The 57,671-nt window shown below is 42.3% G+C and carries 54 protein-coding genes and 1 tRNA gene (2 of these 55 cut by a window edge); 29 read left to right on the top strand and 26 right to left on the bottom strand.

The features are described 5' to 3' along the window. Both ettA and ACOOEY_RS14545 read left to right on the top strand, forming a co-directional pair. Positions 1-1,365: the 3' portion of an energy-dependent translational throttle protein EttA gene (ettA, locus tag ACOOEY_RS14550; RefSeq protein WP_420385452.1), read on the top strand. Its footprint begins 315 nt before the window's first position; 1,365 of the gene's 1,680 nt are visible here — the last part of the coding sequence; its start codon lies off the left edge, out of view; the stop codon is at positions 1,363-1,365. A 124-nt stretch (positions 1,366-1,489) separates the two neighbouring features. Continuing rightward, positions 1,490-2,242 carry a hypothetical protein gene (locus ACOOEY_RS14545; RefSeq protein ID WP_420385451.1) on the top strand — a complete coding sequence of 251 codons (753 nt, stop codon included), beginning with the start codon at positions 1,490-1,492 and terminating at the stop codon, positions 2,240-2,242. Here the strand turns inward: ACOOEY_RS14545 and ACOOEY_RS14540 are convergent. Then, entirely contained in the window at positions 2,226-2,630 is a 405-nt protein-coding gene (locus tag ACOOEY_RS14540) for an OsmC family protein (RefSeq protein ID WP_420385450.1), read from the bottom strand. The two genes, ACOOEY_RS14545 and ACOOEY_RS14540, sit on opposite strands and share 17 nt — an antisense overlap. A 56-nt stretch (positions 2,631-2,686) precedes the next feature. Here ACOOEY_RS14540 and ACOOEY_RS14535 point away from each other — a divergent pair, with 56 nt between their 5' ends. The 4 genes from ACOOEY_RS14535 to ACOOEY_RS14520 all read left to right on the top strand — a co-directional run bounded on the left by ACOOEY_RS14535 (position 2,687) and on the right by ACOOEY_RS14520 (position 5,399). Next, positions 2,687-3,415, top strand: a complete 729-nt coding sequence (locus tag ACOOEY_RS14535; protein ID WP_420385449.1) for a hypothetical protein — start codon at positions 2,687-2,689, stop codon at positions 3,413-3,415. A 68-nt stretch (positions 3,416-3,483) separates the two neighbouring features. Then, complete coding sequence (gene lipA, locus ACOOEY_RS14530; RefSeq protein WP_420385448.1) at positions 3,484-4,368, top strand: lipoyl synthase; 885 nt, start codon at positions 3,484-3,486, stop codon at positions 4,366-4,368. A gap of 81 nt (positions 4,369-4,449) precedes the next feature. Next, positions 4,450-4,809, top strand: a complete 360-nt coding sequence (locus ACOOEY_RS14525; protein ID WP_420385447.1) for a PadR family transcriptional regulator — start codon at positions 4,450-4,452, stop codon at positions 4,807-4,809. Then, positions 4,806-5,399, top strand: coding sequence for a hypothetical protein (locus ACOOEY_RS14520; protein WP_420385446.1), 594 nt, complete (start codon positions 4,806-4,808; stop codon positions 5,397-5,399). Before ACOOEY_RS14525 ends, ACOOEY_RS14520 begins: the two co-directional genes overlap by 4 nt. Before the next feature lie 68 nt (positions 5,400-5,467). Here the strand turns inward: ACOOEY_RS14520 and gcvP are convergent, their stop codons facing one another. Beyond that, positions 5,468-8,371 (bottom strand): aminomethyl-transferring glycine dehydrogenase, encoded by a 2,904-nt coding sequence (gene gcvP / locus ACOOEY_RS14515; RefSeq protein WP_420385445.1) that lies wholly within the window; start codon positions 8,369-8,371, stop codon positions 5,468-5,470. 183 nt (positions 8,372-8,554) lie between these two features. On the opposite strand from gcvP, the gene ACOOEY_RS14510 reads away from it, so the two are divergent. Together ACOOEY_RS14510 and ACOOEY_RS14505 are read left to right on the top strand one after the other, a co-directional pair. Then, on the top strand, positions 8,555-10,045 hold the full coding sequence (locus ACOOEY_RS14510) for a M28 family peptidase (RefSeq protein WP_420385444.1): 1,491 nt from the start codon (positions 8,555-8,557) through the stop codon (positions 10,043-10,045). 55 nt (positions 10,046-10,100) lie between these two features. Next, positions 10,101-11,027 carry a DUF1835 domain-containing protein gene (locus tag ACOOEY_RS14505; protein ID WP_420385443.1) on the top strand — a complete coding sequence of 309 codons (927 nt, stop codon included), beginning with the start codon at positions 10,101-10,103 and terminating at the stop codon, positions 11,025-11,027. On the opposite strand, the gene ACOOEY_RS14500 is transcribed toward ACOOEY_RS14505, so the two are convergent. Together ACOOEY_RS14500 and ACOOEY_RS14495 are read right to left on the bottom strand one after the other, a co-directional pair. After that, positions 11,011-11,886 (bottom strand): DUF4097 family beta strand repeat-containing protein, encoded by an 876-nt coding sequence (locus ACOOEY_RS14500; RefSeq protein WP_420385442.1) that lies wholly within the window; start codon positions 11,884-11,886, stop codon positions 11,011-11,013. The two genes, ACOOEY_RS14505 and ACOOEY_RS14500, sit on opposite strands and share 17 nt — an antisense overlap. A gap of 53 nt (positions 11,887-11,939) precedes the next feature. Continuing rightward, positions 11,940-13,250 (bottom strand): DEAD/DEAH box helicase, encoded by a 1,311-nt coding sequence (locus ACOOEY_RS14495; RefSeq protein ID WP_420385441.1) that lies wholly within the window; start codon positions 13,248-13,250, stop codon positions 11,940-11,942. A 64-nt stretch (positions 13,251-13,314) separates the two neighbouring features. Here ACOOEY_RS14495 and ACOOEY_RS14490 point away from each other — a divergent pair, with 64 nt between their 5' ends. The 11 genes from ACOOEY_RS14490 to ACOOEY_RS14440 all read left to right on the top strand — a co-directional run bounded on the left by ACOOEY_RS14490 (position 13,315) and on the right by ACOOEY_RS14440 (position 21,886). Further along, positions 13,315-14,652 (top strand): dihydroorotase, encoded by a 1,338-nt coding sequence (locus ACOOEY_RS14490; protein ID WP_420385440.1) that lies wholly within the window; start codon positions 13,315-13,317, stop codon positions 14,650-14,652. A 40-nt stretch (positions 14,653-14,692) separates the two neighbouring features. After that, positions 14,693-15,763: a hypothetical protein gene (locus ACOOEY_RS14485; protein WP_420385439.1), complete on the top strand. Its 1,071-nt coding sequence runs from the start codon at positions 14,693-14,695 to the stop codon at positions 15,761-15,763. A gap of 95 nt (positions 15,764-15,858) precedes the next feature. Then, positions 15,859-15,935: transfer RNA gene (locus ACOOEY_RS14480), tRNA-His, on the top strand. 144 nt (positions 15,936-16,079) lie between these two features. After that, entirely contained in the window at positions 16,080-16,613 is a 534-nt protein-coding gene (locus ACOOEY_RS14475; protein ID WP_420385438.1) for a Crp/Fnr family transcriptional regulator, read from the top strand. 77 nt (positions 16,614-16,690) lie between these two features. Next, positions 16,691-17,128 (top strand): hypothetical protein, encoded by a 438-nt coding sequence (locus ACOOEY_RS14470; RefSeq protein ID WP_420385437.1) that lies wholly within the window; start codon positions 16,691-16,693, stop codon positions 17,126-17,128. Positions 17,129-17,246: 118 nt separating this feature from the next. Beyond that, on the top strand, positions 17,247-18,542 hold the full coding sequence (locus ACOOEY_RS14465; RefSeq protein ID WP_420385436.1) for a hypothetical protein: 1,296 nt from the start codon (positions 17,247-17,249) through the stop codon (positions 18,540-18,542). A 73-nt stretch (positions 18,543-18,615) separates the two neighbouring features. Further along, positions 18,616-19,152: a hypothetical protein gene (locus ACOOEY_RS14460; RefSeq protein WP_420385435.1), complete on the top strand. Its 537-nt coding sequence runs from the start codon at positions 18,616-18,618 to the stop codon at positions 19,150-19,152. A 204-nt stretch (positions 19,153-19,356) separates the two neighbouring features. Beyond that, the gene (locus ACOOEY_RS14455; RefSeq protein ID WP_420385434.1) at positions 19,357-19,998 is read left to right on the top strand and encodes a hypothetical protein; all 642 of its coding nucleotides are present in this window, start codon (positions 19,357-19,359) and stop codon (positions 19,996-19,998) included. Positions 19,999-20,010: 12 nt separating this feature from the next. Next, positions 20,011-20,604: a hypothetical protein gene (locus tag ACOOEY_RS14450; RefSeq protein ID WP_420385433.1), complete on the top strand. Its 594-nt coding sequence runs from the start codon at positions 20,011-20,013 to the stop codon at positions 20,602-20,604. A gap of 5 nt (positions 20,605-20,609) precedes the next feature. Next, on the top strand, positions 20,610-21,239 hold the full coding sequence (locus tag ACOOEY_RS14445; protein WP_420385432.1) for a hypothetical protein: 630 nt from the start codon (positions 20,610-20,612) through the stop codon (positions 21,237-21,239). Positions 21,240-21,349: 110 nt separating this feature from the next. Then, the gene (locus ACOOEY_RS14440; protein WP_420385431.1) at positions 21,350-21,886 is read left to right on the top strand and encodes a YceI family protein; all 537 of its coding nucleotides are present in this window, start codon (positions 21,350-21,352) and stop codon (positions 21,884-21,886) included. A gap of 71 nt (positions 21,887-21,957) precedes the next feature. Here ACOOEY_RS14440 and ACOOEY_RS14435 read toward each other — a convergent pair whose 3' ends face one another. The 5 genes from ACOOEY_RS14435 to ACOOEY_RS14415 form a co-directional block, all read right to left on the bottom strand. Further along, positions 21,958-23,619: a sodium:solute symporter gene (locus ACOOEY_RS14435; RefSeq protein ID WP_420385430.1), complete on the bottom strand. Its 1,662-nt coding sequence runs from the start codon at positions 23,617-23,619 to the stop codon at positions 21,958-21,960. Between the two features lie 182 nt (positions 23,620-23,801). Beyond that, positions 23,802-25,205, bottom strand: coding sequence for a sugar porter family MFS transporter (locus ACOOEY_RS14430; protein ID WP_420385429.1), 1,404 nt, complete (start codon positions 25,203-25,205; stop codon positions 23,802-23,804). Between the two features lie 86 nt (positions 25,206-25,291). After that, positions 25,292-26,617, bottom strand: coding sequence for a xylose isomerase (xylA, locus tag ACOOEY_RS14425; RefSeq protein WP_420385428.1), 1,326 nt, complete (start codon positions 26,615-26,617; stop codon positions 25,292-25,294). A gap of 11 nt (positions 26,618-26,628) precedes the next feature. Beyond that, a complete protein-coding gene (locus ACOOEY_RS14420) occupies positions 26,629-28,110 on the bottom strand; it encodes a xylulokinase (RefSeq protein ID WP_420385427.1) in 1,482 nt (493 codons plus the stop codon). A gap of 132 nt (positions 28,111-28,242) precedes the next feature. Further along, positions 28,243-29,040 (bottom strand): pentapeptide repeat-containing protein, encoded by a 798-nt coding sequence (locus tag ACOOEY_RS14415; protein WP_420385426.1) that lies wholly within the window; start codon positions 29,038-29,040, stop codon positions 28,243-28,245. A 255-nt stretch (positions 29,041-29,295) separates the two neighbouring features. On the opposite strand from ACOOEY_RS14415, the gene ACOOEY_RS14410 reads away from it, so the two are divergent. Both ACOOEY_RS14410 and ACOOEY_RS14405 read left to right on the top strand, forming a co-directional pair. Then, positions 29,296-29,673: a hypothetical protein gene (locus tag ACOOEY_RS14410; protein ID WP_420385425.1), complete on the top strand. Its 378-nt coding sequence runs from the start codon at positions 29,296-29,298 to the stop codon at positions 29,671-29,673. 29 nt (positions 29,674-29,702) lie between these two features. Continuing rightward, the gene (locus ACOOEY_RS14405; protein ID WP_420385424.1) at positions 29,703-29,966 is read left to right on the top strand and encodes a hypothetical protein; all 264 of its coding nucleotides are present in this window, start codon (positions 29,703-29,705) and stop codon (positions 29,964-29,966) included. Here ACOOEY_RS14405 and coaE read toward each other — a convergent pair. The 7 genes from coaE to ACOOEY_RS14370 form a co-directional block, all read right to left on the bottom strand. Further along, complete coding sequence (gene coaE / locus ACOOEY_RS14400) at positions 29,946-30,554, bottom strand: dephospho-CoA kinase (RefSeq protein ID WP_420385423.1); 609 nt, start codon at positions 30,552-30,554, stop codon at positions 29,946-29,948. The genes ACOOEY_RS14405 and coaE overlap by 21 nt on opposite strands. Next, the gene (locus ACOOEY_RS14395; protein WP_420385422.1) at positions 30,547-31,518 is read right to left on the bottom strand and encodes a hypothetical protein; all 972 of its coding nucleotides are present in this window, start codon (positions 31,516-31,518) and stop codon (positions 30,547-30,549) included. Before ACOOEY_RS14395 ends, coaE begins: the two co-directional genes overlap by 8 nt. Before the next feature lie 2 nt (positions 31,519-31,520). Continuing rightward, positions 31,521-31,841, bottom strand: a complete 321-nt coding sequence (gene yajC, locus ACOOEY_RS14390) for a preprotein translocase subunit YajC (protein ID WP_420385421.1) — start codon at positions 31,839-31,841, stop codon at positions 31,521-31,523. Positions 31,842-31,848: 7 nt separating this feature from the next. Beyond that, complete coding sequence (locus ACOOEY_RS14385) at positions 31,849-32,376, bottom strand: DUF1573 domain-containing protein (protein ID WP_420385420.1); 528 nt, start codon at positions 32,374-32,376, stop codon at positions 31,849-31,851. 10 nt (positions 32,377-32,386) lie between these two features. Then, positions 32,387-32,692 (bottom strand): YtxH domain-containing protein, encoded by a 306-nt coding sequence (locus ACOOEY_RS14380; protein WP_420385419.1) that lies wholly within the window; start codon positions 32,690-32,692, stop codon positions 32,387-32,389. A 1-nt stretch (position 32,693) separates the two neighbouring features. After that, positions 32,694-33,839: a transcription antitermination factor NusB gene (gene nusB, locus ACOOEY_RS14375; protein WP_420385418.1), complete on the bottom strand. Its 1,146-nt coding sequence runs from the start codon at positions 33,837-33,839 to the stop codon at positions 32,694-32,696. A 98-nt stretch (positions 33,840-33,937) separates the two neighbouring features. Next, the gene (locus ACOOEY_RS14370) at positions 33,938-35,041 is read right to left on the bottom strand and encodes a Glu/Leu/Phe/Val family dehydrogenase (protein WP_420385417.1); all 1,104 of its coding nucleotides are present in this window, start codon (positions 35,039-35,041) and stop codon (positions 33,938-33,940) included. Between the two features lie 143 nt (positions 35,042-35,184). Here ACOOEY_RS14370 and ACOOEY_RS14365 point away from each other — a divergent pair, with 143 nt between their 5' ends. Both ACOOEY_RS14365 and ACOOEY_RS14360 read left to right on the top strand, forming a co-directional pair. Next, positions 35,185-36,969 (top strand): ABC transporter ATP-binding protein, encoded by a 1,785-nt coding sequence (locus ACOOEY_RS14365; RefSeq protein ID WP_420385416.1) that lies wholly within the window; start codon positions 35,185-35,187, stop codon positions 36,967-36,969. Between the two features lie 76 nt (positions 36,970-37,045). Continuing rightward, positions 37,046-37,489 (top strand): YybH family protein, encoded by a 444-nt coding sequence (locus ACOOEY_RS14360; protein WP_420385415.1) that lies wholly within the window; start codon positions 37,046-37,048, stop codon positions 37,487-37,489. Positions 37,490-37,491: 2 nt separating this feature from the next. On the opposite strand, the gene ACOOEY_RS14355 is transcribed toward ACOOEY_RS14360, so the two are convergent. The 3 genes from ACOOEY_RS14355 to truA are packed head-to-tail and all read right to left on the bottom strand — an operon-like array spanning position 37,492 to position 40,537. Continuing rightward, on the bottom strand, positions 37,492-38,016 hold the full coding sequence (locus ACOOEY_RS14355) for a hypothetical protein (protein WP_420385414.1): 525 nt from the start codon (positions 38,014-38,016) through the stop codon (positions 37,492-37,494). After that, entirely contained in the window at positions 38,013-39,791 is a 1,779-nt protein-coding gene (locus ACOOEY_RS14350) for an ABC transporter ATP-binding protein (protein WP_420385413.1), read from the bottom strand. Before ACOOEY_RS14350 ends, ACOOEY_RS14355 begins: the two co-directional genes overlap by 4 nt. A 2-nt stretch (positions 39,792-39,793) precedes the next feature. After that, positions 39,794-40,537, bottom strand: a complete 744-nt coding sequence (gene truA / locus ACOOEY_RS14345) for a tRNA pseudouridine(38-40) synthase TruA (protein WP_420385412.1) — start codon at positions 40,535-40,537, stop codon at positions 39,794-39,796. 617 nt (positions 40,538-41,154) lie between these two features. On the opposite strand from truA, the gene ACOOEY_RS14340 reads away from it, so the two are divergent. Then, positions 41,155-41,649: a DUF4293 domain-containing protein gene (locus ACOOEY_RS14340; protein ID WP_420385411.1), complete on the top strand. Its 495-nt coding sequence runs from the start codon at positions 41,155-41,157 to the stop codon at positions 41,647-41,649. 73 nt (positions 41,650-41,722) lie between these two features. Here ACOOEY_RS14340 and ACOOEY_RS14335 read toward each other — a convergent pair whose 3' ends face one another. Beyond that, positions 41,723-42,256 (bottom strand): FKBP-type peptidyl-prolyl cis-trans isomerase, encoded by a 534-nt coding sequence (locus ACOOEY_RS14335; protein WP_420385410.1) that lies wholly within the window; start codon positions 42,254-42,256, stop codon positions 41,723-41,725. Between the two features lie 276 nt (positions 42,257-42,532). Here ACOOEY_RS14335 and htpG point away from each other — a divergent pair, with 276 nt between their 5' ends. Continuing rightward, entirely contained in the window at positions 42,533-44,425 is a 1,893-nt protein-coding gene (gene htpG, locus ACOOEY_RS14330) for a molecular chaperone HtpG (protein WP_420385409.1), read from the top strand. A 232-nt stretch (positions 44,426-44,657) separates the two neighbouring features. Next, positions 44,658-47,156, top strand: a complete 2,499-nt coding sequence (locus ACOOEY_RS14325; protein WP_420385408.1) for an ABC transporter permease — start codon at positions 44,658-44,660, stop codon at positions 47,154-47,156. On the opposite strand, the gene ACOOEY_RS14320 is transcribed toward ACOOEY_RS14325, so the two are convergent. From ACOOEY_RS14320 to ACOOEY_RS14305, 4 genes are all read right to left on the bottom strand, one after another. Next, complete coding sequence (locus tag ACOOEY_RS14320) at positions 47,157-48,020, bottom strand: lysophospholipid acyltransferase family protein (protein WP_420385407.1); 864 nt, start codon at positions 48,018-48,020, stop codon at positions 47,157-47,159. Between the two features lie 104 nt (positions 48,021-48,124). Beyond that, on the bottom strand, positions 48,125-48,952 hold the full coding sequence (locus ACOOEY_RS14315; protein WP_420385406.1) for an alpha/beta hydrolase: 828 nt from the start codon (positions 48,950-48,952) through the stop codon (positions 48,125-48,127). Positions 48,953-49,025: 73 nt separating this feature from the next. Continuing rightward, the gene (locus ACOOEY_RS14310) at positions 49,026-50,387 is read right to left on the bottom strand and encodes a lipase family protein (RefSeq protein WP_420385405.1); all 1,362 of its coding nucleotides are present in this window, start codon (positions 50,385-50,387) and stop codon (positions 49,026-49,028) included. A 73-nt stretch (positions 50,388-50,460) separates the two neighbouring features. Next, entirely contained in the window at positions 50,461-50,709 is a 249-nt protein-coding gene (locus ACOOEY_RS14305; protein ID WP_420385404.1) for a hypothetical protein, read from the bottom strand. A 198-nt stretch (positions 50,710-50,907) separates the two neighbouring features. Here ACOOEY_RS14305 and ACOOEY_RS14300 point away from each other — a divergent pair, with 198 nt between their 5' ends. The 3 genes from ACOOEY_RS14300 (at position 50,908) to ACOOEY_RS14290 (ending at position 56,136) form a co-directional block, all read left to right on the top strand. Next, a complete protein-coding gene (locus ACOOEY_RS14300) occupies positions 50,908-53,100 on the top strand; it encodes a helix-turn-helix domain-containing protein (protein WP_420385403.1) in 2,193 nt (730 codons plus the stop codon). 103 nt (positions 53,101-53,203) lie between these two features. After that, complete coding sequence (locus ACOOEY_RS14295) at positions 53,204-53,542, top strand: PadR family transcriptional regulator (protein WP_420385402.1); 339 nt, start codon at positions 53,204-53,206, stop codon at positions 53,540-53,542. After that, positions 53,542-56,136, top strand: coding sequence for an FtsX-like permease family protein (locus ACOOEY_RS14290; RefSeq protein WP_420385401.1), 2,595 nt, complete (start codon positions 53,542-53,544; stop codon positions 56,134-56,136). The genes ACOOEY_RS14295 and ACOOEY_RS14290 overlap by 1 nt, the downstream gene beginning before the upstream one ends. A 207-nt stretch (positions 56,137-56,343) precedes the next feature. On the opposite strand, the gene ACOOEY_RS14285 is transcribed toward ACOOEY_RS14290, so the two are convergent. Next, a complete protein-coding gene (locus tag ACOOEY_RS14285; RefSeq protein WP_420385400.1) occupies positions 56,344-57,012 on the bottom strand; it encodes a hypothetical protein in 669 nt (222 codons plus the stop codon). Next, a protein-coding gene (locus ACOOEY_RS14280) for an Eco57I restriction-modification methylase domain-containing protein (protein ID WP_420385399.1) crosses the window boundary here: on the bottom strand, positions 57,002-57,671 show its 3' portion. The gene runs 2,123 nt beyond the window's last position; the window shows 670 of its 2,793 coding nt (coding positions 2,124-2,793); the start codon falls outside the window, past its right edge; it ends in the stop codon at positions 57,002-57,004. Before ACOOEY_RS14280 ends, ACOOEY_RS14285 begins: the two co-directional genes overlap by 11 nt.

Below are 57,671 nucleotides of genomic sequence, written 5' to 3'. Positions count from 1 at the left end.
TTCGAAGAAATCAATCTCAAATTTGCCGATCCTGATGTATTGGCCGATGGAGACGCCATGAATAAGCTCATTGAAGAACAGGGCAGGGTGCAGGAATTGCTTGACCAGAAAAATGCATGGGATTTAGACAGCCGACTGGAAAGAGCTATGGATGCGCTACGAACGCCCCCAGCGGATGCCAAAATTGAGAAGCTTTCCGGAGGAGAAAAAAGAAGAGTTGCTTTATGCCGCCTGCTGATTCAGGAACCAGACGTGCTTCTGCTGGATGAGCCTACCAACCACCTCGATGCCGAATCAGTGCATTGGTTGGAACAACACTTGAAGCAATATAAAGGAACAGTAATTGCCGTAACTCACGACCGTTATTTCCTAGATAATGTAGCCGGCTGGATACTAGAGCTCGACCGTGGTGAAGGTATTCCATGGGAAGGAAACTACAGCTCATGGCTAGAGCAAAAACAAAAGCGTCTGGCTGATGAAGAAAAAACAGAATCCAAACGTCAGAAAACCCTTCAACGTGAATTGGAATGGGTTAGAATGTCTCCTAAAGGCAGGCAGTCTAAAGCCAAAGCTCGTTTGAGCGCGTATGACAAACTACTCAGTCAGGAAAACAGAGAGAAGGAAGAAAAACTGGAATTGTACATTCCGGCAGGCCCTAGACTCGGGACTAAGGTGATTGATGCTAAAGGAGTTTCTAAAGCCTTTGGAGATAAACTACTTTACGAGAATCTCGATTTCTCTTTACCTCAAGGTGGTATTGTTGGTATCATCGGACCAAACGGTGCGGGAAAAACTACACTCTTCAACATGATAACAGGTAAACTGGAACCTGATGCAGGTACTTTCGAAGTAGGTGAAACCGTGGAAATCGCTTATGTAGATCAGGAGCACACCAAACTCGATCCAAACAAAACAGTATGGGAAGTTATCTCAGAAGGTAATGAACTTATTAACCTGGGGGGAAAACAAATTAATTCCAGAGCCTACGTGAGTCGATTCAACTTTGGCGGTAGCGATCAGAATAAAAAGGTATCTGAACTTTCCGGAGGAATGAGAAACCGTGTTCACCTGGCATTGACACTCAAACAGGGAGCTAACCTGTTGCTACTCGATGAGCCTACTAACGATCTCGATGTAAATACACTTCGTGCGTTAGAAGAAGGTCTGGAAAACTTTGGTGGTTGCGCGGTAATCATCTCTCACGACAGATGGTTCCTCGACAGAATATGTACCCATATTCTGGCATTCGAAGGAGATTCTCAGGTTTACTGGTTCGAAGGTTCCTTTACTGAGTATGAAGAGAATCGCAAAAAGCGCATGGGAGATGTAGCACCCAAAAGAATCAAGTATAAGAAAATAATGTAGGTGTATCCTCACCTTTCATTGACGTTATAGTAATGGTATATCGTCTCTATATTGTTATTAAGCAGAGACTTATGTAATTGATTTAGAGACGAATATTTATTAAATTATCAAAAAAGATAAAGACATGAAACTCAAGTATATTAGAAACGCAGCATTGTTTTTTTCTGCTCTGGTGCTGAGCTTACAAGCTCAGGCACAAAACGGATCAGGAGGAGTTACAAGTGGTGGTTCTGCAGGAACTCAGCTATCTGGCGAGGTATCTATTAACCTGAGAGGAAACGGTGCAGGTAAGAGCTTTATCAGGAGTCACCTGCCTGTAGAAGATGTAACCGACTACCAGCCCTTCCTTTACGAAAAGGCCAGAAAAGCGAATATCACTTTATTAAGTGGTGCCACCAGAGAAGGTTATTTCCTATATAATCTGGAGACAGAAACGCTGCAAAATGTAGAAACAGACGAAATCATTCCATGGAACATTGTGAAGCAGTTCACCTTTGAACCAGTTGATGATATGGAAGAAGTATCATTCAGCAACATGCAGTTAGTATGGCCTGAAGCTGGACTGGGTGGTTTCATTCAAAACGTTAAGTCCTCACCATTTGTAAAAGTGAAGCACTACCTGGAATTCATTCCTAAGTCTTATGATTTGTCTACCGGTATGGGTGATAAAAACAATAAGATCGAAGCTTTTAGTGATGCTTACCTAAAGCTGGACGACAAATGGGTGGAGCTTCCGAATGGTAAAACAGCATTTTTCGACCTCTTCGGTGTTTACTCAGAGGAAATGAGAAAATATGCCAGAAAGAACAAGTTAAAGCCCAACCGACCAGAAGATGCCGGTGAGCTTGTAAACTGGGTACTTAAAAATGGAAATTAATTTCCTGTCTCAAGTCAGCACTAAGGCTTAAGGCCACAGGACAATTGATGCCAATGTCCTTGATCCAGTCTCTTTGACTATCATTTAGAGGACAGTTATCCCAATAGAAATCTACTTTTAAGGCAGCAATCCTTCTTGGATTTGCTGCCATTACTTTTTGGGTAGCAAGGTGCATTCCACTCATATCCAATCCCTCCTTCTCTCCTGCAATAGCCATCACAGTCATCATACAGGCTCCCAATGCAGCAGCGACTGTATCCGTAGGAGAAAAAGTCTCACCCTTACCATTATTATCTAAGGGTGCATCGGTTTGAAAAGTGTTGTTTGATTTAAGGTGAACAGAACTTGTTCTTAGTCCACCTTCATATTTAGTCTCTACTGTTTTCATAAACTACGGACGATAAAAATTCGTTACTTTACCAACATTCAAAGCTAGCAGCAAAATTGAAGAGTATTTTAAAGAACACCATTTTTCTTCTGTGCATTGCAGCCCCACTGCATCTGGCCAAGGCCCAACAGATAGAACAATATATAGATGAAGAATATCAGGTTGAAAATGTCTTTGGCATTGTAAAGGCAACCAATGGAGGACTCATCAGCGGGTTTTATTTCAGACACTCTAATTATCTGGGCAACCAGAATCTTTCTCATTGGGCCATTGAGCTGGTAAATATCAAGCACCCAAGGGAAGCCAAGGAAACCACATTCACAGGCAGCTCTTTCGTGTATGGAAAGTCCAACTACCTCGTCAGTCTAAGACCCACTTATGGCAGAGAGCGCATACTCTTCAAAAAAGCACCTCAACAAGGAGCAAGGATTACCGGGTTGGTAGCCGTAGGACCTACCATTGGTATGGAGATACCCTATTATATAGAGATCTCTCAAAACCGAAAAGAGCAATACGACCCGGATAACGCGCAACATGCCAGGCCATTTATCCTGGGTACAGCCGGACCCTTCAGAGGGCTGGGAGAAACCAGCTTTGTACTGGGCGGCCATGCCAAAGCATCACTAACCTTTGAAACCAATTCTACAAAAAGAAGGGTGTTCGGAATAGAGGTTGGCTTTACTGTAGACGCTTATACCAGAAAGATTGACATCCTCCCCCTGGCTGATAACAAAAGCGTCTTTACAGCAGCATTTTTAGCCATTTATTTCGGCAATAGAAACTAGGCTTACTCTTCCTGTTTATTTGGAACCTTTGCCTTACCTTTGTGTTCTTATAATCGGAGGAACGATCAATGATTGAATTACCTGTTGTATCTAAACCAGTTGAAGAGAAAAAACGCAGAAAGCCTGACTGGCTGAGAGTGAAGCTTCCTATTGGCCCTGAATATGCCAAGGTGCGAAAACTGGTCGATAATCATAAACTTCATACGATTTGTGAAAGCGGCAATTGCCCAAACATGGGTGAGTGCTGGGGAGCCGGAACCGCAACCTTCATGATTCTGGGTAATGTATGTACCCGCTCATGTTCGTTCTGTGCTGTAGCAACCGGCCGACCACCTGAATATGATGAGCAGGAACCTAAAAGGGTTGCTGAAGCCATTAAACTCATGGGGGTTAAGCATGCTGTATTGACATCAGTGAACCGTGATGAATTGAAAGACCGTGGTGCAGAAATATGGTACCAAACCGTAGTTGAGACAAAAAAACTTAGTCCTGAAACGACCATAGAAACACTTATTCCGGATGTAAAAGGAAACTGGGATGCCCTCTACAGAATGATTGATGGAGGTCAGGAAGTGGTTTCTCACAATATGGAAACGGTAAAAGAGCTGTACCGACCTGTTCGTCCACAAGCCAAGTATGACAGAAGTCTGGAGGAGCTTAGAAGAATCAAGGAGTATGGTAAAAGATCCAAGTCAGGTGCTATGCTCGGCCTCGGTGAAACAGACGACCAGGTTTTCCAATTGATGGATGATCTGGCTGCAGTTGGACTGGATGTACTAACCCTGGGTCAGTACCTGCAGCCTACCAAAAGACACCATGAAGTAATAGAATATATTCACCCTGACAAATTCGAATTCTTTAAAGTGGAAGGGGAGAAAAGGGGAATCAAATATGTAGAGTCGGGGCCACTGGTAAGGTCTTCGTATCATGCTGAGAGACACGTGCATGTGTAGATGCCAGACTTCAGATATTATATAATAGACAGGCCGCCCCACAGCGGCTTTTTTTATGTTTAATTTGATATACATAGAATTATGATGTATTATTACTCTATGTATTCAAGAGAACTATTAAAAGGTATCCTCAAACCCATTATTCTCAAGCTTCTGGCTGATCATGGAAAAATGTATGGTTATGAGATAGTACAGCACGTAAAGGCAAGTTCGGAAGGCAAAATACTCATTAAAGAAGGTTCACTTTATCCCGGCTTGCACGCACTGACCAAAGAAGGTTATCTGCAAACCGAGTCAGTTAATGTGGGCAACCGGATCAGAAAATACTACAGTCTTACAGAGAAAGGCAAGACCGTTGTAAGCCCTGCCGTTCAGGAAGTAATGGACTTTCAGAGTACTCTGGCCTTATTGTTTGGTAAATCTAAAACGGCTTTATCATGACCAACTATCATATAGAACACATTAAAGCCTACCTGAAATCCCAAGGCCTCACTGATCAGGAACTCATGGATGATCTGACCGATCATCTCGCAACCGAAATTGAATTCTCTATGGACAGCGAAAAGCTGGGCTTTGAAACGAGTTTTGAAATAGCCAAACAAAAGCTGCTTCCCAACTCGCCTTACCAACTCGAAAGAGATTTAAAGATTTTAACCACCCCAAAACACAATATCATGATTAAGAAAATAGCGTATGTCGGAGGTTACCTCAGCACAATTGGTATTTGTCTGTCGGTCTTATTTTTGTTTTTATCTTTCCAAAACGAGGTTAAAATAGACAGCAGGTCTGAGCTCATTGGAACAGCACAGCTCATGCAATTCCTGGAACAAGACGCGGCTAATCCTAAAGAAATGACCGAAATCCGGAAGGATTTCTTCAAAGAAACAACTGAGATCAAATTGACAGCTTTGCAGCAGTTGTCTTGGAGCCAATCCTTACTGATAATTTCGTGCTCAATCTTACTTTTGACGTATTTACCTTATCAATTTTACCATCGCTACCAAAAAAGCCAGCTGGAACTAACCGCATAAATCAAAAAGGCTGTCCCAATTAAGGGACAGCCTATCTAAAGTCTAGTTTCTAACGTCTAAAATCTATTTTAAGCCATAGCTTCCTCTTCCTCATATTCAGAAACAGGAATACAGCTACACATTAAATTTCTATCGCCATAAGCAGAATCGATTCGGGCAACTGTTGGCCAGAACTTAGCTTCCTTCACATAATCGGCAGGATAAACTGCTTTCTCTCTGCTGTAAGGTCTTAGCCACTCACCTTCTAATACCATACCGGCAGTGTGAGGAGCATTTTTCAACACATTGTCCTGCTCATCAGCATCGCCTTCGGCAATTTCTCTGATCTCCTGACGAATGCTTAGCATCGCCTCACAGAATCTATCCAGTTCTACCTTAGATTCCGACTCTGTCGGTTCAATCATTACGGTGCCCGCCACAGGGAAAGAAACTGTTGGAGCATGGAATCCATAGTCCATCAAACGCTTGGCAATATCTTCCACTTCAATCTTCTGTGCTTTAAAATCACGACAATCAACAATCATCTCGTGAGCGCATCTTCCTTTGCTTCCTGCATAAAGAATCTTGAAATCCTTCTCCAGTCTGGCCTTAATATAGTTGGCATTGAGGATAGCCAGCTTGGTCGCGTTGGTCAATCCCTCAGCACCCATCATCGCAATGTAGGCATAAGAAATAGTCAGGATACTCGCACTACCCCATGGTGCAGCTGAAATAGCTGTGATAGCATGTTCTCCACCCGTTTCAATCACCGGGTTTCCAGGAAGAAATGGTGCAAGGTGCTCCGCTACTCCAATCGGTCCCATACCTGGGCCTCCTCCACCGTGAGGTATGCAGAAGGTCTTATGCAAGTTCAGGTGACATACATCAGCCCCAATAATACCCGGGCTGGTCAATCCAACCTGAGCGTTCATATTAGCACCATCCATATACACCTGACCACCATGTTCATGGATCAGAGCACAGATGTCTTTGATACTTTCCTCAAATACACCGTGCGTTGAAGGGTAAGTAACCATCAGGCATGAAAGGTTCTCACTGTGTTGTTCTACCTTGGCTTTGAGATCGTCCATATCAATATTTCCTTTCTCATCGCAAGCCACAATAACCACTTTCATACCGGCCATTACCGCTGAAGCAGGGTTAGTTCCATGAGCTGAGGAAGGAATGATAGCAATATTTCTATGTCCTTCTCCTCTGTTTTCATGGTATGCCTTAATCACCATCAAACCAGCATACTCTCCCTGAGCACCGGAGTTCGGCTGTAGAGAAACATCAGCAAAACCGGTAATTTCGGATAACCAGTCTACCAGGTCATTGAACATCATGTGATACCCTCTGGTCTGATATGTTGGCGCGAATGGGTGAATATCACCGAATTCAGGCCAGGTAACTGCTACCATTTCAGTCGTAGCATTCAATTTCATCGTACAAGAACCAAGAGAAATCATGGAGTGTACCAAAGACAGGTCTTTGTTCTCTAGTTTCTTGATATACCTCAGCATTTCATGCTCCGAGTGGTACTGGTTAAATACCGGGTGAGTCATGAAATCAGAAGTTCTTTCCAGTTCTTTTGGAAGTTCTATTTCCAGGTCAGCCGCTTCAGCATCCAGATCGAAGCTCATCACCTGACCAGTGGCTTCGGCAAACACATTCAGGATCACTTCAATGTCTTCCACTCTGGTAGTTTCATCCACTGCCAATCCGATGTCGCCATCTTCAAAATACCTGAAGTTCACCTGATTTACCTCAGCAATAGTTCTGATCTTATCTGCCAGAGCACTTTCACACTCTATTCTTAGTGTATCGAAATAATGGTCATTCAATTGTTTGAAGTCCAATGACTGTAGACCCTTGTCTAACAGTTTGGCAAAACCATGAATCTTGAATGCAATGTGCTTGATACCCTTCGAACCATGATACACACCATACATACCTGCCATTACACCTAACAATACCTGTGCAGTACAGATGTTAGAAGTAGCCTTTTCTCTTCTGATATGCTGCTCACGAGTCTGTAAAGCCATTCTGTAAGCTTTGTTGCCCTGGCTATCTATTGAGACTCCGATGATTCTACCGGGGATTTGTCTCTTGAATTCATCTTTAGTAGCGAAGTAGGCCGCATGAGGACCTCCATAGCCCATTGGCACACCAAAACGCTGAGTGGTACCTACAACAGCATCCGCCCCCATTTCACCAGGAGGTGTAAGCAAGGCCAAAGACATGAGGTCAGCCGCTACAGTTACAAACACATTGTTCTCATGAGCTGATTCAATGAAGGATTTGTAATTGATTACTTTTCCGTCATTGGCCGGGTATTGAATCAATACTCCGTAAAGATCTTCTCTGGTAATATCAAGCTCTGAGACTTTTCCTATCTCTAGTTCAATCCCTACAGGTACTGATCTTGTTTTCAGCAAGTCAATGGTCTGAGGGAAAGTATTTTCATCGACAAAGAAAGTATTAGCCGCTTTCTTCTCCTTCTTTCTCTGACCGGCAAACATAAACATAGCTTCGGCTGCTGCAGTAGCTTCATCAAGAAGGGATGCGTTGGCAATCTCCATTCCTGTAAGATCCATTACCATGGTCTGGAAGTTGATCAGCGCCTCTAATCTACCTTGTGCTATCTCGGCCTGGTATGGAGTATAGGCAGTATACCATCCTGGATTCTCGAGAATATTTCTTTGAATCACACCTGGTACTATGGTATTGTAATACCCCATACCGATGTATGATTTGAACATCTTATTCTGGGCCGCAATGTGCCTCAGGTCTTTCAGAAATTGAAATTCTGACTTAGGGAGCGGAAGATTCAGCGGTTCTTTCATTCTAATTCCAGCCGGCACTGTTTCCTCAATCAGTGTATCAAGGCTAGGCGATCCTATCACCTCTAACATTTCCTTAACCTCCTGTTGGTCAGGACCATTATGGCGATCTTCAAACCTCTGAGTCTTTCTTAAATCAATTTTTGTCATATCTCCAGTTCTCGTTCGATTTACTTCTAGCTTACGTGCTGCAAATGTAAGTTACAACCCTCTGATTTCCTTATATATTGGAGGCAAAAAAAGCCTGCCGAATACATAAGTCTTGCACTCATCCTTCCAAAAAAAGCTTAGCTTTAAACCGCTAAAAAATTATAACCTTTAATTAAGTATAGAATGAGGAGATTAAAGCTGTCCTTTCTGGGACTCATGATCCTGACACTTGCTGTAAACGCACAGGATAAAACGGCTGTGAAGTATGCCAATACGATCACACCAGATGATATGAGAAGTAAACTGACCATTTTGGCCTCAGATGACTTCGGAGGAAGAGAAACTGGTACTGAAGGCCAGAAAAAAGCATCCAGATTCCTTGAAGAATTTTATCAGAAACTAGGTCTTCAAGGTCCTGTTGATGGCACTTATCGCCAGAAATTTAATATGTATCAGTCTGACTGGTCTGAAGTTTACATCAAAGTAAAAGGCAAAAAACTGATGAACGGAGAAGATTTCATTTTCTTCGGACAGGCCAATATGGACAAGGAAATGAAGCTATCTACTGTCTTTGTTGGCAATGGAGATAACATTGATGGCATGGACCTGAACGGTAAAGGAGTTATCACAACCGCCAGTTCAAGGGACAACCTTCAAAAATTAACTCAGTCAGGAGCCAAGGCTGTTTTTATTGCCAGTGCCGATGACGAGCAGTTTAAACAAACTTTGCCTCGTCAGGCGAGAAGAGCCATGATGGGCAGATTGAGATTTGACAAGGAACTGACAGGGGATGAAAGCATTGTATTCTACGTAACTAAAGCAGATGCTGCTAAAATGCTGAACAGTACTCCCGATAAACTGGATGCAGCTGCATCAGATCCTTCTTCGATTAAAGCGCGTAATGTTGGTGTAATGGTAAAAGAAAAACTAAACACCATAGAAACAGAAAATATGCTGGCTTTTCTTGAAGGCACTGACCTAAAAGATGAAATTCTGGTGATCTCTTCTCATTACGACCACATCGGTCAAAATGAAGATGGTTCTGTGATTAACAATGGTGCTGATGACGATGGATCAGGTACTACTGGTGTAATGGAAATTGCTGAAGCATTTGCACAAGCCGCAAAAGAAGGCAACAGACCAAGAAGAAGTATTCTTTTCCTCAACGTGACTGGTGAAGAAAAAGGATTGAAAGGTTCTGAGTACTATGGTGACCACCCCATTTTCCCATTGGACAAAACGGTAAACAACCTGAACATCGATATGATCGGAAGGGTTGACCCAGAGCACGAAGAGTCCGGCAACAGAAACTATGTTTATGCGATCGGTTCTGAGAAACTTTCCAGCCATTTGAAGATTATTTCTGAATACGCCAACATCACCTATACTGGTCTGGATCTGGACTACAGATATGATGACCCGAATGACAGAAACAGATTCTACTATCGTTCTGACCACTACAACTTCGCGAAGCACGGTATTCCAATCATTTTCTACTTTAATGGTACTCACGCTGATTATCACAGACCAACCGATACTGTTGATAAAATTGAATTCGATGTCATGGCAAAAAGAGCCCAGTTGGTATTCTATACCGCCTGGATTCTGGCCAACAGAGATGATAGAACCCCTGTAGACAGACAAGACGATATGGACTACGGTTCAAGAGATTAATATTTCTTGCCAAAAGCATGAAAGAAAGGTTACCTTCACGGGTAACCTTTTTTTTATGGCCACGACAATCCACATCCTCAACGGAGACAGCACACTTCAAATTTTTAAACAGACGAAAATCGAAGGAGAGACCCTGGTGTGGAGAGAAGTGTTATCAGAGGGTCCTGTAAATATTGACTTCAACTCAGCTTCGTTTTGGGAGGAAAGAGAAGTATTTATGACTCATAAGTTCTCCATTGAAGAAGGAGCTTATGCGGCCGAAGTCAGAAAACCTTTCGAGAAGTTTACAAATCGCCTGAACGAGTTTGATGAGGTAGTACTGTGGTTCGAATACGACCTCTTCTGCCAAATCAACATGATGGCACTGATTCATTGGCTGGGGAAAGAAAGAGCTCCCGGACAGACCATATCCCTTGTCTGTGCAGGTAAAATGGATGACTCGGGAAAACTCTATGGATTGGGAGAGTTGACACCAATGCAATTTGAAGCACTTTATGGCAAGAAACTGAAGCTGAATACGAGAGAGTTTGAGTTTGCAACAGATGTCTACGCAGCATATTGTTCTCCTGAAGTGGACGAACTTTTCACTTTTACCATTATGCCCTCAGATGAGTTTTGGTATATCTCTGATGCGTTAAAGACCCATTTTAAACGATTCCCCCACACCACCAATGGTCTCACAGAGATTGAGCAAAAAATCCTGGAACTAGCTTCTGAAACTGATAACCAACGCGAATTAGTAGGCAAACTCTTGCGCTGGCAAACCCACTATGGTTTTGGGGACCTTCAGTATTTCGATATTCTAAATTCGCTGGAAGCTTTGTTTAATAACTTCGACACACTCCAATTAAAAACAGAGCCCGAATTGAGCTCTGCTATTAAAAATCTTGATCGAAGTATCAAACTGGGTGGTGCCAGTTTGAAAGATTGGAGTTATGACCCGCAGACCGAAGAATTGGTTAAAACTAGTTCCGGGCATTAAGTCTTACCCTTCCATCGTTTATCCTGATATCCACATCGGCTGACCCACCATCAAGTGAAAGCCTCACTCTGTGATCAGACTCTTCGTCTACTTTAAAAGGACTTGAAGAACTGACTCTGCCGTCATCTTTAGCTATAAAAAAGCTACCTCCTCCATTCAGTATAAGCAAGTCTATGTCAGCATCATCTCCCCTGAATTCATAAATACCATTGTCGTCAAGGCTGGTTTCAATAGAAACATTACCGTCTTCAGAGTCAATATCAATGCGGTTAAAGGCACCGTTTCTCACATCTACATCGCCATCTTCTGTTCTCACATATAGCCTGCCTACACCACCATCGAGGCGTAAATCACCATCTTCAATGACAACATCAACATTTTCAGTCTTCGTTTCGAAGATTTCGATATCACCATCTTCAACATCCAGTGATATAGACCCGTCAACGCTTCTAATGACATAATCGTCATCTTCACCGTCTATTTTCAGCGAACCAGCACGGGGCATTTCAATGGTAATTTCATATTCTGTTCTGAATGAGCCTATACTGATTCTTACATTACCTGACCTTCTTTCCTTAATGTACAAATCACCACTTACTTCTTCAACATCGACAGAGAAACGCCTGCCCCCTGACCTGATCCCATTGACGTATTCAATTCGGTCAATTTTTACGTGAACATCGTTGCGATCTGAACCGATAATGCGGACATCAGCATCTTCAGAAGAGAGATAAACCGTACCATTCGCGCCCAGGGCATAGTTTTCATCCAGATGAAATTCACCTTCTTTTTGGGCCTGGGCATTAAAACTGATTAGGAAGAGTGCAAGCACAGCACTCCATAAGACTTTTCGTTGCATATTATTTTGAGTTTGAGTTGTAAGCGAATTTAGCAATTTTTCCAAAGCCTCCCTTACCTCCTCTTCCCTCTGCGGTTTCCCTTCTTGTTCTTAGGTTTACTACGCTGATCAAATTTCTTTTTCTTCTCATGAAAGGCGCCTTTAAATGTAGGGTCTAATTTCTTTTTCATGTTATCCAGTGTACGCGCCATTTCCTGTCTCTCCTCAAATGGAGTTTTTTCAATGACTATACCTTGCGGCATCTCCGCGCGATTAATTTCCTGCTGAATAATCTTTTCAATTCTGGGAACATGCTGCATTTCTAACTCATTAGCAAAAGTGATAGCCATTCCTTCATTTTCAGCCCGCCCTGTTCTACCAATCCTATGCACATAATCTTCATAAACCAGTGGCAAGTCAAAATTGATGACATGCGAAACCATTGAGATATCCATACCCCTGGCAGTCACATCGGTTGATACCAGTACCCTGATATCTCCCTCACGAAATTCATTTACTGCATTAATTCTGCTATTCTGCCCTTTATTGGCATGAACCACGCGCACCGGACCTAACTCCCTTCTATCAATATACTTGGCAATGCTATCTGCATTGGTTTTGGTCTTTACAAAAACAATAACCCTTGAGAACTCCTCCTGCTGCAAGAAGTGAATCAACAGATTGATCTTGGTCTTAAAGTTAGGCACTTCATACAGCCACTGCTCAATGGTTTCTGCAACAGTGGCCTGTGGAGCCACTTCAACCCTCTGTGGAAACTCTAAAAACTCTTCAGTCAGCTTTACCACCCGATCAGCCATAGTAGCTGAAAAAAGCATGTTTTGCCGCTTTCTCGGTACCACTTCCAAAATCTGACGGATTTGAGGAACAAAGCCCATATCCATCATCTTGTCCGCCTCATCAAGGATCAGTGTCTTCAATTGTTTCGGCATGATGTGGCCTTTGAGGTAAAGATCCATAAACCTCCCCGGAGTACTCACAATCAGGTCTACTCCCTTTTCCACTTCTTCAATCTGAGTTTTAGGTCCGACACCACCATACAAAGCAGCCATTCTCAAGTCGGTATACTTAGCTATATCCTTGAAGTTTTCAGCAATCTGAAGCACTAGCTCACGTGTTGGAGCCAGGATAAGTGCTCGAGGATCATTCCCCTGAGCATATTTCAGCTTCATGATCAATGGAGCAACAAAAGCCAGCGTTTTACCCGTTCCGGTTTGAGCAATACCAAAAAGGTCGTGACCGGCCAGCGCCACAGGGATTACTTTAGATTGTATCTCCGTAGGCTTTGTAAAGCCCAGGTCTTCAATCGCATTCAGAATCTGACGATTCAACTTTAAATCCTCAAATAATTGAACTTCCTCTGCCATTTTCTGAGTAATCGTATTTGTTTTGTTATGCAATTACGTGAAACCCAAAGCAAATTAAAATTTTATGGCCTCTACGCTTATTCTAAATGGAACATTGGTTAATGAAGGTAAGACCTTTGAAGCCGATTTACTGATAGTAAATGACAGAATTGAGCAGATTGGAACTGATCTGCAGCATTTAAATGCCGACCATATTATTGACGCCACAGGGCTTCATATTTTACCCGGGCTTATCGATGATCAGGTTCACTTTAGGGAACCCGGCCTTACTCATAAAGGAGAAATATATACTGAATCGAGAGCAGCTGTAGCAGGAGGCATTACCTCTTTTATGGAAATGCCCAATACTGTGCCTAATGCATTAACTCAGGAGCTATTGCAAGACAAATTTGATATTGCTGCCCGAAACAGTATTGCGAATTACAGCTTCTTTATGGGGGCTTCTAATGACAATATTGATGAGGTACTGAAAACCAATCCCAAGACAGTTTGCGGTGTGAAAATATTTATGGGTTCCTCTACAGGAAATATGCTGGTCGATAACCAGAAAACCCTGGAGAATATTTTCGCCAACTCCCCAACCATTATTGCAACACATTGTGAGTCTGAAGAAATCATCAGAGCCAATACTGCCAAAGCCAGAGAAAAATACGGAGAGAATGTACCCATCGCTATGCATCCGGTGATCCGTGATGAAGAGGCCTGCTATGCCTCATCTTCAGCAGCTATTGCCCTGGCCAAGAAGACAGGTGCCCGATTACACATATTGCATATTTCCACAGGAAAGGAGACTCTTCAGTTTGACAACAGCATACCCCTGAAAGACAAAAAGATCACCTCAGAAGCCTGTACTCATCACCTCTGGTTTTCAGACCAGGACTATGCAGAAAAAGGAACTCTGATTAAATGGAACCCTGCCGTTAAGACAGCCGCAGACCGGGAAGCCATCAGAAAAGCAGTCAATGAGAACCGCATTGATGTACTGGCAACAGACCACGCACCTCACACCATAGAAGAAAAACAGAACACCTACTTCTCTGCTCCATCGGGAGGACCATTGGTTCAACATAACTTACCTGCCCTACTGGACCTTTACCATCAGGGTGTGTTCACTCTGGAAAAGATTGTAGAGAAATCTGCACATGCCGTTGCCGATCTATTCGATGTCGCTGAAAGAGGGTACCTGAGAGAAGGATACCTGGCCGATATTGTTCTCGTCAACCTGAATAAGAGCTGGGAAGTAACCAAGTCCAATCTACTCTACAAGTGTGGTTGGTCCCCTTTCGAAGGTCATCAGTTTAAATCAAGTGTGGAAAAAACCTTTGTCAATGGACAATTGGTCTATGATAGCGGCAAGGTCATTGAAGGATCAAATGGTCGCAGACTTGATTTTGACCGATAATTTGCTTTGTTGCTTTCAGTCAGAACATCGTTTTTAAACTATGAGATTCTACTATGCCGTATTGCTTTTGGCAACCTTTGGTTTGTCGCTTTCACTGAGCCATTCAGTGAAGGGGCAAACCATGGATGATTTTGAAAAAGCAGCTAAAAAGGCAGCCAAAAAACCGGAGAAGAAAAAAAACAAGGCAGAATTAACAGAGATTTATACGACACTTCAGTCGGAACAGGTAAATCGACTCCTGACCATATTCAATGATGGTAATGGAGATTTCAGCCAGGAATTAGCCGATGCTGTAAGAACTTACAAAAAGCTGGAAAACACCTATTCCGGCATATATACCAACACCCCACAGCTGGCAGAAGAGGAACAATTGGACCTCTTTCTTGAACAGACCAAACACGACTTTTTTGATAGAGGTAAAACCCTTGTAGGCCAGGACACCAAAGAAGGTTATATCCGTGCGCTAGATTATTTAGGTCTGGTCAAGAGCCTCGACCCTAATTACAAGGAGATTGTCAGCCTGTATAATAAAGCAGAAGCCAATGCCACTTATAATATTCTGATCGACTACGACCTGGGTAACTTCCCGGAACAGGATAGGTTAATGAGAGAAGTCTTAAATGATGTCAACATGAGTCTTTCCAACTATAATACAGAAAGACGTACATTCTATGTAGTTGCGAGGCCCGGAGACGATTATCAGCTTACCTATCTGTTTACCTTCAAGTACCTTGACCTGGGTAACATCAGCAAAAAGAACGACAACAAGACCTATGAACGAAGAGTCAACGGACAAACCAAGAGGGCTCAGGTTACTTTTGAAAACTTCTCGAGAAATTCCAAAGTAAGTGGAGTGTTTACCATCGTCAACAACATTACTGGCGAGACAATAGAAAAAGATCAATTCAACTTCAACTATGATACACGCGGCACCAACACTATCATTTCAGGTGATTTAGACGCAATAGGCCCTATTACTTTACAAGAGCTTCAAAGACAAAGAAGTTCTGAGGTAGACATAGAAAACCAATCAATAGAAGAATTCAAGCGCAGAATGGAGCAGCTCCTTGAACGACATTTACGTTACAATTACACTTCGGGAAATTCCTGATCTGAGGAAATATTTCTCACAAAATATCTATTGACTTTGATTAAAAATGAAGTACATTTGCAGCCCATTAGAAATGAATTTCATTTCGCAACACGGTGGTTGTAGTTCAGTTGGTTAGAATGCCTGATTGTGGTTCAGGAGGTCGCCGGTTCGAGTCCGGTCTTCCACCCCATAAGCCAGTTACATAAGTAGCTGGCTTTTTTGTTTTACATCTTTCCTAAGGAAATAAAACATAACTTCGAATTGCCATTGAAACCTCACCTGTAAAAGTTCTAATCCCATGACTCAATCATTGAGATCAACTATTGAAAGAATAATGAAAGTCCCTAATCAGGAGTGGAATGTGTTTGAGTCAATCTTAGAAACAAAAGAGCTGGAAAAGCGGGACTATTTGTTGCGCGAAGGTCAGGTCTGCCAACAGGTTTACTTCTTATGTGATGGTATCTTAAGGGCTTTTCACACAAGCGAGGACGGTAGAGAAATAAATACTGCATTCTACTTCAAGAATGAATTTCTTCGTGAAATAGAGAGCATGACGGAGAACATCCCTACTTCAAAAAACATTCAGGCCATCAAAGCATGTACTGTCATATGTATTGATAAGTCCAAACTGACGGGCCTATATGCTCAATCAGGTTTCTATCAGCAGGTGGGACGAGCTATACTGGAAAGCCTCACCATAGCCGAACAAAGATATTCCTACCTTTTAACCACTTACTCACCTAAAGAAAGGTATTTGTATTTACTCAAGGAAAGACCTGAACTCATTGAGCAGGTTCCACTTCAACACCTTGCTTCCTACATAGGAATTAGCAGAGAATCTTTGAGTAGAATAAGGAGAAGAATCTGACTTGGAATTATGTGACTTTCGTCAAAAGAATAGGTGTTGATCATCTCTACATTTGAGTCATTCTAAAACTCAAAAAGATGAGAAATCTAACTCTGATAACCCTATTAAGTACAGTAAGCCTTATGAATTGTCAACCACAAAGTCAGACTACTCCGGAAAAAACAATCCAGCAAATTATTGGTCTCGCTGAAGAGGCTGCGGCCAACAGAAATATTAATCTCCTCTCCCAACTCTTACATGAAGACTATCGCGTGGTAGCCAATCGCTTTAAAGGAAGTAAGTCAGCAACAATCATTTCGAAAGATGTTTATCTGAGTATGATGGAAAGCGAAAAAATCGGAGGCACCAGCTATACGATCAAATTCAACGATGTAAAAATTACAGCACACACTGCAATGGTAGATCTGCTCTTCATTTCTGAAGAAAGCTCAGACATGCACAAATACCTTATTTTGATTCAAGATGAAAAAGATCAGTGGAAGATAGTGAGCGATATTCCAATTGTAATGGAGTAAGAATTTTCATCAGCCACACACATGAAGTCATAAAATTACTTTTTCACTATTTATTTTAATTATTATGACTTATAATTGAATCACGGGGCTAATTATTTCTAACCCAAATTTTTCAATTATGAGAAAAATGATTAGCCTTTTCCTCCTGCTATCAGTAGCATTTAGCTGCGAGCACTCCAATGAGCCCAGCCCCGAATTAATTGATGAGCAACTAGAAATGTTGAGCATCATGAAGTTCACCGCACAAACTGTAAGTGAGATATCAATTAACCCATCCGTACGCAATGAATTAATGGACTATGCGCGTCAGGAGTTCGATGGAGAAGTGACAGCCCATTTTACCAGGCTACTGAGCACAGAAAACAGAAGTACTGGCGCAGACAGTCATGGAGCTTTTGCGAGTAGCTTTAGAGTAAAAGCCACCAGCTTCGACAATGATATACGCAGATACCAATCGGCCGGTGGCGTAACCGGAAGCCTTGAGGCATACTTGAAGGACCACAATATGGTTTTGTATGGCCCCTATCTCGCAGAAAACCATGCTAATTCAGCGGAGCCTATTACTGTTTCTTTTGACCCTCTGGATGAAGAGAAAATTTCCAATATGGGCTACCAACTCATTCCTAAAGTGAGACAAGGCAATACCGCCAATCATGGCGAGCTTGATGCTCTTTTCAATATTGATGATTATGAGCTGGTCGAGGTACAGGGCATAGATGACCAATATGCCTATGACCACCCCACCCTGTTTGTAATCATTGATGATGGTTATTCAGATGATTTGCCCGGGGTACCCGGAGGTGGAGGCAGTACCCCTGGAGCGGGAGGTGCATATACCAGCAGGGACATTGATTGTGAACTGTTACAAGACACGGACATCGTGCAACTGTATATGAGAAAGTTCAGATTAAATGGAAACCTAAGAAGTGCACCTTGGCAACGAAACTTATTAGATATGTGGTTGGTGACTGGGGATGATATCTCTTTCGATATTAACAATACTGCCGTAGTTAATGATAACACAGCCAAGCTCTGGAAGTCCAAACAGGTTAGCAAAAAGAATAGCAGAAAAAAGAACTGGCTAAATACAGACCTGGGGGCCTTAGACCTCAATTGGGAAAGAACTGAAGTAAACGCCTATCTAATTCTAGCTTATAAAAGTGGTAAAGATGGAGGCAAGGTCACTGCAAATGTTTCAACGATCATTAAGCCTACAGGCGGAAATGAAACCACTACAACATTAAATGTTGAGGTTATTTTATCAGAGAAATTCGAGTCATTCTATCAATTCCCTTATGATAGGTGTGGAACATTAGCTGTTTTCAAAACGGACCAAGGGCTTGGACTGCACGAAGGATTATCAATCCTTGGTGCTGATAAAATGGCGTTTACGTTTGACATTGCTATTAAGTAAGATGTATAAATACAGATTACTCTTGTTAATCGGTCTCTGCATATACCCAGTATCTGCTAGCGCCCAGTCTCAAGTGCTAGATAATAGTCAGATAGGAATTACCTACAGTCTAATTGACAGTTGGAGAACTACAAAAAATCTTTATCAAATAAGTAGTCAAAAGTCTATCAATGCAGTAGAATCATTGGGTTTATTCTATTCATATAAAACCAAGAAGGCATTTATTTTACAGTTGAACTATAGCGTAGACCGGGTTCAACACAGAGACCTTAACCGAACATTTTTCAATTCTTCATACCATTTAAGTATTGGGCATTTTTTCGATATTACTGAACTTTCTCAACTTACACCTAAGCTTGGGTTCAGCGTGATTAATCATGTAGATTACTACACCATTATCGCGGAAGTGGTGGGCAGGCCTGAAACCCGATCTATAACACACTATTATAGTGGTAAAGAACCCTTCCGTAATTGGTCGGTGGGCTTCGATTATCGTCATCGATTCCTGCCGAAACTATACGTTGGACTAAGTCTGGACTTAACATACAACTTCGTCTTCAATCATGGACGAACGTACCTTTCACCTTATCTCGCCTTTGACTTAAAATGAAAGTCCTATTTATTTTATCTGTGATCCTATTTCTAACATTCACCTCCAAATAAGATGGATAGACTCACCAAATGGCTCATTGGGGCAATAACAATCTTAGCTCTCCTAACAACTCTAAATATACATGGCCAAGAAGCAGTAAGGCGCATCTGTTCCTATGGAAAATTGGAGTTTACCCTGCAACCTTACGAAGATTAATGCCTCATGAAGTTTATCTTTATTTTCACTTTATTGATGACATTTGGTCTTACTTTATCAGGCCAGTCCTATTTCAGTTTACCAAAAATTCAGGATGAAACTTCAAGTAAGCATTCGATTGGAATTGCCATTGGAAGATTAAGAGAGTGGAGATTCAAAAATGTAGACTCTCAATTCTACACTCCTAACAATGGCACATCACTGGCTCTCAACTACAACTACCAAATAGCCTCATATTGGACAATCCAAATGTTAATTCATTTCGACAGAGTTCGTGAACAAGATTTGAGGAAAATATTTTTCAATAATACATACAATCTAACTCTGGCCAGAAACTTATTGAAAGAAAGAGACAACGAAATACGTGTATTTCTAGGGTTCGCTTTTATTGATGAGATTGGTTACGATGTTAGCCATCCGGGTACAAATGGTCCTAATTTACAGGTTAGTTTCATCAACATTCGGAAATATCACTCTCCATATACAAGCTTTGGTATTGAGTATCTGACCTCTCTTTCCAAACAAGTCTCCATTGGCTTTAGACTTAACACTTATTATGACCTAATCAACTTTGGAAGAACAGACATACTAGGGTTTATCAAGATGCGACTGTCTAAAAAACCGCACAAAGGCTACTCTATAAAATGACATCCTGGTTCTATGAAATCAACCTTAATCTACATTACGATCCTCTCGCTCTTCAACCTAGAGCTACTTAGCCAGATAAATCAAAACAATCCTCCCAGGAACTCTTCCATTAGTATCAACATTGGAAAGCTTCGGGAATGGCGATCTCTTGAAATCACAAGTTGCGAACCTAATAATGATGGGATTTCGAACAGTATCTCCTATAGAAGATTCTTAAATAATCATTGGTTCATCACTGCTACTTTGCACCTTGACCTGGTAGATGAGAAAGTACTGAATGAAAAGCACTTGAACAGCGCTTATCAATTATCGGTTGGCAGAACACTTTACAAAGGCAGTATAAATAGTCTACACCTGGAAACGGGCCCTGCTCTATTGCAAGACTACATTATAACATATCAATGTTTAGATCTTGGTAATGGCTTAAGACCCGAAAATATAAGCGACAAATACAAATACACCGACTTCTATTCCTTTCTCTCCTTAGAGTTCGAACATCATTTGACCACCAAATGGAGTGTAGGTCTAAACCTCAGTAATTATTTCGATTTCTTAGGATACGGCAGAACTGATTTCACTGGAGTTATTAGGTATACTTTAAGGTAGAACTAATGGTATTTCAAAGAACAGTACTCATTATATGGACCTTAATTACTTCCCAAATTATTCTTAGAGGTCAGTCGAATCATTTTTTTGAAAATGGACAGCTTGGTATTTCCTATAGTCTTGTCAATAGCTGGAGAGCTACAAACAATCTTAATACAATCAACAGCCAAAAGTCTATCAATGAAGTAGAATCACTGGGTTTATTCTATTCATATAAAACCAAGAAGGCATTTATTTTACAGTTGAACTATAGTGTAGACCGGGTTCAACACAGAGACCTTAACCGAACATTTTTCAATTCTTCTTACCATCTAAGTATTGGGCATTGTATCGACATCACTGAACTTTCTCAGCTTACCCCTAAGCTTGGGTTCAGCGTGATTAATCATGTAGATTACTACACCATTATCGCGGAAGTGGTGGGCAGGCCTGAAACCCGATCTATAACACACTATTATAGTGGTAAAGAACCCTTCCGTAATTGGTCGGTGGGCTTCGATTATCGTCATCAATTCCTGCCGAAGCTATATGTTGGCTTAAGTCTGGACCTGACATACAACTTCATTTTCAAAGACGGACGAACGTATCTTTCTCCTTATCTCGCGATAAGTCTGAGACGAAACAACCAGAAGTAAATCCATAATATGAGCCAACTCCTTCTCTGGATTTAAAAAATCTGAAATATTTGAAACTATATGTACATACATACAGTTATGAGATCAGAAACAAATTAAAACACAGAAATATGGAAACTTTAGCTAAAACATTATGGAAAGTAGACCCCACTCATAGTGAGGTTCAATTCAAAGTAAAGCACCTGGTCATCTCAACAGTGACTGGCCAATTCAATAATTTTGAGGGTGCTCTGGAGTCAGAAACAGAAGATTTTGATGGAGCCGATGCGAGCTTCAGCATTGAAACTGCCAGTGTTGACACCAATCAGTCAGACAGAGATAATCACTTGAAGAGTACCGATTTCTTCGATTCAGAGAATCATCCAAACATTATCTTCAAAGGTAAATTGAACAAATCAGGTAATGACTACAAATTAGTTGGAGACCTGACTATCAAGGACACTACGAAAAATGTAGAACTTGATGTAGAACATGGTGGAACCATGGTTGATGGCTATGGCCAGAACAAAGCCGGATTTGAAATTACCGGAAATATCAACAGAAAAGAATTCGGTTTAACCTGGAGTATGGTTACTGAAGCAGGTGGAGTAGTAGTTGGCGACAACGTGAAGCTTCAGCTCAATATTCAATTGATCGAATCTAAATAACCAGTTAGTATATCACTAAAAGAATCAGGCTGTCCCGATAGGTTTGTCGGGACAGCCTATTTATTAAACCGTCAACCGGTAAAATAGGTAAGCACAGAAATAACAACCACTACCAGGAGAACAGAGAACACAATATCTACCCAGGTGAAGCTACCTCTCTTCAACTGCTTCTGTTCCTCTGTCAGCGTACCAAAGGCAAGTCCTTCAATAGTCGCATAATTCGGACTGGCAGTAGCTAAGCTGGAAACAATCAATACAATAGCCGAGAAGATAAACATGAAAATAGCCATGTTGGCAAAATTGATTACTGCATATTGATAAAGCACTCCGGAAGCAGAATGTACACCAGTAGCCTTGAACTCAGCAATTTGGTCTGTATACACCAACTCTGCTACAATTCTTACCACAGCTATCACTAAACCGGCAAAAAGAGTAATAATTGCTCCTTTCGAATTCATGCGCTTCCATAAGATACCAAGCACAAAAACAGCAGCAATTGGCGGAGCTATATACGACTGCACGCTTTGCAGGTACTGATACATTACCCCTCCTCCAATCTTATCCATAATCGGAATCCAAATAATACCAAGCACCACAACGATACCTGTTGCCCATCGGCCAATAGTCAGCAGTTTCTTCTCCGACTCCTGAGGTCTCAGCTTCTTATAAATGTCTATTGTAAATATGGTTGAACAGGAGTTGAAGACTGAAGCCAAAGAGCTCATCAGAGCAGCCATCAATCCACCTGCCACCAGGCCTTTTAAACCAACGGGTAACAAGGCTTTCACCAGGGTTGGAAAAGCCTCATCGGAACGCCCCAATTCAATCATTCCCTTTTGGTCTAAGGCATAAGCAATAATACCGGGGATCAGGAAAATAAAGATGGGTAAAATCTTCAGGTAAGCTCCAAAAATAGCCCCTCTCCTACCAATCTTAATATTATTTGCTGCCAGGGTTCTTTGAACAATGTATTGATCTGTACACCAATACCAGACTCCCACTATTGTCCCGCCTATTAGTAAGCCCGTCCAGGGAAAGTCGGGGTCAGAGGCTGGTCGCCACATATTGAAGTGATCAGGACTGGTTGCTCTCACAGTCGCCTGCAACTCATCCCATCCTCCGATGGCCTGCATACCCAAGACGGTAATGACTACTGACCCTACAATCAGCACAACGGTTTGAAGTGTTTCTGTGTAGATCACAGCCTTCATTCCACCAATAATCGTGTAAAGACCGGTGAACAACACCACGCCAATAGCTCCATACCAGAATGGAATTCCGAGGAGTTCAGAAACAACAATTCCACCAGCATAAATCGTGACCGATACTTTGGTGATGACATAACCTACAAGTGAAAAAATCGAAAGGAACCACCTGGAACGACTATCATATCTTTTCTCGAGAAACTCCGGCATGGTGAAGGCATTGCTTCTCATGTAAAATGGCAGGAACAGCCAACCCAATAGCAACACGATCCAGGCATGGAGTTCGTAGTGAGCCATTGGCATACCAGATTCCGCTCCGGTACCCGCAAGTCCTACTACATGCTCTGAACCAATATTTGAAGCGAAGATCGAAGCTCCTATGACAAACCAACCCACATTTCTACCGGCCAGAAAGTAGTCTTCGGTGTCTTTATTTTTCTGGATTATTACCCAGGCTGCCACTCCGAGTAATGCCAGAAAATATATTCCCAGCACCACCCAATCGGCAGTTTCTAAAACAGAATTCATTTGCGTTTCATTAATTAGGAAAAGGTTAATTCTAAATATACAGATTTAAGACATCGATGATACTTCCGCTAATCAATCTGTATTTCATAAATTCTCAGTACCCATAATTAAAAAGACCCTTCCTAAATCAATCACTCTTAATTGATTCAGAAAAGGTCCTTCTAGCAAATCCCAGGGACCTATCAGGCCGTCATTTCTTCTAGTTCTTTACCTTTTGTCTCATATACATATTTGACAACGAAGAAGATGGACACAACTGCTCCGATGGTGTAGAGACTATAGGCAAATGCCAAACCAGCGGAACCGAGTAGAATCGGGAAGGTAAGTGTCACCAGGAAGTTCGCTCCCCATTGTGCCAAACCGGCAATTGCCAAACCCAATCCGCGAATCTGATTCGGGAACATCTCACCCAGCATTACCCACATTACAGGCCCCCATGAGGCATTAAAGAACACTACATAAGCGTTGGCAGCAATCAGGGCAAGCATACCCATAGCGTCACTTAATTCAAGGGTTCCGTCTACCAGAGAGCCCGTGGCGAAGGCATACACCACAAGGGCCAATGACACGCTCATTCCAACCGATCCTATCACCAAAAGCGGTTTTCTACCAATTCGGTCAACCAGCACCAAAGCGGCAGCCACGGCTCCAATACTCAGCGCTCCGGAGAGCACATTAATCAGCAATGCGTCACTCTCACCAAAACCTACAGCTTGCCAAAGTACGGCTCCGTAGTAGAACACCACATTAATACCGACAAACTGCTGGAACACAGCAAGCCCAATACCTATCCATACAATAGGCTTCACTCTTCCTTTTACCTTATCATATAAATCAGACAGTCTTGGCTTATGTCTGTCCTTAGCCAGTGAGGCATCAATTTCATCTACTTTTCTCTTACCAGTTACAGCTCCATATAGCTTACCTAAAACTTTCTCTGCTTTATCCTGCTTTTGCTTGGCGACCAGATAGCGCGGGCTTTCAGGGATAAAAAGTAAACTGATGAAGAACACTGCTGCCGGAATCATTTCCATCCAGAACATCCAACGCCATGTTTCAAAGTCCCACCAAAGCACGTTTTCAGCTGACCCTGAGATGTTAGCGAGTTGGTAGTTACTCAGGAAGGATAAGAACAAACCGGAAATAATAGCCACCTGTTGAATAGTAGCCAAAGCTCCTCTGTATTTAGCCGGAGCTATTTCACTGATATAAGCAGGGGCCATCACCGAGGCAGCACCAACTGCTAATCCGCCTAGTATTCTGTAGACAATAAATTCGCCAGATGAGCCAGCTATTCCAGAGCCCCAGGCTGAGATAATAAAAAAGATGGCTGAAAGAATGAGCATCGATCTTCGGCCATAAAGGTCAGCAAGCCTGCCCGCAAAGAAGGCACCTACAGCACAACCCAGTAACATAGAAGCTACATTGAAGCCACTGCCTATGTCTTGTGCGTTAAAGGCCGACTCCAGCCCCTTCACGGTACCATTAATTACTCCACTATCAAAGCCAAAAAGGAACCCACCAAGGGTAGCCACCAGGGTAATCCCAATGACGTAGAGCTTATTTATTTTTTCTTCTGTTTTCAAAATCGTATTGGTTAGAGGTAAAAAAACACACCTATATTAACTCAAAAAGCGGAGATTCTAAAAGGAGCCTCCGCTTCATGAAATTACTACAAGTATTGATTGATGATATTTTCAAATAATTCCTGCTGACCACTTCTGGCCGGAATCTGCTGATTCGCATTCGCGTGTGCTACTAAATCTTCCAGCGTCAACTCTCCATCTTCAAAAGCTTTTCCACTTCCGGAATCAAATGAGGCATAGCGATTGGCTCGCATCCTTTTATAAGGAGAATGTTCCAGTACGGCTTCCGCAGTAATGAGGGCTCTGGCAAAAGCGTCCATTCCTCCAATATGTGCGTAGAAGATATCCGTCAGATCTGTCGAGTTTCTTCTAATCTTAGCATCGAAATTGACACCTCCTCCCTGAAAGCCTCCGGCCTGAAGTATCACTAACATAGCTTGTGTCAGTTCATAGACATCGACTGGAAACTGGTCTGTATCCCAGCCATTCTGATAGTCACCTCGATTGGCATCTATACTTCCCAACAATCCATTATCTGCAGCCACCTGCAATTCATGTTCAAAGGTATGCTGTGCCAGGGTAGCATGGTTCACTTCTATATTCAATTTGAAGTCATCGAGCAAATCATACTTGGTAAGAAACCCTAATACGGTAGCAGCATCGAAGTCGTACTGGTGTTTGGAGGGCTCCATGGGTTTGGGCTCTATAAAGAAGTTTCCTTTGAAGTCCTGTTTTCTGGCATAGTCCTTTGCCATGTGAAGAAATCGAGCCATATGTTCCTGCTCTCTCTTCATATCCGTGTTCAATAAAGACATATAGCCTTCTCTTCCACCCCAGAAAACATAGTTCTCGCCACCCAGCTTAATGGTAGCGTCCAGGGCATTTTTGATTTGTGCTCCGGCCATTGCCACCACATCAAAATCCGGATTGGTAGCAGCTCCATTCATATACCTGGGATGACTGAAGCAGTTGGCAGTTCCCCAGAGTAGTTTTACTCCCGAGGCTTTTTGCTTTTCAAGCGCATAATCTGTGATGAGTTCAAGTCGTTTTTCAGACTCTGCCAATGTTGGGCCTTCCGCAATCATATCATAGTCATGAAAGCAATAATAAGGCGCCCCTATTTTCGTGATAAATTCAAAAGCTGCGTCCATCTTATCCTTAGCCTGCTGCAAAGGATCTGGGTTCTGAAGCCAGGGAAATTGTTGAGTTGGTGCCCCAAATGGGTCTGCCCCTACTCCTGTAAATGTATGCCAGTATGCTATGGCAAAACGAAAGTGTTCCTTCATCGTTTTGCCACCCACTGTTCTACTTTCATCATAATACTTAAAGGCTAACGGATTGTCTGAGTCCTTTCCCTCAAACTGAATCCTGTCAATGCCTTTAAAATATTCCGCGTTTCCAATCAAAGTCATTTTTCAGTGTTTTATGTCAAATATTCTTTAAGATCATTTTTCCAGAGCTCATAAGCTTCCTGATACTCATCGGTATTAGTCATTGGTTCAAAAGAAGCTGCCAGTTGATCAGTAGAAGCTGCTTCATCTATCGAAGAAAAGTCGCCAAAAGCCCAGGCAGCGGCTCTGGCGGCCCCAACTGCACCCGTGGTTTCCACTACTTCTATATTCGTTCCGGTGAGCGTAGAGATGGTATTCGAGAACAATTCAGACTGAAAGAGATTATCGTTTCCCGCCTTGACTCTGGACAGGTTGACACCATCCCTTTCAAGTATCTCCAGCCCGTACACAAACGAGAAGGCAATACCTTCCAAAGAGGCCCGAAGCAGGTGCTCCTTTTTATGTCGGTTAAAATTCAAACCTGAAACCCTCGCTCCTCTATTCTCATTGTATAGCATTCTTTCTGCACCATTTCCAAAGGGTAATATTCTTAAGTTATTGGCTCCAATCGGAACTGATGCTGCCATTTTATTCAATTCATGGTAGCTAACATCAGGTGCTACCTGGCTTCTCATCCAACTGTACTGAATACCCGTTCCGTTAATGCAAAGCATCTTTCCAATACGGGCAGTACCAGGTTGATGGTTGACGTGGGCAAAGCAATTAATTCTTTCTCCTTCTACAGTATTGGCCTGATCGGAGATGGCATAAACCACACCGGAAGTACCACCAGTGGCAGCAATCTCTCCCGGCTCAAGCACGTTCAGAGACAAGGCATTATTGGGTTGATCACCTGCCCTGTACATCACCGGAATACCTTTTGGCAAACCGCATTGTAATGCTGCGGCTTTAGTTATTCTTCCCTGGTCGGAAAAGGTTGGTAAAACCTCCGGGATAAGATCAGGGCTGATTCCTGCGACTTCCAACAGCCAATTCGCTGATTTGTCATCTTTGAAGTCCCAAAGAATCCCCTCGCTTAAACCTGAAATGGTTGTAGAACAATGTCCGGTTAGTTTCAAAGCAATGAAATCACCCGGCAACATGAACTTATGTACTTGATCAAAAAGCAATGGTTCATTTTCTTTCACCCACTTTAATTTTGACAGCGTAAAGTTACCGGGGGAATTAAGCAGGTTACTCAAACACTTTTCAGATCCGGTTTCAAGAAAAAGCTGCCTCCCCGTTTCTACCGCTCTGCTGTCACACCATATAATTGAGGGACGCAGCACCTGCATTTCTTTATCAACCAAAACCAACCCGTGCATTTGATAAGAGATTCCTATCCCTTTAATCTCATTTGAATTGACTGCTGATACTGCCAGAAGTTTTGAGGTTGCCTCACAAACATGTTGCCACCAGGTCTCCGGGTCTTGCTCGGCCCAACCAGCCTTGGGTGACTGGATTTCCATTTCCTTTTCAGGGTATTGAACGGTACTTTTCACCGATCCCTTTTCGGCATCAATAAGTGCTGCTTTGATAGACGAACTACCAATATCATAACCAATCCAATACATGAAAATAAACGCGTTCCAGGTTGATAATTCTCTAAATATAATCAACACTCACTGGACTGCGAACCATAGTGCACATATAATACTACTGAAAGGCACTAAACCTGACAGCTGAGAAGAAGACTGATAACGGGGTTAACTGGCGAGACTACGGAACTGGTTTATGTCTTCTACCCTCTGCACATATTTTCTAATATGTTTGAAATCACTAAAAACACCTTCTTGTTTCATTGCCACGATACGCTCAGAATTAACAATGCATACTGAGGCGGCCGATGGATCTAAAGGTTGCAGGTTTTGGAAGCTGACCTTAGAGTCGCTGCTGTTACAATTAGAGAAAAGAAAGAGGTTAGCACAGTAGCTGTCAATTTCAAATGAAGAATACTGCCCAATGGTACCAATATGGAGAATCTCTGAAACGTTGTTTTTCAATACCATGCTATCAAATCTCTCCGGGCAGAGGTAGATAGTAGACTTGAATGAGTTCTGCTCAGAATGACCATTATCATTTATACTGGCTTGTAAGATGTTGTTTTCACAAGCTACCTCTATGGCTTCGAAAATTGGGTTTCTCTCAATGTTCAGTGAGTTGATAGCCGAACCACCAATATGAAATCTTTTTACCAATGTGGAATCATTCAGATTGAGTTCATTGATTTCACATTCATTGATATCGACATCTCTGAATTCACAGCCCTCGAAAGAGAGCAGGTTCATTTGTGTCTGATTGAAACTGATATTGCCTAAAAACCTGCAATTCTTAAACACCAGATGTCCAAGATCACTTTCATTAAATTTCAAATCACACGGCAGCAATAGATCTTCAAGAATAAGCGCTCCATCAAACTTCACAGGGTATTCTGTGATTCTGAATTCGAGATCTTCACCCTTGAAAATTCTCTGAAGTTGTTTAGTATTTACGTTTCTAGGCATGGTTTATCGAAAGCTATAAGAATACCTACATAGTTATATAGACAACCGTGAAGGCTCAATACCTAAATCTTGGTATTTATTTCAATCGATTTCATTGATCAATTTAATTACCATTCATAAAACTTCCTCGATTTTCAGGAAATTTACTTGCTATATACTTGATTTTGTGCGCGTTAAATCTTTCTTTCGTGATAACTGCATTTCGCAGTGACTTCTTGTAAAACTTGTTTTACTCATTCTAACTCGACTTAATTAATGAAGACAACCCATGCTTTGTCACATGTGCTAGACTATGATCTCACCGAAAAAACGTTGTTGGAAGATATCAAACACTGGATTGACTCTAACATGCTGATGATGGATCAGAAGTACATATGGAAAGTTGGGATTACTACGGGAGAGGATATTGTTAAAATTGCCGGTAAAGTTCGGAGCGATTTTGAGTGCAAGCATTTCAAGTATTGGAGAGCCGACAACTTTAAAGATGCTCTGGGAACACTGACCCGCTTAACTAAATATCCATTCATTTTCAAGTCAAACCTGAATGGCTACACAGGTAAAGGTGCTTACATTTTCGCATACAAGGCTCCTTGTCCGTCCAAAAACCTGTTTTATCATACATTACACTACTAAGCTTCTTTAGATTTACTTAAATTGATCTTATGAGTGAGGAATCAACCCACTTTTTTGATCTCCCATTGTCTGAACAGATTCAATATCTGTACAGAAATGGCACCTTCCAATTGGCCATTCGCTACTATGGCTATAAAGTGAATTTATATCTGATGGAGGGAGAGCTGATTGAGGTATTCTACAACCATAAATTGGACAAGATCGAATTCATCCAGCCCCTTGACTACCAACATTCACGTATGAAGTTCTATACTGATCAGATCAGACTCAGCTCACTGACCAGAAAGGTTTGACAGCTCGTCATGTATTTTAAGTACCTGAGGAATCAGAAGCTGATCACCGTTATTATCTATCAAATAGTCAGATAGCTTCCTTCTTTGACCATCAGACAACTGCTTGTCCATAATGTTCTCAATCTCCTGCATACTTCTTTGCTCATCCCTTAGCACAACTCGCTCTGCTCTAACACTTCTGGACGCCATTACGCAGATGGACTTATCAAGCTCTTTGTAAATTCCTGTCTCAAACAACAGAGCTGTTTCTTTGAGTAAATAGTTGGCATCGGTATGAGTAGCTATCCAAGACTTAAAATCCTCACCAACAGCAGGATGTACAAAGCTATTTAGCAACTTGAGTTTTTCTTCGTTGGAAAAGACTTCGGAAGCCAGGTATGACCTGTTCAATGTGCCATCACCAAAATAACTATCCTCTCCAAAGGCCTTTCTGATCTGGTCTATCAAAGGTTGGTGATGAACCATCAGGTGTTTTCCCCTATCGTCTGAATTGTAAACGGGAACTCCAAGAATCTGAAACAACCGACTGACCGTAGATTTTCCCGAGCCTATACCTCCGGTGATTCCTACAAGTAGTGGCCTAGTCATTCTTTACCGCTTTGATTATCTGAGGTTCAACTGTTACCTCCCGGAAAAGGTCATTAAGTACTTCTTTGCTCACCATAAGTGATGAATCTTGCCTGTTCATCTGACTGAAGTTTACGAAAAGCCGGACTTCCGATGTATCTGTCACGTCAAAGCTTGTTTCAGGGACTTTATAGAAGACTTTGGCTGATGAAGGACTTAATGCCCATCCTTCATCAGGAAATCCTCTGGCTTCTATAGGCAATGTCACATCTATGGTGAAAAGTCTAACTACGAGAAAACTCACATCGACATTGTCATTGGATACCGATATCAAATCGGGTAATTCCGGCAGATTGATTTCATCACTAAAATCTTCCGTTACTCCGTCAATCTCTTCTGATAACCAGAGTGTATCTCCCACTTCCTCTACCATAGATTGAGGCCCGGTAATACTAATAGTCGCTGGGTTCAAACGTACCTGAGAAGCCATGACATAATCCTGATCAAGGCTGATCCTGGAAGTATCATAAGCCAGTACTACTTCAGAAGTAACCTTAGGTTCAATCTTAAGACGAATACTATCTTGTAGAAAATAGTTGATTGATATTGGTTCAAGCCCGGGTGTAATTTCGGGTCTTAAAGTTGAGGTAAGTATAAACTTTTGCTCGGCAGGGTCTACTGAAACATTGAGGGTGTTCATCTTAAGCCCAAAGTAGCGGGCCATCAAATCCCAGCCACCACCAGACACTTCAATAGGTATTCGATTGGGTAATGACTCTGTAGCCACAAATTTATCCTGATCGAATTGAATAGATACAGGATAGTTGATTCGCGTTACATAATCATTTTTGTTCAATGCATTAAAAAACCAAAAGGTGGTTGATATGACTATGCATATCAATACCACCTTTATTTTTTCGTCTTTCGTGCTTGGTGCGTTGAGAGACTTTCTAAATTTTTCCAGTATGTCTTCAGCCTTACTCAAGACTAACCTTTTTCATTGGCTCTTTTACTGGCTTCTAGTGAGATGGAAGACTTCTCGAAGGTAAGCTTTACGCTCTTATCTACTTCGATGGTAACGGTATCATCAGTTTGTGCATAAACTTTTCCATGCATGCCACCGATGGTTACTACGTTGTCTCCCTTCTTAATTTCATTGATAAACTTCTTCTGATCTTTCTGCTTTTTTTGCTGCGGACGGATCATGAAAAAGTAGAAAACCAGAGCAATGCCACCAAACAATATCAACTGCTGCACTAATCCCCCACCTTGTGGTGCCTGTGTCTGTAATAGAATTCCGTAAATCATTTATTTCTTATGGTTGAGGTACTGCATTGGTTTGAACGAACCCTCTCAGGCTTAGTCTCACCTGCTTAGGATTAGTGTTAGCCACTACAGTGATTACAGGGCTCTGCTGACCTGATTTTCCTTTACTGTCAAATCTTACAACGATTTCACCTGTTCCACCTGGAGGAATTGCTTCCTTGGTGTGGTTAGGTACTGTACATCCGCAAGAAGCAGAAGTGCTTTGGATTTGCAGATCATCGGTTCCATTGTTGGTAAACTTGAAGGTATAATTCACTACTTCACCCTGCTGAATAGTACCAAAGTTATGAACAGTGCTTTCCCACTGGAAAGATGCTCCTGAAGAGATATTACTCTCTACTGGTTGTGAAGATGCTGTTGTAGATGGAGTAACAGTACTTCTGGCTACATTGCCATTTTCCAATTGATTCACTCTTCTTTCCAGATTAGCCAATCTTTTCTCCATTTCTGAATTACCACATCCTGATAGCATGAGTACTACAGCTGCCAGGCTTAGAATAGAAATTTTAGTTTTCATGATTGATAATTTATGCTTTTTCTCCTGATTTAATCTGTCCGATAAGGTCGTCTACATCTGTTAACAACTGCTCAGCCTTCTTTCTTGCATCAGAAACCACTTTTTCACTCTCCTCTTTAGCTGATGAAGACACTTCAACTTTTCCGTTGATCAGGTCTTCCAACAAGTCTTCCAGCTGCTTTTTATACTTATCCAGCTGATAGCTCAACTTATCTCTGGTGTTCGAACCTTTATCCGGAGCATACAAAATTCCCAAAATAGCACCGGTTGCTGCTCCTAATACAAATGCCAATAAATTGCTTGACCCTCTATTCATATTACTTATTGTCTATAAGTCCTCTACCTGTTTTCTTAAGCTCTCCTTTTTCTTTCAACTCTCCTGAAATCACATCCAGAATACCATTAACAAATTGCTTACTCTTCGGAGTGCTATAATTTTTTGAGAGCTCAATATACTCATTAATGGTGACCTTAACAGGGATATTCCTGAAATTCAGCATTTCTGCAATGGCCATTTTGAGGATGATCTGATCTGTATTTGCCAACCTGTCAACTTCCCAGTTTTTGGTTTTGCCGGCAATCATTTCAGCATATTCCTTATCATGCTCTACGGTACTATCAAGAATACGTTCGAAGAAGTCTTTATCTTCTTCCCAATTATTTGAAAAATCAGGAAGCTCGAAGCCCTTGGGGTCAGAATCTTCCTCTACATCTCTTATCGAACGCGCTACAAGACTTCTGACAATCTGCTTATTTTCCTTCCAGTGAATATCTTTCTCCTCAAAGAATGAAAGAATCACATCTGTTTTAAAAATCAGATCTTTTACCAGGTATTCGACAAGGTTTTTGTCGTCTTCGAATGTCGGATTGGGTGTTCTTCTATACTCACTGAAAGTCTCGTCTTTCTTGACGATCTCTTTATACCAGCTCTTGAAATTATCTTCCTCTTCCTCCCATGAGATATTTCTCTTGACCATAGCCACCTGAACTTTGGAGCTATTTCTAAAGAAATCAATCACCCGGTTTTTGGACAAATTGAAATCACCACTGAGTAATCGTTCAGGCGTGAGTTTCTGTTTCTTGTCGGTTTCTGTTTTACTAAGGTCTGACCATGTTACCAGCAGACCTATAATCCAGAGGAAGTAGTCAACCAGTGACTCGGCATCCAGGATCATGTCCTTTCTAAGCCTTTCAAAGTCCTTTTTAGAATTGTCCAGATAGTTTTTGTAAGCGAGTGAAGCTACTTCTTCTATTTTTTCTGTCATGGCATCGCTTTCATTCAGCGTTACGCCATAGACTTTGTTATTCAATAAGGCCCTTGCCTTTCGGGCATCAGCCTTTAACTGAACTTTGTCCTGGGGCTCCATTGAATTTAGATCAGGCTGAAAAGCCTCCTCTATTTCTGCGAGTCCAATATTAAAATTGGCCTCCTTACATTGTCCCAGTGCAAACAAAGTTTGCATTACTTTCACTCTAAGAGATCTCCGGTTGAGCATTTCAAGATGTATAAGAACGTTAAAATAAACAGCAGCGAGTGGTTTTTCCAACCACTCGCTGTTAATTATAAGGAAAGTTTTACGTTTCCTACATCAGCAATTCGTTTTTCAGCGATTTTCATCGCTGCCTGCTGAGTCGGAACACCCTCTTCTTCAGCTACTCGGAAGATGTTAAGGGTGGTATCAAATATTTTTTCAGTCCAGCTGTAAGCCTGTTCTTTATTATAAGCACCTTTCAGTTCAGATGAGATGTTGATTATACCTCCTGCATTGATTACAAAGTCAGGAGCATACACCATACCTCTATCTACCAGCATATGTCCGTGCTTATTCTCATCAGCCAATTGATTATTGGCAGCGCCTGCAATTACCTGGGCTTTTAATCTGGACAAAGTATTATCATTAATTGTGGCTCCCATGGCACAAGGGGCATAGATATCTACATCTAGATCATAGATTTCATCCATTCCTACCACGGTTGCTCCATTAGCTTTAGAAACTTTAGCCAGCCTGTCTTCATTGATATCGGTAATGAAAACCTGTGCATTTTCTTTAGTCAGGTGTTCTACAAGGTACATACCTACCTGGCCTACACCTTGTACAGAAATCTTTTTACCTGTGAGTGAATCTGAACCAAAGGCTTTTTTAGCAGCTGCCTTCATGCCCATATAAACACCATAAGCTGTCACAGGAGAAGGGTCTCCACTTCCACCCATTTCAATTGGTAAACCTGTTACATGATTGGTTTCCATACCAATGTATTCCATGTCACTGGTTTTCATATTCATGTCTTCTGCGGTAATGTATTTACCGTTCAGACTATTGACAAACTTTCCGAATCTTCTCAGGAAAGCTTCGTTTTTCAATTGCTTAGGGTCTCCGATAATTACAGCTTTTCCTCCACCAAGATTCAATCCTGATACAGCCGCCTTATAGGTCATTCCTCTTGAAAGCCTTAACACATCAATCACCGCTTCTTCTTCAGAAGCATAGTTCCAGAACCTTGTTCCTCCCAAAGCAGGTCCTAAAACTGTATTGTGAATTCCTATGATTGCTTTTAGACCAGTAGCTTCATCGTTACAGAAAACCACCTGTTCATGACCCAGGCTAGCTACCTCCTTGAAAATCGAGACACTGCTGACTTTCTCCCCGGACTTAACTTCTTCCATTACATTCATAACATAGTTTACTTTATATTTGCCGCGGCTTGCATGCTTTGAGCCACAGCCGCAAAAGTAACCAAAAGATCGACATCTTCTAAGGTTTTCACATTGCCGGCAACCTTTAGCAAAGCACTGCTGTTAAGATAACCGTGAAAGAACTCAAGCACCTTAATAAATACCTGTACAAGTACAAGCACCTACTAATTCTGGGCTTTATCTTCCTCGTCATTTCCAATTATTTTGGTGTATGGCCCGCTAAGGTTGTACGCTATGCCATTGATTACGTTACCGACAGCTTCAAGGTATATCGCCTGTTTGAAGGTAGCGGCATGAGTGAATCTGTCTTCGACAGACTGGAAGTAGGTGTGCTTATTTTGGGTGCAATAATGATACTCATGGCCTTCCTGAGAGGTTTTTTCCTCTTTTTGGTCAGGCAGACGATCATTGTCATGTCTCGTAAAATCGAATATGATCTCAAGAATGAAGTGTTTGAGCAGTACCAGAACCTGCCACTAAGCTTCTACAGAAAGAACAACACGGGCGACCTGATGAACCGTATCTCTGAAGACGTAAGTCAGGTGAGAATGTACCTGGGACCGGGAATCATGTATGGCATCAACCTATTGGTGCTTTTCCCTATGGTGATTTACGAAATGCTCAAGGTGAATGTGGAACTTACTATTTATGCATTACTTCCATTACCGGTACTTTCCCTGAGTATATATTTCGTTAATAATGTCATCAATAAGCGTTCTGAGAAGATTCAGGAAAGCCTTTCCGACCTTTCTACCTCAGTGCAAGAGGCCTTTTCAGGTATACGTGTATTGAAAGCTTTTGTAAGGGAAAAAGACTCGGCTACCAAGTTTGCTGCTGAAAGTGAAAAGTACAAATACAGATCGCTAAGACTCACATTTGTAAATGCGCTCTTCTTCCCCTTAATCATGGCCCTTATTGGTCTGAGTGTTTTGCTGACCATTTACATTGGAGGAAGCCAGGTAATTAAAGGTGAGATCACTTACGGTAACATTGCCGAGTTCGTCATCTATGTTAACATGCTTACCTGGCCGGTAACTGCGCTGGGCTGGATTACGAGTATCAACCAAAGAGCTGCTGCTTCTCAAAAACGAATCAATCAATTCCTGAAAGAGAAGAACAATATTGTTAGTACTGAAAACCTCCAAAGGGATTTAAAAGGAGATGTCTCATTTAAAAACGTTGGTTTCGTTTACCCAGACTCGGGCATTAAGGCGCTTGATAATATCTCCTTCGATGTAAAGGCGGGTGAGTCTATTGCCATTATCGGTACTACAGGCTCAGGCAAGAGTACCATTGCCAACCTGATGCTCCGCTTATATGATAGTTCGCAGGGTTCGATTACAGTTGACGGAAAGGACATCAGAGCTTATGACATTTCAAACCTGAGAAACCAGATGGGTTATGTTCCTCAGGATATCTTCCTTTTCTCAGACACCATCCAAAATAACATTGCTTTTGGAAGCGATAACATCAGCCTTGATGAAGTAGTACAGGCAGCCAAGGATGCAGACTTGTACGACAACATCACTGACTTCCCTAAGGGATTACAGACCATGCTGGGAGAAAGAGGAATTACCCTCTCCGGTGGTCAAAAGCAGAGAGCATCCATTGCCAGGGCCATTGTCAGGAACCCAAAAGTCCTGATTTTAGATGATGCCCTTTCTGCGGTGGATACCAATACGGAAAACACCATTCTCAATAGTCTGTCGAGAATTATGAAAGGAAGAACCACCGTGATTATTTCTCATAGAGTATCTTCCGCCAAGCTTGCTGATAAAATCATTGTACTGGATGATGGTAAGATCATTGAGCAGGGCACCAATGAGTCGCTGCTGGCCAAGGGAGGAGTTTACAAGGAGCTCTATGACAAACAGTTGAAACAGGAGGAGTCTGTTTAACAGACTGAAATTAGCAATAAACTCACCCCGTTTTTGTCGGTAGTTTCTCAACTTACAGGTGCTAAACCCGGGTACCATGAAGAAGTATGCTTTTTTGATTTTATTCCTGGCTGTTCTCTCCTGCCAGAAGAACAATGTGACCAATATTGAAAAGTGGAAACAGGAAATTGTAGACACTGAAAAAGCCTTTTCCGACATGGCCATCGCTGATGGTATTCCAGCCGCCTTTTTGGCTTATTCTGCCGATAATGGCGTAATGATGCGCAACAATCAGTTGATCAAAGGTTATGGAGCAATGGAGACCTATTTTCAGGCAGCAAACTCCAACCCTAATCAATTCAGCTTAAGCTGGAAACCTGACTTTGTGGATGTGGCTAACTCAGGAGATCTTGGATACACCTATGGTGAGTACACTTTAACAGTAACTGATTCAACCGGAAATGCTCAGGAATCTAAAGGCATCTTTCATACCGTCTGGAAAAGACAAGCAGATGGCAGCTGGAAATTTGTTTGGGATTAGGCCTATTTAGCAGGCATCTCAATAATCAGCAGGTTCTCAGAAATATATTGTTCAATAGTGAAGTTCTGTAATTCCAATCGGGCACCTTCAGCAGTTTCCCTCATTTTTGCCTCAATGGTTGCCGGGCTGGGCATCACAACATTGTGTGCCTCGATTTGTGCTCTTACAGCATTGCTAGCCGGAATACTCAAACGACTGTAGTTTGCAGGAAGGTCTGAAGTTCCCGACTCTAACTTAACGCCAATAAACATCTTTAGCTCTTCCTCCGCCAGTGTAGTATCATTGTAGTGGACAATGGTCAATACACCTTTGAACCTACCGGCTTCGATATAATCTTTAGCTTCGAAGAATGCTTGCTCAATTTCAGGACTATCACCTTCACCCTGATAGAGTACACCTACTAAGTTATAGTCGCTTACATTCTCTATAGAATAATCCACCTTATTCAATCCACCCAGATAGAGGTAGGCACCTACAATCAGAACAAAAGCTATCAAGCCTGAGATAATTAATCCTTTGCGTTTCATATGGCAGCCACTTCTTTGTATTGCATATTATATAGTTTGGAATAGAAACCTTCCTTCTCCAATAATTCCTGATGCGTTCCTATTTCCTTGATCTCTCCTTTGTCGAGCACGATGATTTTATCTGCTCCCTGAATGGTAGAAAGTCTGTGAGCAATCACGATAGATGTTCTACCTTTCATTAGCACCTCAATAGCCTTCTGAATAAGTTCTTCTGTTTCTGTATCTACTGAAGAGGTAGCCTCATCCAGCACAATGATCTTAGGATCATATACCATGGCCCTCACAAAAGAGATCAGTTGTCTCTGTCCTACAGAAAGAGTTGAACCTCTTTCCATTACATTATAATCATAACCACCCGGCAGTCGGTCTATAATTTTCTTAACACCCACCAGATCAGCGGCCTCTGATATTTTAGCGTCTGTGATGTCCGGGTTTCCCAATGTAATATTCTCCCTAATCGTGTCTGAGAACAGGAAGACATCTTGCTGAACTACTCCAATGTGACTTCTCAAAGCACTTAGATCATACTCATTGAGGTTAACCCCATCAACCAGAATATCTCCTTTGTTGATTTCATAGAAACGAGACAGCAAATTGATGACTGAAGACTTACCAGCACCGGTAGCCCCTACCAGAGCCACGGTTTCCCCTTCTTTCACCTCAAAAGAAATATCCTTGAGTACATAGTCCTCTTCATTATAGGCAAACCAGACCTTTTTGAATTCAACAGCACCCTTGATTTCTTCAGGCGCATAATCTCCTTCATTGGACATATGCTCATCATTGTCAAGCAAGTCGAAAATACGGTTTGAGCTTACAATACCCATTTGCAGTGTATTGAACCTGTCTGCAATCATTCTGATGGGACGGAAGAACATCTGAATGTACATGATAAAGGCGATGATCACTCCGGGACCTGCGCTGGTATCGACCAGAATTCCACGTGCTCCATACCAAACGGCCATTCCAATGGCTATGGCCTGTATGATCTCAGCAACCGGGAAGTAGATAGAATAATACAATACAGAGCGGATATGTGCCTTGCGATGCTCTCCGTTAATCTCTTCAAACTTATTCATCTCTCTTTTCTCAGCATTGAAAATCTGAACGATGTTCATGCCTGTTACATGTTCCTGAACAAATGAGTTGAGGTTGGAGACAGCATTGCGCACCTCATTGAAAGTAACTTTAATCTTCTCCTTAAATACATAAGTACTGAAGATCAGCAACGGTAGCGTTGAAAGGCTTACCAGGGTCAATCTCCAGTCCAGGGCAAACATGAAGCCCATAAGGAAGATCAACTGAAGCAGATCTCCGATTAGAGCAGCAATGCCTTCACTAAAGACATTGGAAAGAGTTTCTATATCTGAAACATTTCGCGTGACCAACCTACCAATAGGTGTCTTGTCAAAGAACTTAAGCTTGAGTCTAACGAGATGATTATAAAGCTTAATCCTGATATCCCGGATAATGGTTTGCCCCACCCAGCCTGATAAATAGGTATGAGAATATTGAACAACTGCTAAAAGAATCAGATGACCTATAAGAATGCTGATCATTAAAACCAGACCATCATAGTCCCCATTGGGCACATAACGGTCAATGGCTCTTTGCACCAACATGGGTCTGATGGGTGTTAGAACAGCCAGAAATATGGTAAGAAATACGAGCAGGTAGAATTGTTTGATATAAGGCCTTGCATATTGAAACAGACGCTTCAACACCTTAAAGTCCACTAAATTCCCGCTCTTTACTTTGGCTTTTTCCTTTTCCAATGTCAACAATAAATATCTTCCAAATACTGAACCTCTGAGAGGTAAAGGCCATGGGGTGGTACAGCCCTACCGGCTTTAGTCCTGTCTTTAGCCGCAATGATACTAACAAAATCCTCAACAGTTAGTTTCTCTCGCCCTACTTCCAGCAGTGTTCCCACAAGCGCTCTAACCATTCCCCTTAGAAACCTGTTTGCCCTAACGTTGAAAACTAACTGATCGTTCTCCCAAAACCATTTCGCGGTAAATATTTCACAAATGAAATTATTTACTTCTGTCTTCACCCTGCTAAAGCTCTCGAAGTCCTGCCTTCCCAATAGCTTTTCGGCAGCTATATTCATGAGCTCAACATGAAGCGACTGGCTAAAGTAATAGCTTTGACCATCGAGGAAAGGATCTTTCTTTTGATGGATATAATAATGATAGCCTCGTTCCTGAGCATCGAAACGCGCATGGGCTTCTGACTTTACCTCACGACAGGCAGATATGGCGATATCGGGAGGTAGCATGGCATTAAGCTTATATTGGATTTGCTCCAGCGCAAGACTGGAATCTGTATCGAAATGGGCTACCTGCTGTTTGGCATGTACACCTGTGTCGGTGCGACCACTTCCTGTAATATCGACAGGCTGACCCATCATCCTGGAAAGTGCCTGTTCAATCTCCTCCTGCACGGTATGCGCATTGGCCTGACGTTGCCAGCCATGATAGTGAGAGCCATTGTAAGCGATTTCAAGAAAACAGCGCATTCAGTTGATACTCCTAGGGATTTGACCCTGCGAATTAACTTAATTAATTCCAAGCCTGAAAAATAAGGGCTCAATTACTGCTGAATGAGGAAAATAAAAGAGCAGGAGCACTCGGACTCCCGCCCTAAACATTAACAACCCGTTTCTTTACAACACAAGCCTTCGTCTTTCTTACCGCATTACTTATTCATTCACGCATAGCCAGACACCGAAGCAGAAATCACCCCAAGGATTTCTACTTTCATTAGAAAACATATTGTTTCATTGAAGGCGCCCCTTTGTCACCGCTCATTTTTCCCCACAAACACGAGCAGTAACTGCAGCTGAGAATGAGAAGTATCAGTCCGACAAAGACCAAACACGATTTTTTCTTAATACTTCATCTGTGCTGTAACAGAATACTAAATCTATATTATATTGTTTTATTAATATTTCATAATACTTTATGAGTTAAATATTTCAACAACAGAAATAGAGATGTAAATGAGAAAATGATCATCTTAACCAAAAGCCTGTCGTCTAAAACCGAGACCCATCGTGACCTTAATGCTTAATTTTAAGATTAGATCAAGTCACTTCAATAGCTTTACTATATTTGCCTCCAAATTCAAAAGATCATGATTCAGCGTATTCAAACTCTATTTCTTCTTGGTGTTGCCGTATTAATGGGTATGACGAACGCCTATTATCTCTGGGGTGAAAAAAGTGCAGATGATCAAACCGTGGTAACGCTCACTACCATGAATATGAAAGTGATTGAAACGGCCGGTACGGTAAGTGATCTTTCCGATGACACCATCGTCAGACAGGATGGCACCTGGTATATCGGGGCATTGTCTATTATTGCAGCTCTCATTGCTATATTTTCTGTACTGCAGTTTAGAAACCGACTCAATCAGATGAAGCTAGGTGCACTCAATGCACTAATCATGGCCGCAACATTGGGTATCTCCTACTATAAAATATATCAATATGAAGGCCTTATCGAAGGTCAGGGAGCCATATCACTGGGTTTTTACCTGCCTGCAGGGGCTATGCTATTGAACATCATCGCCAACCGCTTTATCCGTAAAGACGAAAAGCTGGTAAAAAGTGTAGATAGAATCAGGTAGAGAACTAAAAAGCATTCATAAAAAAAGCAGCTTCGTAATTGAAGCTGCTTTTTTTATAAACTTAAATTCTCTTTTAAGGATTAATCTTCAGCAAAGAAATCTTAAAGATTAGATTTTCATTGGGACCAATGTTACCCTGACCAATATTCTGATACGCCCAGACAGAAGGCACATAGAAATCACCCTTTCCTCCTTCTTCCAATAACATGGTTGAATACTGAAACCCTGAGATTACACTATTGGTACCAATTTGAAATTGTAAAGGCGCATAATCCCTGTTCTCATTATAGATACCGCCATCTCTTGCCACTAATTCTATACTGGTGTCGAGTAGATTATTCTCCAGGTCATACAGTTCATAATCCACCGATACAAAATCAGCGGCTCCGGGATTTACCTCATTACCTGTCTGCTGGATTACATAACGTATCTTAGTTCCTTCATCTACCTCTGCGGTAATGTTGTTCTCGTTCAGATAGCTGTCAATAGCAGCGATATCTAATTCAAGTTGAGCCAACGGATCATAATCTGGTGTATCATCAGTTGTATTCAAACACCCCATGAGACTGAGGGCCAATACTCCGGCTATCCACTTCTTCATTTTCATAATTCTCTCTCTTTAATAGGCTTTGAGCATTAAGCCAATGGCACAATGTTCATGTTATTTTCTGTATCAATCAAGTGACACTTTTAAAAATACATTGGTTGTAACAGTCAGAAAACACTTTCACTACGGTTTTACACTTAGTCTGCATCAACTGAATTCATACGATTTTCTGACTCACCCTGACTTTTCGGTACAAAGTCTGTCAGCATGTCACTCTTTGTCGATTGGTATGGCATTTGATTTTCTGGGCTGCTGGAAAAAAACTGACAAAACGTTATGCAAGAGAAAGGTACGATCTCGATACATACCGAGAACATATTCCCGATCATTAAGAAGTTCTTATACTCTGATCATGAAATCTTCTTGAGAGAATTGGTAGCCAATGCCGTAGACGCCACACAGAAAATAAGACGTCTGGCCTCTTTAGGTGAATACAAGGGAGACCTTGGTGAAACCCGTGTAGAAGTAGAGGTAAACAAAAAGAAAAAGACCATTACCATTAAAGACAACGGTATTGGTATGACTGCCGAAGAGATCAAAAAATACATCAACCAAATCGCTTTCTCAGGAGCTACAGAGTTCGTTGAGAAATTCAAAGATGCGGGAGATGCCAAGGAGATCATCGGTAAATTTGGTTTGGGCTTCTATTCTGCCTTTATGGTGGCCGGTAAGGTAGAGATTGACACATTGAGCTATCAGGAAGGTGCAGAAGCTGCCAAATGGATTTGTGATGGCAGCACCGAATTTGAGATCAAAGCCGGAAAAAGAAAAAGCCGGGGAACAACCATTACCCTGCATATCAATGAAGATTCTGAGGAGTTTCTGGAAGATCAGAGAATTCAGGGCATTCTTGACAAATACGCTAAGTTCCTTCCGGTAGAAGTGAAGTTTGGTGAAAAAGAAGAGTCTGTTGAAGACGGAGAAGACAAAGACGGTAAGAAGAAATACAAGACCGTTAAAAAGGATAATATCATCAACAATACTTCTCCCATCTGGACTAAGTCGCCAACCGACCTCACCGATGAAGATTATCTGAAGTTCTACAAAGAGCTTTATCCATTCTCGGAAGATCCGCTTTTCTGGATTCACCTGAATGTAGACTTCCCCTTCGAACTTACCGGAATTCTCTACTTTCCTAAGCTGAAGAATGACTTCGAAATGCAGAAGAACAAGATTCAGCTGTATTCACGTCAGGTATTCATTACGGATGAAGTAAAAGACGTTGTGCCTGAATTCTTAATGCTCCTCCACGGTATTATTGACTCTCCCGATATTCCATTGAACGTATCGAGAAGTTACCTGCAGTCCGATGGAAATGTGAAGAAGATTAACACTTACATCACCAAGAAAGTAGCTGATAAGCTGGGTGAACTCTTCAAAAAAGAGCGTGAGTCTTATGAGAAGAAGTGGGACGATATTGGCCTGTTTGTGAAATACGGAATGATCTCAGAAGAGAAGTTCTATGAGAAGGCAACAGACTATGCTTTAGTGAAAAATGTGGACGGCAAGTGCTTTACGCTGAAAGAATACGAAGCGCATATTGAGGCTAACCAAACCGATAAAGACAAAAACAGAGTCTGGCTTTATGCCAACAATCCGGCTAAGCAAGATGCCTTTATTTCAGCGGCTCAGGATAAAGGATACGATGTACTGGTATTCGATTCACCAATCGACAGCCATTTCATCAACCACATGGAGATGAAGCTGGAGAAAACCCAGATTAAGCGGGTAGACTCTGAAAACCTGAACAAGCTGATCGATAAAGACGAAAAGCGTGAGCTGGTACTAAGCGATGAGCAGAAAGAAGGTCTGAAAGAAGTTTACACTAAGGCTGTTGCCGATGGCAATTTCAAAGTGGAAGTAGAAGCACTTTCTCCTGATGATGCCCCGGTAACTATCACCATGTCTGAGTTCATGAGAAGAATGAAGGAAATGCAGGCTACCGGAGGCGGTGGATTCAATATGTTTGGCGCCATGCCAGACACGTATGATGTAACCGTAAACGGAAATCATCCCCTGGCCGATAAGATTCTTAAAGCCGATGCCGATGATGCCAAAGAAGGGTTGGCCAAGCAGGCAGTAGACCTGGCCATGCTTTCGCAAGGTCTTCTCGAAGGCAAAGCCCTTACAGACTTCATTAAAAGAAGTACCGAACTGTTGGGTAAATAAAATTTACGATAGTGCATTACATAAAATGCCGTACCTCGACAGGTACGGCATTTTTATTTTCCCAAATTCCATATTGTACAAGACACAACCGACCGCCAGCGAACACTATCGTCCTGCAAAGAACATTAGCTAACCAACTATGGCTGTCCAATCGGCCTTTGCAGGCTCTAAAGACAGATAGAGCTTTGGCATACTCCTTGGCATAAGCTGGTGGAATATTTAATTTAGACCTATGCTCAAAAACATGTTCGTCATTGCCTGGCGCAATGCCATCAGGCACAAACAATTTTCTTTACTTAACATTCTGGGCCTTTCCATTGGTATCACCGCCACCCTAGTGATCTCTCTCTATGTTATCAACCAGTACAGCTATGACAATTTCTTTAGCAAAGGCGATCGTGTATATAGAATAAACCAACCAATGATCTGGGGAGACTGGAATGAATCCTTTGCCTCCACCGGTCCTAACCTGGCTGTTGCATTAAGGTCTGATGTTCCTGAATTTGAAGAAGTGACCCGTGTACACACTCCGGGTGAAATGGTTATCAACTATCAACCGGAAGGTCAACAACCGGTCTCATTTACAGAAAGTACTGCCTACGTTGCAGAGCAGAATTTCTTTCAACTGTTCGACTTTCCAAAGCTGGAAGGAAATCTCGAAACAGCTCTTGAATTACCAGGCAGTGTCGTAGTGACAGAAGAAACGGCCATCAAATACTTTGGAACCAACAGAGCCATAGGAAAGACACTGGTGGTTAATCAATCTGGTGAGAATAAATCATTCCAGGTGACCGCAGTATTAGAAGATATTCCTACCAATTCACACATTCAGTTCAGCATGCTGCTTTCCATGACTTCCTTTGATAACATCAGGCAAAGACAGCATCAATGGATCTGGACGACCTTTGTCACTTATGGACTGGTTGGCCCTGATGTGAATGTCACTGCCCTGGAAAACAAAATTCAATCCATTCCCCCAAAATGGGCCACTCAGGAAATTGAAAATGTTTTTGGACAGACTTATGATGAATATATCAAAGACAAACAATGGACACTAGAGCTTCAGCCACTCAATGAGGTCTATGTAAAATCTCCACCAAGCGGCAACCGCATTGGTCCTGCCGGCAACATCTTATATGTTCAGATATTTTCTGCCGTAGGCGTCTTGATCCTTGTTCTGTGCAGTATCAACTTCATGAATCTTTCAACGGCCAAATCAGCCAACAGAGCCAAAGAAGTAGGCATTAGAAAAGTATTGGGCTCGGAAAAAAGCTCATTGATCAGACAATTCATCTTTGAGTCTGTATTGTATGTGGCCTGTGGAACCATACTGGCTATAGTCATTACCGAGGTTTCTCTCGATGCCTTCAACCTGATTGCTGATACTGAACTCAGCCTGCATCCTTATTTATCTGACCCACAGGCAATGGGATTGGTTCTTACATTCATTTTGGTACTGGGAGTTGCAGCGGGTAGTTATCCAGCCTTCTACCTTTCTTCTTTCAGCCCGGTGAAAGTACTGAAAGGCAAATTGAGTAGCGGCTTTAAGGGCAGCATGCTTAGAAACATATTAATCATTACCCAATTCACAATTTCTGTAGCGCTTATTGTTTCCACCTTCTTCGTGCAAAAGCAACTGAACTATGTCTCCAAGGTCGACCTTGGATTCAACAACCAGAATGTATTGCAGATCCATAATATGGAAATGCTGAGCTCTGAGCAGCAGGAAACGCTACAAACTCTACTCAAGAATAATCCTGCCATTGAACAAGTGGGTATTTCAGACATGACCCCTCCGGCAGTTTTCAATGAAGACAAATACAAAGCTTTTGGTCCCGAAACCGAGGCCATTACCCTGAATCGAATCAGGTGTAACGAAGAGTATGTCGATATGCTGGGCGTGAATATTCTGGAAGGAAGAAACTTCGATGAAACCAGGGGCACAGACCGATATAAAATCCTACTTAATGTTTCAGCCATTAAAGCATTGGGCTGGGAATATCCTGCCTCTCCTGAAAACTCTCCTATTGGCAAGCACATTACTTTCCCTAATAGTACTCAGGCCCTGTTTGAAGTTATAGGTGTAATGGAAGACTTTAACTTCAATAGTGTAAGGTATGACATTGTTCCATTGATGATCATTCACAATGACAATGACAAGATGTGGAACATCAACAAGAATTACCTTTCAGTTCGATTGAACCCTCAACAGGTTAATACCAAAGCCGCTCTGGACGCTAACCTGAAAGACATTAAGGCAGAGATTAGTGAATTCAATGCCAACATACCTTTCGAGTACTCTTTTATGGATCAGCTTTTTGAAGCCAGTTTCAGAACAGAGCAGCGAATGGGACAGATTCTGAATATCTTCACCGTTATGGCGCTCGTCATTGCCTGCCTCGGACTATTCGGGCTATCCGCCTTTGCTTCGGAACAGCGCAAGAAGGAATTGGGTATCAGGAAAGTCTTAGGAGCTTCGGCACAGCAGCTGATTGCGGCTTTCACCAGGGAATTCTCTATCCTCATCCTGATTGCCATACTCATTGCCAGCCCCTTAGCCTATTGGTTTGTTAAAGGATGGTTGTCCGATTTTGCCTATAAGACTCCACTCAATATCTGGGTCTTCGTAGCAGTAGGTTGCATGTCTTTTGTCATTGCCTGGTTAACGATTGGCTTCCATTCATTGAACTCGGCCAGACAAAATCCTGCTGAAATATTAAGAGATGAATAATTAGGCAGAGGTAACCGCTTCCGCCTCTTCTCTGGTGTACTTCCAGCGCTTATGAGACCATAGATAATCGCCCGGACTGTTTTGAATGGCTTTTTCAAGCAGTCCGGCATAAGTCTCTATAATTCCCGGTTGATCAGAGTATGGCGGTTGAGCCACAGAGTGAAAAGTAACCTCATACCTACCCCGGCCAATGCGCCTGGTGTCGCAGAAGAAAGCCGGATACTGAATGGCCATGGCTATTCGCTCTGCTCCTACATAGAAAGCCGTCTCCTTATTCAGGAAGTCGACCCAACGCTTTTCAGTACCGATACTCGGTACCTGATCAGCGATAAAACCAATGACCCTTGGTTCATCTTTTCTTTTGATAATCTCTCTGCTGGCCGTGTCTTTTGGAATAGCACGTCCACCGTGGCGGGTTCTGAGGTTATGCATGATTTCCTCATACTTCTGATTCTTAATCGGCTTGTACAGGAATTCCATGGGATAGCCCATGAGCCTACTGATAGAATGAGCAGGCCACTCCCAGTTAGCCATATGGCCGGATAACAATACAACGGGTTGACCTTTATCCAATTCATCTCTTAACAGTTCAGGATTGATCAGTTTGCACCTTTCTTCCCAATCAGACTTTGTGAACCTGTAGGCAATGATAAATTCAGCAAAAACCTCTGTAAAGTGGAAGTAAAAAGCCTTTTCGAGAGACCTGATCTTCTCTTCTGGAAAGTCGGGGAATGCGCTCTTCAGGTTGGTGCGAACGACCTCTCTTCTGTACTTCAGTATGTAAAATGCAAAGCCGCCCAGTGCCCTGAACCAAAAATAAATGAAACGCTCAGGTAGGTAAGAAGCCAGTTTAATGATTGCCATTTAGTCGATTTGTAGAATCGGAAAAACGATACCCTGACGGGATTAGTTCTTCAAAAGAATGATTTTGGCGCAAATATAAGAGATCGACTAACGATTGGAAGCTTTTATTCAAGGCTATATAGCCAGGAGAGGGCTTCTCTCAGCTGGGCATTCCAGGAACGTTCATTATGCCCGCCCTCCGCATCAATTCTCCACTGAATCTGATCTTCCAGTCCTTCCGTTTTCAGTAGTTCAATCATCTGCTCAAAAGACTCCGTCATTGATGGAGGCTCTTTAGCCCCCACGATGTAGTACATTTTAGCGTCTTCAGGCAAAGTCTGCTCACGCACCTGATTGAAAGGTCCCTCACCCCACCAAAAGCTTGGAGAGAAGATACCCGCTCTGCTGAAGATTTCCGGATATTCGAAAATGGCATAGTGCGAAATCAATCCGCCTAAAGATCCACCCATAATAGCAGTCCCCTTTCTGTCAGAAATGGTTCGGTATTCCTGATCGATATATGGCTTGACGGTATTCAGGATAAAGTCCATATAAGCCTGCCCTTCTGCTTTACCATGTTTTTCATGATCCCAGGCAGTCAACTCATGAATTCGATCGGCCATACCATTGTCGATGCCTACCACAATGAGTTCAAAGCCTTTCTCTTCATAAAGCTCATTCAGCACCTCATCCACTCCCCATTCATCAATGTAAGCAGTAGCCTTATCGAACAGATTCTGTCCATCGTGCATATAAAGCACCGGATATGATTTGTTGGAATCGGCATAGCCTGGTGGAAGGTACAGCCGGATTTGCCTTTCCCTGTTCAGGCCCGGAATATGAAATGGCTTTTCAATGACCTGTACATTACTGGCTGCTGTAGACGGCCTCTCCTGCGCCAAAAGACCAGAAGCCAGAACAAAAAGACATAAAAAGAAAGCGAATGATCTCATACTTCAGATGTTTCCCGATTTAACCGAAAACAAAGTAAGCAATAAGTTGAAGATCATTCGCTCTGAAAAGTACTTAGGCCGACTGTGGCTTATACTTTGTCATGACATTGGTAAAGGCCGTGACCTCCATCAACTGTAGGTAGGCCTGCACATGCTGATAGCCCAATTGTACCAAAAAGAGGAACAGGTTGTTAAAGAAGGCATAAATCTTCTCCAGGTATGCCACGATACCCTTCGGCAGCATATTGATAATATCCTGGGAAATGGTCCCTGTGAACTTCGCAAGAATGACCTTAGCCAACACGTTGATAACCGGACCTTTCAACATTTCCAGCCATTTCTTGTCAGGATCATTATCCGGAATCACATTCAGAATATTGTTGGCCACAAAAGTGAGAATCTTAGTGATCTCACCTTCACCCATAGTCTTTAAAAGATCAGCTACAGCGGTAGGACTGATGATCTGCATGTTCACAGCACTTTGTAAGCCTGCCACCTGCTCCATGATCTGTACATAGTCCTCACCGCTTTTCATGGAATTGAGCAGGGCCAGGTTAGTCAGTGCCAGTACAGCAGCATTGGGCTTCACATGAGGATAATACAAATGTGGAGCTTCCAGCATCATGTCCTTTTGCCAGCCGTGCGGCACAACATCTATGCTATTCCATATTCTAATGGTTCTGGAACCCAATTCCTGATCATAGAAGAAAGCAAAAGCCTTGTTGCCCGGAGTCGCTCCTGCTGTTGGTAAAGCACTGACGATGAAATTCAACTTAGAATCCCATGAACCGATGCTCATCGACTGACCATTGGCACTTCCACTGGCATTGATGCATTTGAAGTCATAAGTAGCCGTTTGCATTCCTTTGAGCCCCAAAGCCAAAGAAGCCGATAAAGCACCACCAAGGCTATGGCCGGTGACAATAAGCTCTGTTTGCTGGCTGGCAGCAGCAGAAATACTGCTCAGATAATCGACCACTGATTGACCATTGCTCTGCATTTGCAGCAAGTGTTGAATACCCACATAAGTACCGGTAGACACTTTCACCCCCTGGCTGGCAGCATCCGCACTGAATGGCCAGACCTGAGTGGTTCCGGTATTGAAATCTTCAATAAACCAGCCATAAGGAGAGATGGGGTTTGTACCTGCGATGGACAATACATACGTATTCTGACTGGCACTCTTGGCAAGGAACATGGTATTGTCCGCTACCGATTTGTTGCCATTATCCTTATTGGAAAACATGACTGGCCCCCAAACCACCGACCACTCACCAATGAGTTGAACTGATTCAGGATCTTTCAAAACGGCCGGGATACTTTTCTCTGCTTCTTTCTGAAGCTGTGCCGGAGTGTTTTTAACATTAGACAGCGAATTGGATAACCAATTAAGCGCAAACGTCTGTTGAAGTTGATTGTAACTTGGATTTGACATAATTGTGTGTTTAATAAATTGACTCAAAATTTAGTCAATTCCTCAGGCAGGCAAAAGCAATCCATATTACTTTTTAGAAACCTCTTTCCCAGCGGCTGGCTACCTGCTTTCTCTTCATCTCTCCCGAGTCAATCATTTCCTGTAAACGCTCATTGCGTGAGGGAGCTTTTGAAGTAAGATGCCAGTATCCGCAGGTTTGGCACTCATAGACGTTCTGTGGACCTTCATGCGGAAGAAAGCCTTTGTAGATATGCTGATCGATCAGGGCAGTCTCTGCCAGATCCTCACTCATGTATTGATATTTACCACTGGAACATTTCATATCAGGCCATTAAGGCTATCATCAAAGCCATAAAGATAATCACCACAAAGGTAACGCAACCTAACCAGAACCTTTAGGAATAGATCATCTGCGAATTCATTGCCTGTACAAGCTAAAATCTGCAGTTTGCGAACATAAGCCAATTCTTATTTTTAAATTAAAATATTTAATAAGTAAATTGATAATTTACAAATCAATATGACCGACAAGCTGAACGATATTGCCCAGGTAGCAGCCGATTATGTCAATAGTACCGATCGCCATATTTTCCTTACAGGTAAAGCCGGTACAGGTAAAACTACCTTTCTCAAGTACATTGTTCAGCATACCCATAAAAAGACCATTGTTGCCGCTCCCACCGGTATAGCCGCTATCAATGCAGAAGGAGTTACCCTGCATTCTTTGCTACAACTTCCATTCGGGGCCTTTCTGCCCGAACGCATAGTTCCTCCCGATGTCAATGTACAGGTGACCACACTTTACAATCTGTTCTCCAATCTCAGATTCAACAGTAGTAAGAGACAGCTGATCAGGGAAATGGAACTGCTGATTATAGACGAAGTGAGTATGCTCAGAGCAGACCTGTTGGACTGCATAGACCATATGCTCAGGCACCTGAGAAGGCAAAAGAATACTCCCTTCGGTGGAGCACAAATTCTGTTCATCGGAGATTTACTGCAATTACCTCCTGTGGTCAAGGATGATGAGTGGAACCTCCTCAAAACCTATTATCGTTCCTCCTACTTCTTCGAAGCCAAAGCCCTGGCCAGTCAGCCACTGGTTCATCTGGAGCTGGAGAAAATTTACCGTCAGAGCGACAACCAGTTTATCTCCCTGCTCAATCGCTTTAGGGAGAATAAACAAAACCGGGACGATATCGAATTCCTGAACCAGTACTATCGGCCAAATATTGACCAGGAAGCGCAAGATGGCTATATACACCTGACTACGCACAACAGAAAAGCAGACAGTATAAATCAGGAACGGCTGGCTGCACTGGACACTCCGACTCATACATTCAAAGCTGAAATTACCGGGGACTTTCCGGAAAATGCCTATCCGCTTTCAGAACAATTGGTATTGAAAGAAGGCGCCCAGGTGATGTTTATCAAAAATGACCCCAGCGGGCAGGGAGAGTTTTTCAATGGAAAAATAGGCCATGTTTCTAAACTGACTGACGGCACTATCAGCGTACAATTTGAAGATGGCAAAGAGGTAGCCGTGCCCTACTACACCTGGGAGAACAAGCGCTACTCCTTGAACAAGGACACGAATGAAATTGACGAGAAGCTGATGGGAAGCTTCACCCATTACCCCATTAAACTGGCCTGGGCTGTCACCGTGCATAAAAGCCAGGGACTGACATTCGAGAAAGCCATCCTCGACCTTTCCGGTGCCTTTACCCAGGGTCAGGTCTATGTGGCCTTGTCCAGGCTGACCTCGCTGGATGGACTGGTACTCTCTTCTAAAATCTCCACCGAAGGGTTCGACATTGCTTCATCCATGAAAGCTTTTAATGAAGCCAAACCCAGCCTGGAAGAACTTTCGAACCGACTGGCGAATGACCGAAAAGACTACCTCTATGAACTCATCAAGCGACACTTCGACTTTGGACAACTGGCTCTGTCACTGAAAATCCATATATCAGGATTCGACAAGCAGGAAAATCGCTCCATTAAGCAGCAATTCCTAAGCTGGACACAGGAGTTATCCGAGCCCATTCTTGCCATGGAAAAGGTAGGGAGAGGTTTTCAAAGTCAGGCCTATAAAATCATCTATGAAGAACAAGACCTCCACAAACTGGCCGAAAGGGTAGACAAAGCCTGCGACTACTTTAAGCCCTTGCTACAAACAGCTCATGAGTCTATCAGCCATCACGATAAAAACCTGAAAGACAAGACCAGGCTTAAGAGCTACCGCAAGGAATTGAAGGAGCTGAAGGAATTGCTCTTTGCCCAACAAATGGCCCTACTCAGATCGAGGCTGTTGATACAAATGCTCGCTGAAGGCAAAACACCGACTAAGCAGGATGTTCAGGACTTGCTCAAAGAAACCATCATTCCCAAAACACCTAAGCTCAAAGACAAAACACCTACCCGGGAGATTAGCTTTGGACTGTTCAAGGAAGGCAAGAGCATCGCAGAAATTGCTGATGAAAGAAACCTCGCCTATACCACCATTGAAGGACATCTCTGTCTGTATGTAGAGACCGGGGAGATCAAAGCCACAGAACTGATGGACGAGCAAAAACTCAATAATATCCTAAGTCTTATCACTCCTGAAACCAGTAGTCTCACCGAAATCAAAAGTCAACTGGGCGATGAATATACCTATGGAGAGGTCAAAATTGCCATGGGAGAATGGAAGCGATTGAATCCATCGGAGACCTAAACAGCCCCTAACGTGCTTCAAAGCCGTCTTTAAAAATAATATCTTTTACAAATGGGTAAGTAATTATTTTTCTATTAGTTTTACGAATCCGTAACTAATAGGAATGACAAGAAAATATCAACTAGGCGAGTTTGAGGAAACAGTACTTTTAATAGTAGCCGTACAGCATGGTCAGGCATACGGCATGTCAATCACCAACGTCATTGAAGCAGAGCTGGGCCGGTCGGTTAATATGAGCTCAGTGCATACTGCCCTGTATCGCCTGGAAGAAAAAGGCTTTGTTAAGTCGGAAATGGGTGGTGCCTCAGATCAACGCGGGGGAAGAAGAAAGCGCATCTTTCTCATCACCAACACCGGTAAAGAAGCCCTATTAGAAGCACGAGAGGCCAGACAATATTTATGGGGGCAAATGCCTGATTTCGTATTTGAAAACAAGACTTAATGAAGGCCCATCCTCCCAAATTAGCAGAGCGCTTCCTCTCATTCTATTGTAAGGAAGAATTTCAGGAAGAGATTCTCGGAGACCTGTTTGAGCGTTTCGAGTACCATGTTGAGCAATATGGTCCGGCAAAGGCAAAAAGGCTCTACTGGCTCAATGTTTTCAAGTTTATACGAGCCTATCGACTTCGCCTGTTCACCAATTCTCAAAAATCAACAAACAACATGGGTATGTTCACCAATCATTTGAAAATAGCATTTCGCAATGCTGTCAGACATAAATCCTTTTCATTCATCAACATAGCCGGACTCATGGTAGGGTTGACCAGTTTCATCCTCATCAGCATGTATGTTCAGCATCAATTGAGTTTTGACAAGTTTCATGAAAACAAAGATCAGATCTATCGAATCACGGATGGCGAAAAAGCCTTTGTACCAAGTGTAGTGGGTGCCCTGCTCGACAGGAGTTTTGAGGATGAAATAGTTGCCTCTGCCCGGTTGATTGTATTAGGCAGCCGAACATTTCAGGTAAATCAGGAAACCTACATTGCCAATGTACATTACCTGGAGCCCGCATTTTTCAAGATGTTCACCTTCCCTCTGCTTTATGGCGACAAAGATCAGGTATTTACCAATCCATCTTCATTGGTCATCTCTGAAAAAGAAGCCATTGCCAGATATGGCCAATCTGATGTGGTTGGAGAGACCCTGACCATTTTCGGAAGAACCTATACCATCACAGGCGTATTGGCTCCTTTTCCCAAAAACTCGCTGATACAAATGGACTATGCTGCACAACTCAGCGATGTACCATGGACATTAGATGAACAATGGACCAATGATGGTTTCTACACCTTTTTACAATTAGCACCTGGGGTTGATGTTCAACAGTTTGAAGCAAAAGCGGCCAGCATGATCAATACTCAACTGAAATCGCAGATTGGTGAAGAACCATTTCCTATCATGCTTCAGAATTTCGGAGATATCTATCTGCAATCAGAGATGCGTCTCCAATACGAATTGGGTAAACCCGGCAACATTCGGTATGTGTACATATTCATGTCCGTTGCCGCCCTCATTCTGCTCATTGCCTGTGTTAATTACGTCAACCTGGCAACGGCCCGGGTTATGCATAGGGCCAAAGAAGTCGGGGTCAGAAAAGTGATCGGAGCCCAACGCAAACAGCTCATTTATCAGTTTTTAAGTGAGTCATTTATTTTCGTCTTTATGGCTCTGCTGTTGTCATTTGCATTGGCAGTGGTGCTTCTTCCCTATTTCAATGTTTTGGCAGATCAGAACTTTACCATTTCTGAAATAACCAGCTCCCGACTCATAATTCAACTGCTGGGACTGAGCCTGGTCATTACCCTGCTGGCAGGGTCATATCCGGCCCTGATGCTTTCCAACTTCAAACCTATTACGGTGTTAAAGGGCAGGTTCAGCAGCTCGAATTCGGGCAATCAATTAAGGAAGGTGCTGGTGGTCTTTCAGTTTTCCATCTCCGCCTTTCTCATTGTCGCCACTCTGGTGGTGAACGGACAACTCTCTTTCATCCAAAACAAAAACATAGGCTTTGAAAGAGACCATGTGGTTCGCTTTATTATTGACAGCTGGGCCATGAGAGATCAGTTGGAGACATTCAAAACCACCCTGCTGACCAACCCGAATATTGAGCGGGTAGGCTTTAGTCATAACACTCCCGTACATGTAGGGTCAGCGCACCCCATGAAGATTAATACAATGGGTGATGAAGAAGCCATTTACTGCCTCTACACAGATAAAGATTTTATGGATGTGGTGGGCATGAATCTATTGGCCGGTGATGATTTCAATGTAAAAGCCATTCCCTTCCGACAGTATGATACCACAGGAATAAAACCCAGCTACATCATTAATGAAACAGCAGCCAAACTCCTCGGCTGGACTCCGCAAGAGGCTATTGGTCAGAACATTACCATAGCGGAAGTAGAAGCCCCTGTTCAGGGGGTGATTGAAGATTTTCACTTCATGTCTATGGAGCGCAAAATAGAACCCTTTGTCCTACTCTATAATCCATCTCGCATCTTCTTTGGACTGGCCAAAATCTCGGGAAACAATGTGAGGGAAACCATCTCCTTTATGGAAACTACCTTAGGAGAGTTTAACCCTGGCTTACCCTTTGATTTGCAGTTTTTGGACGATCGCTTTCAGCAGATGTACAGTTTTGAGCTTCAATTGAAACGGGTCTTTATCACCTTTGCCAGCATTGCCGTTCTTATCGCCTGTATGGGCATGTTTGGTCTTATTTCCTTTATGGCTGCTAACCGTGCTAAGGAGATAGGGATCAGAAAAGCCTTAGGTGCTTCCATATCCTCTATGATGGTGCTGATCTCCAAAGACATACTGAGTTTAATCTGTGTTTCGCTTTTGATAGGCCTGCCCTTGTCTTACTATTTTATGAGTGAATGGCTCTTAGACTATCAGTATCGAATCGCTATTGGCTGGCCATTGCTGGCCATAGCCGGACTTGCCGCTATATTGGTTACCCTGGTAACCATTGGCTATCAAACCATCAAAACCGCCAGAATTAATCCATCGCATGTTTTGAGGAATGAGTAAGCCCTCCTACGCTAAAGCTTTTGGCTTCGCTTTGAGCCTATAAACGGAAGGTGGTGTAAATGCCATGCCACCACAAGCGGCAAAGCGGGCGGACTTCACAAGCAAAGGGCTTGCACTTTTCTAAAAATAAGTGCCCGATAGGGCGTGTTTTTAGAAATGGGCAAAGAAGGGTGGGATCAAGAAAGCGAGGAAAAGATATCTATCAAACTAAGAAATAATACTTCCACTGAAATCAAACATCAGATGGTAAATATCCAAAGGCACATTATCGCTATCCGAATGGGAGGATGAATAATGGTACTCGAAACCGTCTATGAAATTTGCTTGCGTGATTTTTCTGTTTGTGTTGGCTTCGGAAAATGATGTTTGGAGTAATGTGTTTATACAATCGGTGTTAGCATGAATATCCAAAGGTGTTACTACAAAACCGATCATGCCGTTTACCCGGTAATATGATGAATACTGTTTGGTGACAAAACGGATAATTCCGTTCTCTATATATTTTGCATTAAGCCCTGTTCTTCCGGTAGTATTCACGCTATCAAGTCGCTTACATTCAATTATGTAATATGCCTTTGGTTCTGTGAAAGTGTCAGGTGAAATAATGCGGATATCGGTTCGACCGACAGAATTATCTTCTAGGGTTTCTCTGTCAAACAATACTTCTGGCATACCAACTTGCCTTAAAACGTTTGGATTTCGCAAGTAATCAATCAGAAGACTATCCCTTATCCTATTTTCATCGTTGGGTACCAGAACACCATCGGAAAGCATTAAGTGGTAACAAGCAGTAACCTTTGAAAGGATAATTTCAAACTCCCCATGATAAAAGCGAACGGAATCACTGAAACTTGAAGCATCTAACCTACCGAACATTAAGCGTTTTGTTTTTTCCGGTGGTGAGCATGGCATCGACAAATTCATTTACATCCAGTTGGGCAATGGCCTTGTGCCAAAGCCTTTTTTCATTGGGCTTTACGATGTAAAATCCGCTCTTTTCAAATCCTCGAACATCCTTTTGAATGAAAAGCCGATCAGTAATTTTTTCGGTGCCGATTGCAATCAATTTGTTAAGGATTGAGGCGTTATCTGAATTAGCCCAAGTTATTGTTGTCACATTATCCTCAATTCCAGCCAGTGTAAAAAACATGCTTACAATCTGCTTTGTCAGTATTACCTCAACAGCGATCTTCTTGCGTTTCTTCTCAAAAGCGGGGTTAAGTCTGTCTGTGAATAGGTTAATGTAATCGAATAAAATTTGATCTCTTGAAATCATGGGTTCAAAAAGAACCCCATGGTTGGAGTGTCGCATTTGAATTGGGATTGCAACATCAATTGAATAATCAATAACATCCCTTTCTTGAGGAGAGAGTGAAAACGCATCTAATATTGCATTATCCAGTTCCGAAATCTTTGTTTCAATTTCTCTTTCTGCGCTTTGGTTGGTCAGAACGTTATTTGGTGAACATGCTTCTTTCTTTAGTTGATGAATATCAGAAGCTATTTCGATTACCTTTTCAGAATGAACATAGGGA

The organism is Roseivirga sp., assembly GCF_965216855.1.
Lineage (GTDB): Bacteria > Bacteroidota > Bacteroidia > Cytophagales > Cyclobacteriaceae > Roseivirga.
The sequence above is the reverse complement of the archived record's forward strand: the minus strand, read 5'-3'. Positions and strand labels throughout refer to the sequence as shown.

Excerpts from the sequence above, each read along its gene's own strand:
- ACOOEY_RS14415 (WP_420385426.1), bottom strand. The coding sequence starts at position 29,040 with ATGCCTAGAAACGTAAATACTAAACAACTTCAGAGAATTTTCAAGGGT.
- ACOOEY_RS14520 (WP_420385446.1), top strand. The coding sequence starts at position 4,806 with ATGACCAACTATCATATAGAACACATTAAAGCCTACCTGAAATCCCAA.
- coaE (WP_420385423.1), bottom strand. The coding sequence starts at position 30,554 with ATGACTAGGCCACTACTTGTAGGAATCACCGGAGGTATAGGCTCGGGA.
- ACOOEY_RS14370 (WP_420385417.1), bottom strand. The coding sequence starts at position 35,041 with ATGGAAGAAGTTAAGTCCGGGGAGAAAGTCAGCAGTGTCTCGATTTTC.
- ACOOEY_RS14505 (WP_420385443.1), top strand. The coding sequence starts at position 10,101 with ATGGCCACGACAATCCACATCCTCAACGGAGACAGCACACTTCAAATT.
- ACOOEY_RS14500 (WP_420385442.1), bottom strand. The coding sequence starts at position 11,886 with ATGCAACGAAAAGTCTTATGGAGTGCTGTGCTTGCACTCTTCCTAATC.
- ACOOEY_RS14465 (WP_420385436.1), top strand. The coding sequence starts at position 17,247 with ATGAGAAAAATGATTAGCCTTTTCCTCCTGCTATCAGTAGCATTTAGC.
- ACOOEY_RS14475 (WP_420385438.1), top strand. The coding sequence starts at position 16,080 with ATGAAAGTCCCTAATCAGGAGTGGAATGTGTTTGAGTCAATCTTAGAA.
- ACOOEY_RS14440 (WP_420385431.1), top strand. The coding sequence starts at position 21,350 with ATGGAAACTTTAGCTAAAACATTATGGAAAGTAGACCCCACTCATAGT.
- ACOOEY_RS14410 (WP_420385425.1), top strand. The coding sequence starts at position 29,296 with ATGAAGACAACCCATGCTTTGTCACATGTGCTAGACTATGATCTCACC.
- htpG (WP_420385409.1), top strand. The coding sequence starts at position 42,533 with ATGCAAGAGAAAGGTACGATCTCGATACATACCGAGAACATATTCCCG.
- ACOOEY_RS14355 (WP_420385414.1), bottom strand. The coding sequence starts at position 38,016 with ATGAAACGCAAAGGATTAATTATCTCAGGCTTGATAGCTTTTGTTCTG.
- gcvP (WP_420385445.1), bottom strand. The coding sequence starts at position 8,371 with ATGACAAAAATTGATTTAAGAAAGACTCAGAGGTTTGAAGATCGCCAT.
- ACOOEY_RS14340 (WP_420385411.1), top strand. The coding sequence starts at position 41,155 with ATGATTCAGCGTATTCAAACTCTATTTCTTCTTGGTGTTGCCGTATTA.
- ACOOEY_RS14305 (WP_420385404.1), bottom strand. The coding sequence starts at position 50,709 with ATGAAATGTTCCAGTGGTAAATATCAATACATGAGTGAGGATCTGGCA.
- ACOOEY_RS14380 (WP_420385419.1), bottom strand. The coding sequence starts at position 32,692 with ATGAATAGAGGGTCAAGCAATTTATTGGCATTTGTATTAGGAGCAGCA.
- ACOOEY_RS14525 (WP_420385447.1), top strand. The coding sequence starts at position 4,450 with ATGATGTATTATTACTCTATGTATTCAAGAGAACTATTAAAAGGTATC.
- ACOOEY_RS14295 (WP_420385402.1), top strand. The coding sequence starts at position 53,204 with ATGACAAGAAAATATCAACTAGGCGAGTTTGAGGAAACAGTACTTTTA.
- ACOOEY_RS14545 (WP_420385451.1), top strand. The coding sequence starts at position 1,490 with ATGAAACTCAAGTATATTAGAAACGCAGCATTGTTTTTTTCTGCTCTG.
- ACOOEY_RS14435 (WP_420385430.1), bottom strand. The coding sequence starts at position 23,619 with ATGAATTCTGTTTTAGAAACTGCCGATTGGGTGGTGCTGGGAATATAT.
- ACOOEY_RS14360 (WP_420385415.1), top strand. The coding sequence starts at position 37,046 with ATGAAGAAGTATGCTTTTTTGATTTTATTCCTGGCTGTTCTCTCCTGC.
- ACOOEY_RS14325 (WP_420385408.1), top strand. The coding sequence starts at position 44,658 with ATGCTCAAAAACATGTTCGTCATTGCCTGGCGCAATGCCATCAGGCAC.
- ACOOEY_RS14310 (WP_420385405.1), bottom strand. The coding sequence starts at position 50,387 with ATGTCAAATCCAAGTTACAATCAACTTCAACAGACGTTTGCGCTTAAT.
- ACOOEY_RS14455 (WP_420385434.1), top strand. The coding sequence starts at position 19,357 with ATGAAGTTTATCTTTATTTTCACTTTATTGATGACATTTGGTCTTACT.
- truA (WP_420385412.1), bottom strand. The coding sequence starts at position 40,537 with ATGCGCTGTTTTCTTGAAATCGCTTACAATGGCTCTCACTATCATGGC.
- ACOOEY_RS14335 (WP_420385410.1), bottom strand. The coding sequence starts at position 42,256 with ATGAAAATGAAGAAGTGGATAGCCGGAGTATTGGCCCTCAGTCTCATG.
- ACOOEY_RS14385 (WP_420385420.1), bottom strand. The coding sequence starts at position 32,376 with ATGAAAACTAAAATTTCTATTCTAAGCCTGGCAGCTGTAGTACTCATG.
- ACOOEY_RS14540 (WP_420385450.1), bottom strand. The coding sequence starts at position 2,630 with ATGAAAACAGTAGAGACTAAATATGAAGGTGGACTAAGAACAAGTTCT.
- yajC (WP_420385421.1), bottom strand. The coding sequence starts at position 31,841 with ATGATTTACGGAATTCTATTACAGACACAGGCACCACAAGGTGGGGGA.
- ACOOEY_RS14285 (WP_420385400.1), bottom strand. The coding sequence starts at position 57,012 with ATGTTCGGTAGGTTAGATGCTTCAAGTTTCAGTGATTCCGTTCGCTTT.
- ACOOEY_RS14290 (WP_420385401.1), top strand. The coding sequence starts at position 53,542 with ATGAAGGCCCATCCTCCCAAATTAGCAGAGCGCTTCCTCTCATTCTAT.
- ACOOEY_RS14315 (WP_420385406.1), bottom strand. The coding sequence starts at position 48,952 with ATGAGATCATTCGCTTTCTTTTTATGTCTTTTTGTTCTGGCTTCTGGT.
- ACOOEY_RS14490 (WP_420385440.1), top strand. The coding sequence starts at position 13,315 with ATGGCCTCTACGCTTATTCTAAATGGAACATTGGTTAATGAAGGTAAG.
- ACOOEY_RS14300 (WP_420385403.1), top strand. The coding sequence starts at position 50,908 with ATGACCGACAAGCTGAACGATATTGCCCAGGTAGCAGCCGATTATGTC.
- ACOOEY_RS14420 (WP_420385427.1), bottom strand. The coding sequence starts at position 28,110 with ATGTATTGGATTGGTTATGATATTGGTAGTTCGTCTATCAAAGCAGCA.
- ACOOEY_RS14495 (WP_420385441.1), bottom strand. The coding sequence starts at position 13,250 with ATGGCAGAGGAAGTTCAATTATTTGAGGATTTAAAGTTGAATCGTCAG.
- ACOOEY_RS14510 (WP_420385444.1), top strand. The coding sequence starts at position 8,555 with ATGAGGAGATTAAAGCTGTCCTTTCTGGGACTCATGATCCTGACACTT.
- nusB (WP_420385418.1), bottom strand. The coding sequence starts at position 33,839 with ATGCAAACTTTGTTTGCACTGGGACAATGTAAGGAGGCCAATTTTAAT.
- ACOOEY_RS14405 (WP_420385424.1), top strand. The coding sequence starts at position 29,703 with ATGAGTGAGGAATCAACCCACTTTTTTGATCTCCCATTGTCTGAACAG.
- ACOOEY_RS14485 (WP_420385439.1), top strand. The coding sequence starts at position 14,693 with ATGAGATTCTACTATGCCGTATTGCTTTTGGCAACCTTTGGTTTGTCG.
- ACOOEY_RS14320 (WP_420385407.1), bottom strand. The coding sequence starts at position 48,020 with ATGGCAATCATTAAACTGGCTTCTTACCTACCTGAGCGTTTCATTTAT.
- ACOOEY_RS14450 (WP_420385433.1), top strand. The coding sequence starts at position 20,011 with ATGAAATCAACCTTAATCTACATTACGATCCTCTCGCTCTTCAACCTA.
- ACOOEY_RS14470 (WP_420385437.1), top strand. The coding sequence starts at position 16,691 with ATGAGAAATCTAACTCTGATAACCCTATTAAGTACAGTAAGCCTTATG.
- lipA (WP_420385448.1), top strand. The coding sequence starts at position 3,484 with ATGATTGAATTACCTGTTGTATCTAAACCAGTTGAAGAGAAAAAACGC.
- ACOOEY_RS14445 (WP_420385432.1), top strand. The coding sequence starts at position 20,610 with ATGGTATTTCAAAGAACAGTACTCATTATATGGACCTTAATTACTTCC.
- xylA (WP_420385428.1), bottom strand. The coding sequence starts at position 26,617 with ATGACTTTGATTGGAAACGCGGAATATTTTAAAGGCATTGACAGGATT.